The sequence below is a fragment of the Nocardia sp. CY15 genome (genome assembly GCF_009829295.1).
Classification (GTDB): Bacteria; Actinomycetota; Actinomycetes; order Mycobacteriales; family Mycobacteriaceae; genus Nocardia; species Nocardia sputi.
On the sequence record NZ_VUOT01000038.1, the window covers coordinates 1 to 55,792 of the forward strand.

Here is a 55,792-nt window from a genome sequence, read left to right on the forward strand (position 1 = left end):
TTGGCCCGGCGCCTGGTCGACGTGCTGTGGGCACTGCTGCGCGACAACCGCCCCTTCGACACCCAGCCCCCGAGCATCAACGGAATCCGAGCTGCGGCTTGACATGGTCATTGAGATTCCTTCGGTCGCGGGCTCGGCGTGCGGACGGTCCTGCGTGCCGTAGTCGGGCACGAGCGGATGCGCTTCGCCGGTCAGCACGGCCACCGCGGCGGCGACCTCGGTGATGTGTGCTTTGACGTAGGTGGCGGTGGTGCCGTTGTTCTTGCTGTGGTGTCCGGCGTACTTCTGGGCGACGGCGTAGCTGAAGGTGCGTTCGGCCCAGGTGAGAGTGGTGTGGCGCAGCCAATGCATGCTCACCCCCTGTGTGGCGACCCACGGCAGGGTCTGGCCGATCCGTTTCCAGATGTGGTCGAAACGTCGTGATGTGATGGGCTTTCCGTTGCGGTAGCGCAGCAACTGACCCGAACGCGGGCTGTCGCGTTCGGCGGCGTGCTCGAGCAGGTGCCGCATCAGCGTGGGGGACACCGGCTGCCAGCGGTCGGTACCGTCCTTCTCCCGCAGATAAACCAGGCACTGGTCGGGATCGAGATCGTGGAGACGCAGCGCGAGGGCGCCGCCGCGGCGGCAGGCGGTCTCGATGTGCAGGCGCAGGATCAGGGCATCGAGGTCGGGGTCGTTGCCGGTGGTCGCGGCGACGGTCCAGATCTCTGCCAATTGGCCCGATGGGATCGCATAGCGGTGCGAGGGCTGGCGGGCGGGCATGGTGAGTCTGCGCGCGGGGTTGTCCACGGGACGGATCCAGCCGCTGTCTTCGGCGTAGCGGTAGACACACCGGGTGGCGCTGATGAAGTGCTCGACCGCGCTGGTCCCGCCACGGGAGGCGCGGTTGACCCGCGTGTTGGCCTGGATACCGGCCGCCATCTCTTCGAGATCGGCTTTGGTCGGCTCGTCGAGGCGCCGTTGGGCCCAGTGCGCGAGCAGGTGCTCGAAATGCGTGTTGTAGGTGCGCAGCGTGCCTTCGGACAACCGAGCCCGAACCTGGGGGATCACCTCCTCGAAGGTCGGCATCCGCGTGTCGGGAGTAACGAGATCGGCAGCAGAGATGCCCATCTGGGTCAACAGCAACCGTGCAGCGGCCACCGTCTCCGCAGTCGCGGACGAAGGGCCGAGTGCGGTCATCACGCCCCCGCTTTCAGCAGCCGCAGGCTCGCGGCACACAACTCATCGAGCACGGCGGGCGGATGAATCAGCAGCACGCGGCGGCTGCGGTGCCCGATCAGCAGCGCCCGCTGACCGATCAACAGACCTACCCGGCGCCGCAGCCGACACGGAACACGGAAATACCCGCCCTCGGTCATGGCGACGCCACCCCCGGCAACCGGGCGGGCCAGCAGAACCCCGGCCTCCAGCCAGGTCAGCTCCAGACGAACGCCCGGACGCCAGTCCAGCGCGGTGAAGGTGATCTTGTCGAGGATCCGGCCCCCGTCTCCGACAGAGCAGATTCCATAGGCGAGATCGTCATCGGCGGTACGGACCACGCGGTTCGTGACCAGCGGTCCGTGAACAAGTTCCTGCAACGGCGACTGCGGCGGGATGACCGGCGCGATCACCGCCGACCACCCCGCCCGGCGGCAGTGCCAGCAAACTTCCCCGGGGGGTCACAACTGTCGCGAAGTGGCAGATCTGCCAGGAATCGATGCAGGTCAGAGCGTGTTTCCACTGGTCGTCCTCCGTGTGTGAGAGTGCACTCCAACACGCGGCACGAAAAAGTGTCACGACTGACGGGAATCTGTGCGCGAGAGGGGACACCCGCAACGACTTTCTGACTTCTGTGACAGTTATGGGTGTTCGAGTGCAGCGATCCCGGTGGCCGACAGCGCAGCCCGTCGTTCAGGTAGTCTGAAAGGCGGGAGAGTCTGCGGACAGGTGGTCAGGAGCCTGACATGCCACGTCTCGTCCGCCGCAACAGATCACGTGCATCATGACGCTGATCTGTCATTGCTCATCCGCGAATGCAAATCGCGAGGACGCTAGGCGCAGTCTCGGGTTGCGGGTGCCGCCAGTTTCTGGGGACCAGCGGACACCGAATGATCTCCCGAGCGTCGCCGTCGTCACCAGAGTTATCTTTCGCGGATTGCGCTGTGGGAGACCGGGCTCGCATGCGGTTGTCCACGGCATCAAAGCTGTCATGATCAACGAGGCGGCGAATTGCCGCAAGTGGGACACATTCCGTATACGACTTTGGCTTCGAGCATTCATTCGCAACACCGCCCGACTGTGCACTGATGATCGATTAGTGCTGGTCACTCGTCCGGGAACCGGTACAGCTGTGGCGGTTTCGCCCATTGCGCCAGATGTGTTACGAGTCTTCCAAGCTGGCTCTGAGCATGCTGAACGTCCAGCAATCTTGTGTCCCGCAAGGTGCTTCAAGCGCGGGGGCGCTGATTGTGTGCGCTAACCCCAGCAACCGACGCGTTAACCACGGCAGCGATGGGCCTGGCATCATCAGAGTTGTTTGCCCCGAAAGCCCGCCCGAGCTGACTGATGATGCGGCCAGAGTGCTACTCGAGTTGCTGCTTCGACATGCCCGCGAACACCCGACCGAGAGGGAGGACGATGCCCAGCGAGTCAAACGAGTGGGCCGTGCTCGACGAACTGTTGGGACTCGTCCCCGAAACCGTCGAAAACGGCGCTGACCAGCTGTTCGCGTTCTATGGCCGCTGCTTGACCGAGGACAATCAAGATTCGGAGACCTCGTATCGGTGGCAGCGGGGCAACGCGGAGAAGTTCGTGTCCGAAGCGTCCATCGTTGCCGATTACTTCGACATCGGTCAATCCCGGTCGGTGCCCTGGCACCGACGCGCTGAAGCCGCCCGCCTGCTAGCGGATCTCAAGAATCCGGCCCGAGGATGGACAGCGATCGTTGTCGGCGAGGGAACACGGTGCTGGTTCGGCAACCAGTTCAGTCTGGTCGCACCGCGACTGCAGGCCCATGGGGTGGAGGTGTGGGTACCGGAGCTCGGGGGACGCTTCGACCCGCGCAATGTGACGCACTCGATGATGATGAGCATGCTCGGCGGGCTGAGTGAGTCCGAACGCCAGCATGTGCAGCAGCGCACCCGCGCCAGCATGGACGCTCAAGTCCTCAACGAAGGCCGACACCAAGGCGGCCGACCACCCTATGGCTACATCGTGGTCGACGGTCCGCCGCACCCGAACCCCCACCGAGCCTCCGACGGGCTGAAGCTGCGGATCCTCTCACTCGATGTGAGCACCGCCCCGGTAGTGCAGCGAATCTTTCGTGACTACCTCGCCGGCCGCGGAGACAAAGCCATCGCCATCGCACTCAACCGAGAAGGCGTGCCCTGCCCATCAGCGCACAGGCCGGAGCAGAATCGGCACCGCTCACAGGACGGTTGGCAAGCCAGTACGGTTGCCGCGATTCTGCAGAATCCCCGGTACACCGGCTACGCGGTGTTCGGCCGCTGGAGCAAACAAGAAGAACTCCTCGACCCAGATGATGCGGCCGCTGGCAACGTCATTCGCTTCCGGAGATCGCCGAATCATCGGATCGTGCGGTCGAAGAAGCCCGCGCACCCGGCCATCGTGTCGGTGCAAACCTTCACCGAAGCCCAGCTGCTGCGCAAGCGCCGAGCAGGCACCGGCAACCGAGCCCGCAGCCGCCTCGAACGCACACGGCAGAACTCACCACGCGACTACCTGTTGCGGGGCCTGGTTCGCTGCGACGCCTGCGGCCGCAAGATGCAAGCCGCGGTGGTCAGGGGCGTCATCTACTATCGCTGCCGCGCCAAAACCCTCGCTCCGGGCAGCCCCGCCCTGGCCGAGCACCCACCAACGGTCAACTTGCGAGAAGATCTCATCTCTTCCTCGGTCGACCGGTGGCTGGCGACCCTTTTCGACCGCACACATCGCGATCACACAATCACCAGCCTGCTCGCCACCCAAAACGACGACGACCACGACACCCAGCGAGCGCTTCTGCGACGGCGTATCGCCGATGCCGACGCCCGGCTCGGACGCCACCTCGCCGCTATCGAAGCCGGGGTGGACCCGCAAGCGCTCGTCTCGGCGATGAACGCCACTCAAGCAGACAAAGCTGCAGCTCAGGCAGAACTGCAGAGCCTGCCGAACGTCCCACGATTGAGTGAAAACGAAATTCGTAAGCTCATCGACTCACTCGGCGACGTCGCCGCCGTCCTCGCCGCAGGCGCACGAGCGGACAAAGCGAACCTCTACCAGGCCCTGCAGCTACACATAACGTATCGGCCCCGGCAACAGCTGGCTGTCGTCGGGGCCGATCCTGTGTTTAGCACTGGTGTCCGGAGGGGGACTTGAACCCCCACGCCCGATAAAGGGCACTAGCACCTCAAGCTAGCGCGTCTGCCATTCCGCCACCCGGACCGGTGTGCTCAGCAAGATTATCGGATCCCTCCGCGTGGACCAAATCGCGCCTGGACCTGCACATTCTCCGGAGGCGGGGAAAGGAGTTGCGCGGGCCGCGAGGAGTGCGGCCCGCGCGGGGAATCAGCGCAGTTCTTCGAAAATGCGTTCGAATCCCAGGGCGCCGTGGCCGTCGGCCACCTGGCGGTCGAGGAGGGTCTTCATGGGGGCGACGAAGTCGAGGGTGACGTTGGCGTCGCGGCTGGCGCGGGTGATCGCGTCGAGTGCGGCTTTGTGGAAGGCGATGGACTGGACGGGGTCGGTGTAGGTGGCGCTGTCGATGACCTGCCCCTGGTCCGGCAGGGACTGGGCCATCGCGGTGACCCATGCGGTGGCTCGCCTGCCGAAGTCGGCGGCGGAGACGCCGACCGAGCGCATCATGGCCGCGCCGTGCATGAAGCCGCCGAACATGGCGTACATGGTGGCGAGCAGGGCGAAGTCGTAGGTCGAGGCGAAGCCGGCGTCGTCGCCGAAGTACTCTGCGGCGGCGAGCAATTCGAGGGTTTCCCGGTGGGCATCGAAGACCGCTTGCGATCCGCTGTAGAGGATGGAGGCGCCGGGCTGCCCGATCATGGGTGGCACCGCCATGATTCCGCCGTCGAGGTAGTCGCAATCGTGGCTCGCTGCCCAGGTGGCCAGTTCGCGGGCCTCACCGGGGGCGGTGCTGGTGAGGTTGATCAGTTGCCGTCCGGCCAGTCGGTCGGCTACCGGGTCGAGGGTGGCGTGCACCGATGCGTGGTCGAGCAGTACGGCGATGATCGGGCCGTCGGCGTCGATCGCCTCCGCGACGGTCGCGCCGCCGACGGCTCCGGCCGCGAGGAGGTCTGCGTCCTTGCCGGGGGTGCGGTTCCACACCCTCGTCGGCAGGCCGGCCTTCAGGAAGGTGGTGGCCAGCGCTTGGCCCATCGCGCCGAGGCCCAGGATGGTCACCGGGGTCTTCGTGGTTTCCGCCATTGCGGGTTCAACTCCTAGAGGTCGAGTACGTCCTGGTCAGCGCGCTGCAACCAAGAGTGCTAGTTTCCCGGCAGAGGAGCAAGTACCTACTATTTTGTCGGGTACTTACCAATTGGTTTGTGAACAGGTAGAGAGGGCGGGCAATGGGCACGAAGCGATCGGGACCATACATCTGCGGCATCGACGCCGCGATGGATGTGGTCGGCGGCAAGTGGAAGGCGCTGATTCTCTGGGAACTGGACGCGCACGAGGTCCGACGCTTCGGCGAACTACGCAAGGGGCTGCCGGGAGTTTCGGAGAAGATGCTGATCCAGCAGCTGCGGGAGCTGGAGGAGGACGGCATTGTCAGCAGAACCGTCTACCGCGAAGTGCCGCCGCGAGTGGAGTACCGGCTGACCGATGTCGGTGCCGCGCTCAACGCCGCGCTGGAGCCTTTGGGGGCGTGGGGACGCGCACGGATCGATCGGATCGGCGCGCAGCGAGTGCCTCAGCAGGCCTGAAGTGAATCCTTCGAATGTGAATGTTTCATCTGGGCAACATCATCGAGCGGAAGATCAAGCTACTAGTTGGTAACTTTGGTTAACTTTGTGCATACACAAGTCAATTGACGCATAACCGGGCCCGTCGTATGTTCCACGTCACAACTTTTGCAAGATGTGGGTGGCTGTGCAGATGTCGGAAGATGGGTATGACCTACGGGTCTTGCTGACGCGGGCACTCCGCCGAATTCAGGAGTTGGAGGCACGGCCGCAGCGTGAGCCGATCGCCATTGTCGGGATCGGTTGTCGCTTGCCTGGCGGCGCGGAAACCCCGCAGCAGTACTGGGAACTGCTGTCCTCAGGCCGCGACGCGATCGTCGAGGCGCCGGAAAACCGTTGGACGGTAACGGATTCGGCGCCTCGGCAAGCGCGGCGACGGGCCGGAATGCTCGCCGGTCCGATCGATGCCATGGACGCGGAGTTCCTCGGCATCGCGCCACGCGAAGCGGCCTCGATGGATCCGCAACAGCGACTGGCGCTCGAAGTCGCTTGGGAGGCCATGGAAGACGCCGCACTGGCGCCGGACGGCCCGGACGCGGCGCGCACGGGGGTTTTCCTCGGCGTCAGCTGGCAGGAATACCAGCGCACGATCACGCCGGACTGGGTGAGTTCGGTGGACGCGCACACGCTCACCGGGACGATGTCGAGCATCGTGGCCGGGCGGGTGTCCTACGTGCTGGGGTTGCGCGGCCCCGCGGTGACGATCGATACGGCGTGTTCGTCGTCGCTGGTGGCCGTGCACCAGGCGTGCCGCAGCCTGCGCGCGGGGGAGTGCGACGTGGCGCTGGCTGGGGGAGTGAATCTGCTGCAATCCGAACTCACCTCGGAGGCGCTGGCCCGAATGGGCGCGCTTTCGCCGGACGGGCACTGCCGGCCCTTCGACGCGCGGGCGAACGGTTATGTGCGCGGTGAGGGCGCGGGTGTCGTCGTTCTGAAGACGCTTTCGCGGGCCATCGCCGACGGCGACGTCATCAGGGCCGTGGTCCGGGGGTCGAGTGTGAACCACGACGGTCGGTCCATGGGGTTGACCGCGCCGAACCCGACGGCGCAGCGCGAGTTGCTACGCGACGCGCTGACCGACGCCGGGTGCACCGCCGACCAGGTCGGTTATGTCGAAACGCACGGCACCGGAACACCGCTGGGCGATCCGATCGAGATCGAGGCGTTGTCCCAGGTACTCGGCGCGCCGCGGGCGGACGGGTCGGTGTGCCTGCTGGGTTCGGTCAAGTCGCAGATCGGGCACCTCGAGGCGGCAGCGGGCATTGCCGGGCTGATCAAGGTGGTGCTGCAGCTCGAGCACGAAAGAATCCCACGCCAGCACGATTTCGCCACAATGAACCCCAAGATCGCGCTCGACGGTACGGCGCTGGTGGTGCCCACCCACGAGACCGCGTGGCCACGCACCGAGCGGCCGCGGCTGGCGGGAGTGAGTTCGTTCGGCTTCGCGGGCACCAACGCGCACGTGGTGCTGGAGCAAGCACCAGAACCGGAGCCGCGCCTGAATTCCGAAAGCGCTGCGCTGCTTGTTCTTTCGGCGCGCACCTCGTCCGCGCTCGATGCGCTGTCCCGCCGGTACGCAGAGCACCTGGACCGGCACGAGGTGCCGCTCGCCGACGTCGCCGCCACCGCGGCGCTGGGACGCACGCATTTCGCGCACCGGCGCGCGGTCGTTGCGCGAACGGTCGAGGAGGCTGCGCGCGAACTCGCGACCCCTTCGAGTCGGTCGACCGACCCGGTGTCCGGGAAGCCGCGCGTCGCGATGCTGTTCACCGGGCAAGGCGCCCAGTACGCGGGGATGGGTGCGGCGCTCGACCGCGAATATCCGGCGTTCCGCGCGGCGCTCGATCGATGTGACGAGCTACTGGGGCCGCTGCCCGGCGGGATTCGCTTGCGGTCGCTGCTGTTCGATGCGGACGAGCAGTTGCTGACCCGCACCGAATACGCGCAACCGGCCCTGTTCGCGATCGAATGGGCGTGCGCCGAACTGTGGTCGGCGTTCGGTATTCGCCCTGATGTGGTGCTGGGACACAGTCTCGGTGAGCTGGTTGCGGCGACCGTCGCAGGGGTGTTCGACCTTGCCGCGGGGCTGCGTCTGGCCGCCGAGCGCGGCCGGTTGATGCAGGCGGTGACGCAACGCGGGGCGATGGCGGCGGTCTTCGCCGCGCCCGCGCAGTTCGAAGCGCTGCTGGATGAACTCGCGGCGGGTGTGTCGGTGGCTGCGGTCAACAGTCCTGGACAGTTCGTCGTTTCCGGAGCGGCGGACGGGGTGGACCGGGTGATGCGGGCAGCCGAGGAACGCGGAATTCGCGTTGTGCGACTGCCCGGCGCGACCGCCTTCCACTCGCCCTTGCTGGACCCGATGCTGGACGACTTCGGGGCCGCGGTGGCCGAGTTGGTGCCGAGCCCGCGGGTGGCGGCGGTTCCGCTGGTGTCGAACGTGACCGGCGCGCGGATCGAAAGCCCGATGGATGGCGCGTATTGGCGCGCGCACGCCCGTGGCACCGTCCGTTTCGCGGAGGGTGTTCGTTCGGTCGCCGAATTCGGTGTGGACGCCTATGTGGAGGTGGGACCGCAGCCGGTACTGCTGGAGTTCGGACGGCACACTGCCCCCGACGCGTTGTGGGTGCCGAGTATGCGCCGGACATCCGCCGACGACGAGGTGCTGTTGACCGGTCTGGGCGACCTGTACTGCGCGGGCGCGGAGATCGAATGGACGGCGGTGGTGCCCCGTGACGCGCGGCGGCGCAACGGCCTGCCCACCTACCCTTTCGAACGACAGCGGCTCTTCGTGCCGATCGCGGGCGCGCCGCCGAACATCGACTACCTTGCCGAGCATCGTTTCCGGGGTCGCGCGGTGGTCCCGGCGGCGGAACTCGCGCTGCGGGCGTTGCGTGCGGCCGGAGGCACCGGCCACGAACTGATCGACTTCGTCGCCGCTCGGCCGGTGCCGCTGGAGGAATTGGCCGAGCCGCTCGTATCCGACGCGGGAGACCGCACCGAAGTTCGTTTCCAAGTCGGCAACGGCGGCGTCACCGCGGTGTCCGCGGCCGTTCGAGCCGCCTCGGATCGGCCGCGCGATGCGAGCGAGCTGTCCTCGGCACGGCTCGCGTCGTCCACCGACGGAGACGTGGACGAGTTCTACCGACGATGCGCGGACGGCCGGTTGACGTTCGGTCCACGGTTCCGCTGGATCACACGACTTCGGCTCGGTGCGGACAGCGTGCTCGCCGAACTCACGCGTCCGGCGGAACTGGCCGACGAACCGGACGCCTGGCTGCCGTGTCTGCTCGACGCCGCGGTACAAACCGGCCTGGCCCTGGTGTCCGGGGAAGGTCACGTGGACCGATTGCCGGTTGGCATAGGCCGTCTGCGGCTGTCCGGCGCGGACGCGGGGGCGACGGCGTGGGCGTTGGCGCAGCGCACCGGCCGCACAGTTCGCATCACCGTCTTCGATACCGCCGACGAGATGGTCTGCGATATCGAAGACGTATGGTTCGCCGAGTCCGGCACTGCCGGGCGATCGCAGGATCGGGATCGTATGTCCGGCCTCATTCACCGTCCGACTTGGGAGTCCGCCGCGCCAAATCCGAGCGAGCGGAATCTCGCCGACGCGCTGGTGATCGGCGTCGGCCCGCAGGCGGACCGGCTCGCCGCCGCGTTGCGGTCCGCGGGCACAGACTCTGTGGCGGTGGACCGTACGACCGATCCGGACGTCTGGCCCGACGGCCACGGGGCGGTGATCTACCTCGCGGATGCCGAGGCGGACGACAGCGCCGGCGCGGCGCGGGTGGAGACGCAGTTCGCACTCGGTGTGGTGCGGGCAATGGCTCGGACGGTCGACAGCGGACCGCTGTACCTGGTGACCGTAGGCGCCACCGGAGCGCTGCCCGGGGAACCCGTGCGTCCGGCTGCCGCGACATTGTGGGGACTCGGCGCGGTGGCGCGGACGGAACTGCCCGAGTTGAGCTGCCGGCTGATCGACCTGCCCGTGGGCGCCCGCTGCGACGACCATCGGCTGGTAGACGAAATCCGATCCATTGCAGCGGACTACGCGGTCGCTTTGCGTGGACGTCACCGGTACACGATGCGGATGCAGACCACCGAGGACGTCGAGGCAGTCCCGTGGCTGGATCGCGGTGGAGCGTATCTGGTCACCGGGGGGCGTGGAGCGCTGGGATCGGCAGCCGCGCGGACCCTGGCCGAGGCCGGGGCGGGCACCATCGTGCTGGCCGGTCGCAGCGCGCCCGGCCCGGAGCATGAGCCGCAGCTGGCGGGAATCGCCGCCCTCGGTGCGCGCGTCGAGAATGTGGTGGTCGACGTCGACGACCGGAACGGTCTGTCCGAGTTGATCGCTCGCTTCGGCGGCGAGTTCCCGAGGCTGGCCGGGGTGGTGCATTGCGCTGGTGTGCTGGACGATGCCCTGCTGATCGAGCAGACCTCGGGGCACATCGAGCGGGTATTCGCGGGGAAGGTCTCGGGTGCTTGGCATCTGCACGAGCTGACCGCGGGTAGATCGCTCGACGTGTTCGTGCTGTTCTCGTCGGTCAGCGCTGTGGTGGGCACCGCGGGGCAGGGCAACTACGCCGCGGCGAACGCCTATCTGGATGGCCTGGCCCGCCTGCGCTCGGCTCGAGGGCTGCCCGCGGTGAGCATCGCGTGGGGTCCGTGGGCGGGCACCGGCATGGCCGGGGGCCTGAGTGACGCGGCCCGTCGGGCGTGGGTGCGCCACGGCGTCGCCGAACTGGCCGCCGCCGACGGTGCTCGCGCGCTGCGCTCGCTGGTGTCGGCAGAGGGAGTCGTCGCGGTATTCCCCGCTATCGCGGGTGTTTCGGCGGAACCGGAAACGGTCTCCGAGGTCGACTCGCAGGACATCCAGGACCCCCGCGACCCGGCGGAACTGCTGGAGTTGGTGCGTACGCACGTCATGACGACGCTCGGTCGCACGACGGCCGTATCCGACCGTACCCCCCTGCGTGAACTCGGACTCGATTCCATGATGGCCGTGGAACTGCGCAACGCGCTCGCGGCCGATCTGGGGGTACGCCTGCCCGCGACCTTGCTGTTCGATCATCCGACCGTCGCCGCGGTGTCGGAGGAAATCGCCCGGCTCGGCGCGAAGTCCGCGCGCGAGCGCGACGCCCCGCCCTCGAGGGCGCGCGAGCAGGCCGCGCAGCGACCAATCACGCGCATCTCCGAGCAGCTCACCACCCCGTTGTACCCCACCGAACTCCCGGTTACACCTACTACCCCCAACATGTCTCACCTCACATCGGGCGAAGCCGACTCTGATGCAGGCGTTTACGCCGACGCGATAGCGGTGATCGGCATGGGCTGCCGCTATCCCGGTGGTGTTCGCGGTCCTGCCGACCTGTGGCGCCTGCTCGCCACCGAGACCGACGCGGTGACCGAGGTCCCGGCACAGCGCTGGGATGTGGACGCCGTCTTCGATCCGGATCCGGATGCCGAAGGCAAGACCTACACGCGCTGGGGCGGTTTCGTCGACGGTGTCGAGGAATTCGACGCCGGATTCTTCGACATCTCCGTCGGGGAGGCGCGGATGCTGGATCCCCAGCAGCGGCTACTGCTCGAAACAGCCTGGGAGGCACTCGAGCACGCCGGATATCCGGCGAGCCGCCTGGAAGGCAGCAAGACCGGCGTTTTCGTCGGATTGATGTCCAATGACTATGCCGAGCGGATGGCGCGGGCCGATGTCGCCCCCAATGCCTGGTTCGGCACCGGCAACCTGTCCAGCGTCGCCTCCGGTCGGCTGTCGTATTTCCTCGGCGCGCACGGTCCGAGCCTCACCATCGACACCGCGTGCTCCTCGTCGCTGGTGACGGTGCACACGGCGGTGCGCAGCCTGCGCAGTGGTGAATGCGATCTCGCGCTGGCCGGTGGGGCGACCGTGGTCCTCACACCCTCGCTCGACATCTACTTCGCGCGGGCGCGCGGTCTGGCGGCCGACGGCCGGTGCAAGAGCTTCGACGCGCGCGCCGACGGCGTGGTCTGGAGTGACGGCGCAGGGGTGCTGGTGCTCAAACGACTGGCGGATGCGCAGCGGGACGGCGATCGGGTGCTGGCCCTGGTGCGCGGATCAGCGGTCAATTCCGATGGGCGTAGTCAGGGGTTGAGCGCGCCGAACGGTCCGGCGCAGGAACGGGTCGTCCGCGCCGCGCTCAGGGATGCGGCGGTCGAGGCCGCGGATATCGATTACGTCGAGACGCACGGCACCGGCACGGCACTGGGTGACCCGATCGAGGTTCACGCGCTCGCCTCCGCGCTGGGGGAGAACCGCACGGAGGCCGCGCCGTTGTGGATCGGCTCGGTGAAGTCGAATCTCGGCCACACCCAGGCGGCGGCGGGCATCGCCAACATCATCAAGGTGATCGAGGCCCTGCGGCACGAGCGCATTCCCGCCTCGCTGCATTTCCGTTCGGGCAATCCGCATATCGACTGGGATTCGGTCGCGATCCGCGTGGTCGCGGAGGAGCGTCCGTGGCGGCGTTCACGGCGGCCGCGGCGGGCGGGTGTGAGCGCGTTCGGGATCAGCGGGACGAACGCGCATGTGGTAATCGAAGAGGCGCCGCGGGCGCCCGAGGCCGGTGTCGCCGACGATTCCGGACCGTACCTGCTGGTTTTCTCGGCGAAGACCACCGATGCCCTACGCGAACTGGCGGCACGCTACCGGGATCTCCTGGCCGCCCACCCGGAGACGGCACTGGGGGATTTGTGCGCGTCCGCGGCGGTAGGCCGTACCCATTTCGGCGAGCGGGTGGCGATCGCCTTCGACACCGCCGCACAGCTGCGCGCGGCGCTCGAGGATGTCGCCGCGGGGATCACCGCGAGCGGGTCGGTAGCCGAGATGTCGAGCGGTGCGGTAGAGCTGGCGCGCCGGTATGTCAGCGGTGTCGAGATCGACTGGGTGACGGTGTATTCCGAACGTTCGTGGCGCCATATCGACCTACCGAGCTATCCCTTCCAGCGCAAACGGCACTGGCTGGAACTGACACCACGCCCGGAGGGCACGCACTCGTCGCGCACCCTGCGGCTCACCCCGGAGATGTTCGCCGGGCACCGGCTGCGTGGTGTGCCGACAGTGCCCGCGGCCTGGCTGTGCGCTCAGCTGAACGAAATCGCCGCTGAGCTGCCCGGAGCATGGGACGTCACCCAGCTGCGGCTGATCGCGCCGCTGGAGGTCGCCGCCGAGTCGACGGTGCGGGTGACGCTGGATCCCGGCCCGGACGGGTACGGGGTGCGCTTCGTCCGTCCCGAGGATGCTCAGTCCAGCTATGCGCAGGCGAAACTTTCCGCCGCCGCGACGGCTCCGCCGGAACCGCCCGCGGGTGTGGCGGCCGGCGCGGACGCGGGCAGATGGCCCGCCTATTACGACACTCTGGCCGGGCTGGGCCTCGAGCTGGGCCCTGACTACCGCTGCGCCGTCGAGTTCCGGCGGATCAGCGAGTCCGAAGCCGAGACCGTGTTCCGGTTGCCGGACAAGGCCTCGGCGATGCTCGACCCGATCCTGCTCGATGCCTGCCTGCACAGCATCGTGGTGACCGCCGCCGCGGACGGGATGTTCCTGCCCTCTGGGATGGATCGTGCTCGATTCTTCGGTAGCCGGGCTGTCGCGGATACGACCGTCCTGTGCCGGGTGCGGGTGACCGAACGCGGTGCGCGCGTTGTCGTGGGCGACGCGACACTGCACTCCGCGTCCGGGCGGCTGCTCGCCAGTTTGGAAGGGGTCAGCTTGCTGGCGGCGAAACCCGATGCCGCGCCGAAAGCCGTTGCCGGGACTGATCCCTCCAGGCTCGCGCGCTTGCTGCATCACGTCGAATGGGTTCCCGCGGACAGCGGCGCGCCTGCCCGGGACGAGCCCGTGGGCCGCTGGTTGGTCTTCGGTGACGGGCCGGTCGGTGACGCCGTCGCCGCCGGACTGGCCGCGCGAGGCGCCGCGACCGTGGTCGTTCGCCCTGAGAACGCAGCCTCCACTTTCCCCACCCTGCCTTCGGTGCAGGGCGTCGTCTTCGCCTGGACCACGGTGTCCGCGCAGACCCGCGTCGACGCCGCCCTGCGGTTGGCGCGCGCGGTGGACTCGGCAGCGCACCAGCCTGCCGCGCTGTGGTTGTTGACCGTGAACGCCCAGCGCGTCACCCCAGCCGACCGGCCGGATCCCGATCAGGCTCTGTTGTGGGGCCTCGGCCGCGCAGTGGCCACCGAGCATCCCGAGTTCGGGTGCCGGTTGCTGGACTTGCCGACCGAATTCCTCGAGGACAGCACGATTGTCGAGGGTTTGCTCGGCGTCCGCGCCGCCGGTGAGTTCGCGATCCGCGACGGCCGTTGGCTGACCGCTCGCCTCGCCGCCGGTCCCGCGCCCTCCGATGACTACCGGTTGGTCGCGCACCGCTCCGGCGAATTCGACCGGATGCGATTGGAATCCGGTGCCCGCCGCGCTCCGGCCGCAGGGGAGGTCGAAATCGCGGTCGCCGCCACCGGCCTCAACGCTCCCGACCTGTGGGTTGCCTCGGGCATACATCCGGATGGCGTGCTGCCGCTGGGTGCGGAATGCGCGGGCCGGATCACCGCAGTCGGTGCGGATGTCGAGGGTCTCGCGGTCGGCGACCGTGTCGTCGCTTTGGCGCGTGACAGTTTCGCTCGCTACGTGACGGTCGACCAGGGCACGGTCGCCGTGCTGCCGGATCACCTCGCCTTCGCCGAGGGCGCGACCGTGCCGTACGCCTACACCACCGCATGGCATGCGCTGTTCGACGTCGGCGGCGTGCGAGCCCGGGACCGGGTGCTCGTGCACGCGTCCGCCGACGGCGTCGGCATGGCCGCTGTGCAACTGGCCGTGCACGCCGGCGCCGAGGTGTTCGCGACCGCCGCACTGTGTCGCTGGGCAGGGAAGGAAGGCTTGCCGGTCGCGCGTATCGATACCTGGCGGGAGGACGAGCTGGCCGAACACGTCCGAGCGGCGACCGCGGCGCACGGAATGGACGTCGTCGTGCACACCCTCGGAGACGACTTCGCCGCGCACGCCTCCGAGGTCTTGCACGCGGGCGGTCGACTCGTCGAGGTGGTCGACCCGGTGCAGACCGCAACGGCCCCCCGGAGCGGTCGTGTGGATCACCGGGAGATCGATCCGGCCGCTGTGGACCAGCGACGGCTCGGCGCGATCCTGCGCAGCGTGATGACGCTGTTCGAGCAGCGTGCATTGCGTGCGCTGCCGCACGCGGTGCACGGTATCGAGCGGGCCGCCGAGGCGTTCCGCGCCATGTCGCAGCGGAATCATCCCGGCCGCGTCGTCCTGCTCGGCAAGGACACCCCGGGCGCCGCGCATGGTGACCGGGTGACCGAGGGCACCTACCTGGTGACCGGAGGATTCGGCGGTCTCGGTGCCGCGGCCGCACGGTGGCTGGCCGACCACGGAGCCGGGCACCTGGTGCTGGTCGGCAGACGCGCACCGGACGCGGCGGGGTCGCGGCTGCTGGAGTCGCTGCGCGCCAACGGCGTTCACGTGACGGCGCGCCAGGCGGATGTCAGCGACCGCGCGGCCGTCACGGCACTGCTGCGGGACATCGCGGACTCCGGGTTCCCGCCGCTGCGCGGCGTGGTCCACTGCGCGGGAGTGCTCGACGACGGTGTGGCGACCGAGCAGACCTGGTCGCGGTTCGAGACCGTGCTCGGACCCAAATATCACGCGGCGCGCCACCTCGACGAGCTCACCCGCGACCAGCCGTTGGAACTCTTCCTCACCTATTCGTCTGTGGCGGGCGTGCTGGGCACCCCTGGTCAGGCGAACTACGCGGCGGCCAACGCGGCCTTGGACGCGCTCGCATGGCGGCGTCGTGCCGAGGGACTGCCCGCGCTGAGCATCGCGTGGGGGCCGTTCGCCGACGTGGGTATGGCCGCAGGCCGGGCCGATGTCACCGCGCGGCTCGTGCGGCGCGGTCTACCGCCGCTGTACGAGGACGACGCGGCCGCGGCGCTGACGCATCTCCTTCGACATGACAGCACCACCCCGGGCGTCTTCGAATTCGTGCCGGAGCGGTGGCACGCGAACCGCGCTGGCCACGTCGCGGGAACGACCGCGCCGCTGCGGAGCGAGCCGGAGGCCGAGACAACCCTCGTCGGCCCCGGGCTCCCGGCTCCCCGCGGCGTCCGCGCCTCGGAAACCCGTGGCGCGTCCGACGATGTCGCTGCCTGGGAGGCGCTTGTGCAGCGCGTCGCGATGCGGGTGCTCGATCGGGCGAGCGAACTCGACCCGGATGTGCCGTTCCACGACACCGGAGTCGACTCCTTGACCGGGATGGAATTGCGGGCAGCGCTTGCCGCCGAGATCGGGATGCCGCTGCCCGCCGGACTGGTCTTCGACTACCCGACGGTGCGTGACATCGCACGGTTTCTGCACCGTAAGGGCGCGGCCGCGCCCACCGTGGACGATGCGGCCGGGTGGGGGCGGCTCGCCCATGACGAGCACAGGGCTGTGCCGACAGCGAGCATTTCGGAGTCGATGACGTCGGCGCCGCCCGCATCGCGGATTTCGCAGTCGACGACACAGACATCCCAGATGCCGGAGGCGACTACGCAGACACCGCCGGCGCCCGAGGCGATTACGCCGGAACCAATTGTGCAGCAGAGTGCTTCGGCGTCCATTTCGACAGATGAGAGCGATCGGACCCACCACGACGACGACCCGATCGTCATCGTGGGCATGAGCTGCCGCTTCCCCGGCGGGGTGCGCACGCCGGAGGACTTCTGGGATCTGCTGTGGCAGGGCCGCGACGCGATCACCGAGGTGCCCGCGCAGCGCTGGGACATCGACGCCTACTTCGACCCCGACCCGGCCGCCCTGGGCAAGATGTACACGCGCTGGGGCGGTTTCGTCGACGGCGCGGACGAATTCGATCCCGCCTTCTTCGGCATCGGCGCGTCGGAGGCACGCGCGATGGACCCGCAGCAACGCCTGCTGCTCGAGACCAGCTGGGAGGCGCTGGAGCACTCCGGCCGCGCACCCGGCGGTCTGGCGGGCAGCCGCACCGGGGTGTTCGTCGGACTGTGCTTCAGCGAGTACCCGGCAACGCCGGTCCGGGCCGCCCATCCGACCGCGATCGGCGCCTACTCGGTGATCGGTTCCGCGCCGAGCGTCGCGGCCGGGCGGCTGGCCTACGTGCTGGGGCTGCAAGGCCCGGCGATGACGCTGGACACGGCGTGCTCCTCCTCACTGGTAGCGCTGCAAGCAGCTTGGGACGGCCTGCGCGCAGGCCGTTGCGATCTCGCGCTCGTGGGCGGTGTCAACCTTCAGCTGGCTCCGGAGACCACCATCGGATTCTGCCGTCTGGCCGCGCTGTCGCCCGACGGACGGTCGCGGGCGTTCGACGCCGACGCCAACGGATACGTCCGCGCCGACGGTTGCGGCATGCTGGTGCTGACCCGGCTGTCGGAGGCCCGCCGCAACGGCGATCGGGTGCTGGCCGTCGTTCGTGGCGTCGCGGTGAATCACGACGGGCGATCGAACGGGCTCACCGCGCCCAACGGTCCGGCCCAGCAACGCGTCGTCACCGACGCGCTGGACCGGGCGGGCATGCGGCCGAACGCGGTGGACTACGTCGAGACACACGGCACGGGCACCCCGCTCGGTGACCCGATCGAGGCCACCGCGCTGGCCGAGGTGTACGGCGCGGGACGCACGCAGCCGCTGCTCATCGGGTCGGTCAAGACCAATATCGGGCACACCGAGGGTGCGGCCGGTGTCGCGGGAGTCATCAAGGCCGTGCTCATGTTGCAGCACCGCCGGATACCGCCGAGCCTGCATTTCCACACACCGAACCCGCTGATCGATTGGTCGGCAGCACCGATCGAAGTCGTGCGCGAGGCGCGAGACTGGCCGCGCACCGGGCACGAACCGGCGATCGGGATCAGCTCTTTCGGAATGAGCGGCACCAACGCGCACGTCGTCTTGACGCAGGGAGACCCGGCACCGGCAGCGCGCCCGGAATCACCGACCCCGCAGGTACTCGTACTTTCCGCACGTGACGAAACCGCCCTCACCGACGCAGCGCGACGCTGGGCGGACGAAGCCGACTCCGCACGCGCGTACCTCGGCGATCTGGCCTACACCGCCGCCACCGCGCGCGACCATTTCGAAGAACGGCTCGCGGTGGTCGCCGAGACCGGCGCCGCCGCCGCGCGACACCTGCGGGACCGGTCGCCTGCCCTGCTCCGCGGCCGGGTGGCGCGAACAGCGAGCACGAAGGTGGGGCTGCTGTTCACCGGTCAGGGATCCCAGTACCCCGGTATGGCGCGCGAGCTGTACGACTCCGAACCGGTCTTCCGTGAGTCACTGCGGCACTGCGACGCGGTGCTGGGACCGATCGAGGACGGCGTCGGGCTCCTGGATGCCGTGTACGGCGAGCACGGCGCGGAGCTGCTGCGCCGCACGGTGTTCACCCAGCCCGCGTTGTTCGCCGTCGAATGGGCGCTGTGGGAGCTGTGGCGGAGTTGGGGGATCACCCCGGCGGCGGTGCTCGGGCACAGCGTCGGGGAGTACGTCGCCGCCTGCGCCGCGGGCGCCATGACCATGGAGGACGCTCTTCGGCTCGTCGCCGTGCGCGGCCGGCTCATGCAGCGCCTGCCGGACGGGGGCGGGATGCTGGCGGTCGACGCTTCCGCCGAGCAGATCTCGCCGCTGTTGGCGCGGTATGAACCGGCGGCGTCGATCGCCGGATACAACGGGCCGGCTCAGGTGGTGATCGCCGGGCAGCGAGCCGCGCTCGACCTGCTTCGCGACCGGTTGTCCGCAGACGGCATCCGGACCGCGGCCCTCACCGTGTCGCATGCCTTCCACTGCGCGGCGATGGATCCGATCCTCGACGACCTCGCCGCGGCGGCCGCGCGTGCCACCATGACCGATCCCGCGATTCCGCTGGTCTCGAATGTCACCGGTGCGCCGTTGCGCCCGGGGGAGCTCACCGCGGAGTACTGGGCGCGCCACGCGCGTCTGCCCGTGCAGTTCGCCCAGGGCATGCGCGCCTTGGCCGAGGTGGGGATCGAGGCATTCCTCGAGATCGGTCCGCAGCCGACGTTGTCCGGCCTCGGCGGGCGAGTGCTGGGGGACTCGGTACGGTTCATCGCGTCGCTGCGCCGCGGACGCGGTGATCGCGAGACTATGATGACGGCGCTCGGCCACCTCTATGTCGGTGGCCTGCCGGTGAACTGGGAACGAGTTCACCGGCCGCACGACCACCGGCGGGTCCTCGCGCCCACGTATCCGTTCCAGCGGCAGCACTATTGGATCGAATCCCGCTCCGCGCTTCCGGCACCGAGCAGCGCTGCCGCAGGGCACCGGGATCTCCCGGCGCACACCGGGGTGTTCCCGGGGCCGAGCGCCACACCGACGCGAGACGACGCAGCGATCACCCCGCTCGGCGACGCCCTGTGTACGACCTCGAGCGTCGCTACCGTAGAGCATTCGTTATCCCCGATGGGCGCTCCGAGTCCGGACTCCACGCCTACCGTTGCGGCGCGATCCGATCACGCGCTTCCCAGTTCAGGCATCACGCCCGCAGACCACCCCGGCGGCGCGGCTTCCACGCCGGACGCGAGCCTTCCCGCCCGACCCGGGCACGCGCTGCCGGGTTCCAGCACGGCTTCCCTCGGGCAGACGAGCCGCCCGATGCGAGCCGCCGACACCGCGATTCCGGCCGCCGTTCCCCAGGAACAAGCAGCGCCCACCGAATCAACGGATACAACAACATATTTCGGCTTCACGCTCGGACCGGATTCCCCGCGCTACCTGGCCGACCATGTCGTGAATTCGGCTGTCGTCGTGCCGGGCGCCTGGTTCGTCGCGACCATCGCCGACACCGCGCGCGAACTCGTCGCCGATGACGTCATCGCGATCGATGACCTCGTGATCACCAGCGGTCTCACGCTGACCGGTCCGCGGCAGGTGCGAGTGAGCTTTCAGCCGTCCAGCGACGGGTGGGCGGTGGAGGTGACGACGCAGCGATCCGGCATCCACGCCCGTGCCCGCCTCCTCAGCGCGACGCACCGCGTTCCGGCCGGTTCCAGCCCGGCGGAGGTCCTTGCCCGGTGTTCGGAACAGCTTGCCGGAGTGCACCTCTACGAGATGCTGGCCCGAGCGGGCCTGCCTTATGGTCCTGCGTTCCGCCGTATCGCCGACGTGCGCTTCGGGCAGCACGAAGCCCTGGTGACGCTGACGGATCCCGACACCGGAAACGGCGCGGGCATCGTGCACCCCGTTCTGCTGGACGCGGCGTTCCAGGCGACATACGCGGCGATGTCGCCGCGGGCCGCCGAGCGCACGTGGGTGCCGTTCGCCGTGGACCGGGTGCTCGTCTCGGTCGCGGCGGGCACCGTTCGATTCGGCCATGTGCGCGTCGTCGAGCAGACGCCACAGCTGTGTGTCGCCGATGTTCGACTGCTCGATGAGGAGGGCTGTCCGGTGCTGGTCGCGAACGGATTGCGAGTGATGCCGTCACCCACGCCGAGCTCGTCCGGGCAAGCGCCCGCCCGTGTACCCGATGATCGGTCGGTCGCGGACACCTACCGAATCGACTGGCGCGAGGCGGAATCGGTGCTACCGGCCACGGCGACCGGGCGCTGGCTGGTCATCGGTGCGGCCGGAGACTTCACCGACGGTCTCGCCGACGCCTTGCGGGCGCGCGGCGCGGACTGCGTACTCGCTCGGCCCGGTCGTGGTTTCGCGTTCCGAAGCCACAACGAGTTCGAGGTCGACCTGGGCGTGCCCGCGGCGGTCCGTGCGCTACTCGGGGCGGTCGGCGACGGACGCGTACCGCTGCGCGGGATCGTCTCCGCCATCGCGCTGTCGGCCGACGACGCACCCGCGCCTGTCCGCGCTGAACGTCTGGTGGTAGGTGCGATGCATCTGGTGCAGGCCGCGGCACTGGCGGGAGAGCCCGCACTGTGGCTGCTGACCCGTCGCGGGCAGCGGGTCGATGCCTCCGACCTGGTGGCGCCGGAGCAATCAGCGCTGTGGGGTTTCGCCCGCAGCGCACAGCTTGAGCATCATGAAATCACCTGTCGGATAGTTGATCTCGACGACAAAGCCGATATCGGCACAGTGGCCGACGCCCTTGTCGCGTCCTCGTCACCGCGCCAGCTCGCGCTGCGCCAGGGAAGCATGCGCGTGCCGCGGCTCGTGCCGTTGGCGGCCTCGCCGGGCGGCCTCGGAGTTGTGTCCGGCACGGGGACGGTGCTGATCACCGGTGGCCTCGGTGGTGTGGGGTTGCGGCTGGCTCGCTGGCTGGTCGACCGGGGCCGGCCGCAGGTGGTGCTCGCGGCGCGGTCCGCGCCCGACGCTCGGGCGGAGTCGGTCATCGCCGAATTGCGGGGACGTGGAGCGCGGATCACGGTGCGGTCGCTCGATGTCACCGATCGTGGCGCCGTGGCGGCCACGCTGGACTGGATCGACCGCGAGCTGCCGCCTCTGGCGGGAGTGGTGCATCTGGCCGGAGTGCTCGACGACGGGGTGATCGCCGAACAGACCGCGACACGGGTAGGGCGGGTTCTCGCGCCGAAGACATTCGGAGCGTGGAACCTGCACGAGCTGACCATGTCTCGCCCGATGCGCTTCTTCCTGTTGTTCTCCTCTGCCGCGGGAGTGGTCGGTTTGCCCGGCCAGTCGAGCTACGGCGCCGCCAACGCCTTCCTCGACGGTCTGGCCGAGTCGCGAAATCTGTCGGGCTCGCCCGCGCTGTCGATCGCGTGGGGGCCGTGGGCGGACACCGGAATGGTCGAGCGGCTCAGCGGCGGCGCGGTGGAGCGGCTCGCCCGGCGCGGCTACGGCATGTTGCGTCCTGAGCAGGCCTTCGACACGCTCGGCCAGTTGATCGATTCGGCGACAGCGGCAGCGGTCACGACGATGCCGCTCGCGCTGCCGGGACCGGCCATCGATGTACCGGACGTGCTGCTGGATTCGGTGGCAGTTGTCCCTGCGGCTTCCGAAGACGCTGCCGCTGCCACGGATCTGTCCGCCCGAATGGAATCCCTGGTGCGGCGCTGCCTCGGACTGGCGCCCGGCGCCGATCTCGATCGCCCCCTGCACGAACTCGGGCTCGACTCGGTCGCGGCCCTCGAGATCCGCGACGAACTGTCGCGCTCCAGCGGTCACCGACTGCCCGCAACGCTGGCCTTCGAGTACCCCACACCGCGCGCGGTCGCCGGCCTGCTCGTGCGGTTGGAGTCGGTGCGAGAGCCGTTCGCGCCGGAGCACGGCGATTCGTCCGATCGCACGGCACGGACGCCCGCTCCCACGGGCGACGACATCTCGGTTCCAGGGATCACCTCGACTGCGCCGAACGGAGCCGTCCTGCCGCAAGTACCGGACAGCGAATTCACGATGCCCGCGAACGGCGCGTCGGCCGCTGCCGATCTGCCGCCCGCCGACGGACGGCTTAGTTCCGAACAGCGACCGAGCACCTCGCGTGTATCGGCCGACTCGGTCACGTCATGGGCGGCACCGACCGCGCCGGACACGGCCGCCGACTCGGAGCCCGGCCATCATCCCGACGCGGTGGGGGATATCGCGATCGTGGGCGTAAGCGGGCGGTATCCGGGCGCGGACGGACTCGACGAGTACTGGCGGGTGCTGATCGAGGGACGCGACTGCGTCACCGAGATCCCACCGCACCGCTGGGACCACACCCGCTATTTCGTTCCGGACCGGCACAACCCGTTCACCTCCTACACCAAGTGGGGCGGGTTCCTCGACGACGTCGACTGTTTCGATCCGCTGTTCTTCGCCATCTCCCCGCGCGAGGCGGAGATACTCGACCCGCAGGAGCGGCTTTTCCTGCAAACCGCCTGGGCCGCCTTGGAGGACGCCGGTCATTCCCGGGCCGACCTGGCCCGTGGCGGCCTGCGACCGGAGCAGGCCGGGGTGTTCGTCGGCGTCATGTGGGGCACCTACCAGATGTTCGGAGCGGAGGAGTCCCGGCTCGGGCGCGGCACGCTGCCGGGCTCGACGTTCTGGAGCATCCCGAACCGCGTGTCGCACGCCCTGAACTTCCAAGGGCCCAGCATGGCGGTGGACACCGCGTGCTCGTCCTCGCTGACCGCGTTGCACCTGGCCTGTCAGAGCATTCGCACGGGCGAATGCCGGTTGGCGGTGGTCGGCGGCGTGAATTTATCGCTGCATCCCTACAAGTTCGTCGCGCTCAGCCAGGGACAGTTCGCCTCCACCGACGGCCGCTGCCGCTCCTTCGGCGCGGGCGGTGACGGATATGTGGCCAGTGAAGGTGTCGGCGCGATGGTGCTGCGGCCGCTCGCGGACGCCGAAGCCGACGGCGACACCATCTATGGCGTCATCAAGGGCACCGCGATCAATCACGGCGGCCGTGTCAACGGGTTCACGGTGCCCAATCCCGACGTGCAGGCGGCGGTGATCCGCTCGGCGCTGCGCGTCGGCGGGGTCGACCCGGCGTCGGTGTCCTACATCGAAGCGCACGGCACGGGCACCGCACTGGGCGATCCGATCGAGATCGCCGGTTTGGCGAAAGTCTTCGGTGACGCCGGAATGGCCGAGTTGCCGATCGGTTCGGTGAAGTCCAATCTCGGCCACCTGGAGGCGGCGGCCGGTGTGGCGGCGCTGACGAAGGTGCTGCTGCAATTGCGCCACCGGGTCATCGTTCCGTCGCTGCACGCCACACCGCCGAATCCGAATATCGACTTCGCGGCCACTCCGTTCCGGATTCCGGCCGAGCCGCTGCCGTGGCCCGGCGGAAACCCTGCCCGGCCGCGTCGGGCGACGGTGAGTTCGTTCGGAGCGGGCGGGTCCAACGCCAACGTGGTGATCGAGGAGTACGTCGACCGCAGGCCGCGGACCCGGTTCAGTGGCGGGCAGGTGGTCCCGGTCTCGGCTCGCGACCGGGAACGGCTCGCGGATTATGTTGCGGCGCTGAACCGTTTCCTGGCCGCCCAGCAACCCGACCTCGCCGATCTGGCGTACACCATGCAGGTCGGCCGTCAAGCCGGCAGTGCTCGCGCCGCGTTCGTGGCACGCGACATCGACCAGCTGCGCGCCGCCGTCCGCGCGTGGGTCGACGACGCACCCGGCGCCCGGTCGTGCCGGGACGCGGCGGAGGATTCCCGGCTCGCGCGCTGGCTCGGCGGCGGTGACATCGATTGGAGCACCGTCCGCGATCCTGGACCGCGACGCCGTATTCCCGCGCCGACGTATCCGTTCGCACGGGAGCGGTACTGGATTCCGGACGTCGCGCCCGCGCCGCAACCTGGCCCGGGCTCACAATCCGGCCCGGCCTCGCGGACCGCGCAGGGGTCGCAGTACGCGTCCGCACCATCGTTATGGGCCGCATCACTGCGCCCGTCGGTGCCGGGATCCGGTTCGATGACCGATCCTGCGCGCTACGGGCCCAGCTCTACACCGCAGATGACTCCGCTGCCGCAAGCCGACCCTGGGCAATCCGCGCCCCATACGGTCATGCCGTCGCCGCAACCCCCGCCCAGGCACGGGTCGGCACCACTACCAGAAACCACCCGGCCGCAGACCTCGCCGGGTCGACAATCGGTGCCGGAGTTCACGCCACTGCCGCAGTCCGTATCAGCCCAATGGCCCACGCCCAGCGCACAACCCGCGCTGACGGAACGACGATCGCTGGTTCCGGTCTGGCGGGAAGCTCCGCTGCCCAGCGCTGACCTGCGCTCCCGGCACAGCTTGGTCGTGTACGACGCACGGACCCCACACCACTTGGTCGAGGCGCTGGGCGTCGCGAGCGGCGATCCGGGACGTCTGGTGCGGATCTCGGATGTGCCGGGCGACCCGAGCCGCGACGACTTCGCCGCGGGCGCGACACTCGGAAGGACGCTGGCGGCGCGCTACCCCGACACCGACTGCGTGCTGGACGTGTGTGACCTCGTTCCCGCGGCGTCCGGCCGTCCCTCCGGCGACCTCGGCCGGATGGGGCTGTACCAGGGCGTAATCGAGGCGCGCACCGGTTCGCTCACGCTGGTGCACGTCACCGCCGGCCACCCCGGCGCGGGCGGCCCGGAGTCCGCGCCGCTGGGCGGTCTGGTCGCCGCGCTCGCCGAAGAAATCCGTGACGTGCGCACCCGCAGCGTCCACGTGGTCGCGGAGCACGACGCGGTGTGCGCCGATCCGGCCCGGTTGCTGGCGATCCTGGGCGCGGAGAGCGGCGCCGCCGAGGACAGGGCGCCGCGAGTGCGGTATCGCGGCGGAGTACGCGAAGCGGTCGAACTGGCGGACGCGACGCCTCGCGACGGTCTCGTCGTGGACCCCGCCCGCACCTATGTCGTGACCGGCGGCACGCGTGGCCTCGGCGCGGAGTTCGCCGCGGCGCTGGTGGAGCGCGGAGCGCGCCGCTTGGCCATCCTCGGCCGGGAACCGCTGCCGCCCGAACCGGAATGGGATCAGGTGGCCGCCGGGGCCGGGGCCCTGGCGGACAAGGTGCGGCGGCTGGTCGCGTTGCGTGATCGAGGCGTCGCGGTGCGCACCTACTTCGGCAGCCTGACCGACGAGACTAGCTTGTCCGGCTTCTTCGACGCGGTGCGGCGCGAACTGGGCCCGATCGGTGGCGTGCTGCACTGCGCGGGAAGCGTTTCGACCGAGAGTCCGGCGTTCGTGCGCAAGACCGGCCCCGCCGTCGCGGCCGTGCTCGCGCCCAAGCTGGCGGGCACCGCCGTCCTCGCCGACGTGCTGGCCGCCGACCGGCCGGATTTCTTCGTGTTGTTCTCGTCGGTGTCGGCCGTCCTGCCCGGTCTGGCGGTGGGTCTGTCGGACTACGCGATGGCCAACGCGCACCTGGACCGCTTCGCCGAGGCCCAGCACGCCGCGGGACGGCCGTGGTTCCGGTCGGTGAACTGGCCTTCGTTCCGCGACACCGGGTTCGGTGAGGTGAACACCGCGGCCTATCGGGCTACCGGCCTGCCCGCATTGACCGCCGCGGCGGGGTTCGAACTTCTCGACGCTGTGCTGGGCCTGCCGGATACTCCCGTGGTCTTGCCGTATCACGGCGCGCTGTTGCGTCTTTCGACGCGCACGAGTGTGCCCCCCGCGCGCGAGACGACGTCCGCGGCGGCTGCCCGGTCCGCAGTGGCGAACGGGTCCGCGGTGGCGTATCGGGAACTGCTGCAAATCTTCTCCGACGAGCTGAAGCTGGACCCGGCCCGTTTCGAGGGCGACAAGCGGTTCGAGGAGTACGGCGCGGACTCGGTGCTGATCGCCTCGGCGGTGCGCCGGATCGAGCAGGTCGTCGGTCAGCCCTTCGACCCGGCGCTGGTGCTGGAATTCCCGACGCTGGACGCGCTGGCGGGTCTGTTGACCGAGCAGTTCCCGGAACGCTTCGCGCCCGAACCGTCGTCGCAGTTAGCGGCTGATCCGCAGCCGACGCCGGATGATCCGCCGCGCGCGGGGGAGACCGCGCAGTCCCGTCCCAGCGCGGCCACCTGGGCCGCCGACGCCCGCCGCGGCCGAGCGTCCGAACCCATCGCCGTGATCGGCATCGGTTGCCGCCTGCCCGGCGGCGACACCCCGGACGCGTTCTGGCGGCTGCTCGCCGCGGGCGAGTCGGGCATCCGCGAGGTGGACCCGGCGCGCTGGGATCCCGCCCGCTTCTACCGCCCCGGCGGCGGCCCCGGTCTGACCAACAGCAAGTGGGGCGGGTTCGTCGACGGTGTCGATCTGTTCGATCCGGAGTATTTCGGGGTCACCGACGAACTGGCCTGGCAGATGGACCCATTGCAGCGGTTGCTGCTCGAGGCGTCGGTGCTGGCCACCTCCGACGCCGGATACCGGCGCGACGAGCTGGCGGGCAAGCGGGTCGGCGTCTACGCGGGCAGTCGTTCGGCGAACTACTTCCACCGGATCCCGGTCGCCGATCGGCACACCATCATCGGCATCGGGCAGAACTTCATCGCCGCGCGCATCTCCGACTTCTTCGATTGGCACGCGGGCAATGTCGTGCTCGACAGCGCTTGCTCCTCGTCGCTGCTGTCGGTGCACCTGGCCTGCCAGGCGCTGCGCGCCGGAGAGGTCGACGCCGCGCTGGCCGGTGGCGTGGAGGTGCTGCTCGACGAGTTGCCGTTCGTCACCCTGGCGGCGGCGGGCGTGCTCTCACCCCACGGCCGGTGCGCGACGTTCTCCGAAGACGCGGACGGTTTCGTGCCGGGCGAGGGCGCGGCGCTGCTGCTGCTCAAGCGGCTCGACGACGCGCTCGCCGACGGCGATCGGGTCTACGCGGTGCTGCGGGGCTCGGCGATCGGCAACGACGGGCACACCATGGGCATCACCACACCGAATATGCGGGCGCAGATCGAGGTGGTCACCGCGGCGCTCGAGGCAGCGGGAATGTCGCCGGATGCCCTGTCGTATCTGGAGGCGCACGGCACCGGCACCATGATCGGCGACCCGATCGAGCTGAAGGGGTTGGCGACCGTGCTGGGCGACCGCTCGCGCGGCCCGGAGCCGTGTGCGGTCGGCAGCGTGAAAACCAATATCGGGCATCTGCTCTCCGCGGCCGGCATCGCTGGGGCCGTCAAGACGATCCTGGCCGTGCACCACGCGGCGCTGCCGCCGTCACTGCACTGCGACAACCTCAATCCGCGCTTCAAGTTCGCCGGTTCGCCGCTGCGGATCAACCGGGAACTGCGCCCGTGGCGGCCCGCCGACGGCAGGCCCCGCGCGGCGGGCGTCAGCTCGTTCGGCTTCGGCGGCACCAATGCCCACCTGGTCGTCGAGCAGGCGCCCGACGGGCACCGGCCGACGCGCCGCCCCCTGGATCCACCTGCCTTCCGCAAGAGGAGCTTCATGCTGCCGAAAACGGTTTCCAGCACATCGACGGAGCCCACGCCACGCATCGTGGTCCCGATGACGCAGAGCGCGCCCGCGCCGTCGTTCCTCCGTGTGGAGCCGCTGCGATGAGCGGGATCGACCTGGACAGCTTCGCCACCACCCTGCGGGCCGAGGACCCGGTGGTGCGTGACCACCGCGTGCACGGTGTCCGGATTCTGCCCGGCGTGGTGTATCTCGACATGATCCTGCGGGCGGCGATGTCGGCCGGCTACCGGCCCGGCGACCTGACGATCCGGGAAGCGCTGTTCCAGCGTCCGGTGGCTCTCGGTGACGACGACGCGGTACGCATCGCGTTCCGGATCGACCGTCCCACCGGACGTGTCGCCATCGACGTGCAGCGCTTGGACTCGACGGGCGCACCAGCCGGGGCGATCGAGCCGGTCGCGGAATGCGTTGTGGTGGAATCGGATTCGTCGGTCGAACCGAGCGGCATCGATGTGGCCGAGTTCCGGGCGGCGGCGCGGGACCGCGGTATGGCCGAGCTGTACGCCCAGAGCGGCAGCCGCGGCATCGAACATCGCGAGTTCATGCGCGCCACCGGGCATTTCGCCCGCCGCGACGACCTGGTCACCGCCACGATGGGGCTGGGACCGGAAGCCGCCGCGCATCTGCCCGGCTTCCTGCTGCATCCCACGTTTCTGGATGCCTCCACGATCGTGCCGTTCATCGACCCGCACCGGCTGGGCGTGGACGCCGAGAGCGCGTTCATCCCGATCTACTTCGGTGACGTCCGCGCCTGGCGGGCCACCCCCGAGGAGGTCTTCGTGCGGGCCACGGTCCGCGGTGGCGGCCCGGACCTGCTCGAAGCCGATGTGGCGCTCTACGACCAGGACGGATCGCCGGTGGCGCGTTACCGGCTGACGTCCAAACGGGTGCGGGGCAGCGAGGACATTCGACGGTTGCTGACGCGGACCGACGCGGTAGTCCGGTCACAACCCGCACCACGATCCGGCACCCATTCGGCTCCGGTGACGCCGTCAGGTGACCCGCGTGCCGTGATCACCGCCGACTTGGCCGCTCTGGTCGCCGGTGAACTCGGCGCCGATCCCGCCGCAATCGCGACGGACGTGGGGTTCTACGAACTGGGCCTGGATTCCGGTCGCCTGCTGCGGCTGACCGCGGAGCTGGAGGCCAGGGTAGGCGAACCGCTCTACCCGACACTGCTGTTCGAATACCAGACCATCGAAGCGCTCGCCGGACACCTCGCCGACACCGTCGGCGGGAACTACCGGCCAGACGCTGCCGTCACCATGGCTGCGCCGGAATCCGAAATCGACACCGAACATCCTGAACGATTCGCAGGCTCGACAGGATTCGACTCGGGCCAGGCAACGGTCGCCTCGACAGCGGCTCCCGCACCGGAAACCTCTGCCCCAGCCGAGACCGGACACGCCGCCGCGGCCGGCGAGGACCTGATCACCTTCGGGTTCGACTGGGAACCCGACACCACCACCCACCCGCGTCGCGAACCGACCAGCCTGCTCGTCTTCGACACTGCCGACCACCCGTACCCCCACCCCGGGGCTGCCACGGTCGTGCGGGTGCGGCCGGGTGGTGAATTCCGCTCCGGTGCAGACGATTTCCTCGTCGACCCGGTGAACGAACAACATATGGAGCTGCTGGTCGCACAGCTGACGGCCCGTCGGCTCCACTTCGACGCCGCGTTGTACTTGTGGCCCGAATCCGCGACCGAAGACGACCCGCAGGCGCTGATCGAGCGGGTGTACCTGCCGCTGCGTGATCTGCTGCGTGCGACGGCCGGGATCTCCGAACCGCCGGTGCGCCGGGTGCTCGCGATCGCGCCCGCGAGCCCCGCGGGTGCATCGACTTGCGCCCTCTTGGGCGGTCTCGCCCGCACGCTGCGGCTCGAGCAGCCGCAACCGATTCTGCGTGCCGTCCAGCGCGACCCCGCCGCGCCGATCGACGAGATCGTGGCCACCGAGCTGGGCATCGACGAACGCGACCCGGCGACCGAGATCCGCTACCACGGCCGCCGACGTGAGATCCGCCGGACGCGCCTGCTGACGGACGCCACGACGAGTTCCGGCGACGCGGCGCTGCGTCCGGGATCGGTGGTCGTCGTCACCGGCGGATTCGGTGGCATCGCCCGGCATCTGGCGCGCCGCCTCGCCACCGAGTACGGCGCCCGGCTGGTGCTGGTGTCCCGCCGTCCGCTCGACGCGGCGGCCGCCGGTCTGCTCGCCGACCTCAACGACCTCGGCGCGGAAGCGGTGCACGTGCGCGCCGACGTCTCGATCGCCGCGGACGCCGAACGCGTCGCCGCGATCGCCCACGCCACCTTCGGACCGGTCGACGTGCTCTACCACGGTGCGGGACAGTTGCGCGACGGACTGTTGTCCGGCACCGGCCGTGACGCGGCGCGGTCCGTGCTGGCGCCGAAGGTCTCCGGCGTCGGGCACTTGACCCGGGCGCTACCGGAGGTCCGCCTGACGGTGCTGTTCTCGTCGGTCTCCGCGGTGCTGGGCAACCCCGGGCAGGCCGATTACGCGGCGGCCAACCGCTATCTGGACGTCTTCGCCGAACAGCGTGACCGGGCCGGAAACAGGACGATCAGCATCAATTGGCCGCTGTGGGCCGAGGGCGGGATGCTCCCGCCTGCCGAACAGATCACCGCACTGCGGCGGGCCGGTGTCGGACTGCTGCCCACCACGACCGGCCTGGACCTGCTGCTGTCCTGCACGACATCCAACCGCGCCCACTTCGCCGCGGTATGGGGCGAGCCCGAAACCCTGCGAACACGACTACAGCCGCCAATTCCCTCGGCGAACGCCCCTGCCGCCGAACCGGTGTCGGCGAACGAGCACCGTGTGTCCACCGGCGCCGAGGAGCCGATCGCGATCGTCGGAATCAGCGGCCGCTATCCGGACGCGGAGGACATCGAGGAGTTCTGGCGCAACCTGCGTGACGGGCATGACGCGGTCGGACCGGTCCCCGCCGAACGCTGGTGGCTGACCGCCGCAGGGGAGGCCCCCGGCGCGCCCCCGATGATCGGTGGCTTCCTGCGCGACGTGGGCGGATTCGACCCGCAATTCTTCCGCATTCCGCCGGTCCAGGCGCCGCTGCTGGACCCGCAGGAGCGTTTGTTCCTGCAGCAGGCCTACGCGGCGCTGGAGCACGCCGGATATCACCACACCGACCCGGCCGTGCGGGATCGCCGCGTCGGGGTGTTCGTGGGCGCCACCTGGAGCGACTACCGGCTGCTCGGGGTCGGTGCCACCCGCGACGGCGATCCGGTCGCGGTGGCCTCGATCCCGTCGTCCATCGCCAATCGCACCTCCTACACCCTCGGTCTGCGCGGCCCGAGTCTCACCGTGGACACCGCGTGCTCGGCGTCGCTGACCGCGCTGCATCTGGCACGGCGCAGCCTGCTCGGCGGCGAATGCGACGCGGCGATCGTCGGCGGAGTCAACCTGCTGCTGCACGAGGACAAATTCCTGCTGCTGCACAGCCTGGGCATGATGTCCGACAGCGGCCGGTGCCGACCGTTCGCCGCCGCCGCCGACGGCTATGTTCCCGGCGAAGGTGTCGGCGCGCTGTATCTGAAGCCGCTGTCGGCCGCCCGCGCCGACGGTGACACCATTCACGGCCTGATTCTGGGCAGCGCGATCAACCACGGTGGGCAGACGTCCGGATACAGCGTTCCCCATCCCGGAGCGCAAGCCGAGGTGATCGGCGAGGCACTGCGGGCGGCCGGGGTCGATCCCGACACGATCGACTATCTCGAAGCACACGGCACGGGGACACCGCTCGGCGATCCGATCGAAATCGCCGGATTGGCAGTGGCTTTCGGCAGAATCAGTGACGCCGGTCGCTCCCGCGCTCTCGGGTCGACCAAATCGAACATCGGCCATTCCGAAGCCGCCGCGGGTGTCGCGAGCCTGACCCGGGTGCTGTTGCAGATGCGGCACGGCCGGATCGCGCCGACACTGCACGTTGCCCGGATCAACCCGGCCATCGCGTTCAACTCGGTGCCGTTCCATCTGCCCCGGGAAGTGGAGGATTGGCCGCGCCGCACCATCGACGGGGTCGTGGTGGCTCGGCACGCGGGCATCAGCGCCTTCGGCGCGGGCGGCGCGAACGCCCATGTGGTGCTAGCGGAATTCGTCGACGACCGCGTTCACCCGGCCGGGACGATCGGACCGGAGGTCTTCGTGCTGTCGGCCCGCACACCGCAGCGGCTGCACCGATACGCCGAGCGGATGGCGCGGCACTTCCGCACCCTCGATCCAGCGGATTTCACCGACGCGGTGCGCACCTTGCAAGTGGGCAGGCCGGCGTTGGCGCACCGTCTCGCGGTGGTCGCGTCCGCACCGGTCGAGGTAGCCGACGCGCTCGACCGATATCGCACCGACCAGCTCGGCCCTGTGGTCACCGGCACCGTCGACGCTCAGAGCAGGCCGCCGCGGTACGCTCCGGCGGCCGACGAGCAGGAACTGGCCCGCCAGTGGGTCGCGGGGGTCGAGGTCGACTGGCGCGGGCGCGGCGGCCCGCAGCGCCGAATTCCGTTGCCCGGCTATCCCTTCGAACGCACCGACTACTGGATCATCGCACCGCCGCGCTCGGAGTTCGACGCTGCGGTGGAGCGCTTCGATGCCTCCGTCGAGCTCACGGGCATCGTGGAGCCCGGCAAGGCCGAACTCGGCCGCTACGCGGCGATGCTGTTGTTCGCCACCTTCGCCGGAATGGGACTCACGCCGGGGGAGTGGACCGTGCGGTCACTGGACGCGCACCTGGGTGTGCGGCCCGAATTCGACCGGCTGCGCACCAGCTGTCTGAACATCCTGCGGCGACACGGGCTCGTGCGGTGGCAGGACGACCGGATCGAGGTCCCCGGCCCGCCACCCGGCACGGGCGGGATGCGCGCCGATCTGATCGCGCGCTTCCCGGAAACCGAGCCGTACGTGGCGTTGCTGGACGCCTGCCTGGCAGCCTATCCACGCGTACTGCGCGGGGAGCTGTCGGCGACGGAGGTGCTGTTCCCCGGCGGCGACATCGAGATGGTGAGCGCGATCTATCGTGGCAACGCCGCCTACGACTTCACCAACGGCCTACTCGCCGAACTGGTATCGGCGCTCGCGCAGCGGCACGACGACGCGCGGCCGTTGCGGATCGTGGAAGTCGGCGCGGGCACGGGCGGTTCCACGCACGCGGTGCTCGACGCGCTCACCGAGCGCGGGATCGCGTTCGACTATCACTACACCGACGTGTCGCACAGTTTCCTCGCGCATGGGCGACGCACCTTCGGCGCGCGCCCGAACCTGCGTTTCGCGGTGCTGGACATCGACTCCGACCCGGTCGCGCAAGGATTCCCCGCCCACGAAGCCGATCTGGTGGTCTGCGCCAACGTCCTGCACGCGACGCGGTCGATCGATGCGACCTTGCGCAATGTCCGGCGCCTGCTGGCGCCCGGCGGTGTGCTCGCGTTCACCGAGGCGACCACCGACCTCGAAGTGCTCGCGCTGACCTTCGGGTTGCTGGAGGGCTGGCATGCCTACCGCGATCCCGGGATGCGTATCCCGCACTCTCCGTTGCTGTCGGAAGCACAATGGCACGCCGCCATGACCGCGGCGGGGTTCTCGGGAGCCCGTTCGTGGGGACCGGGTCTGTCCTCCGATCCGGAACCGAGTTTCCGGCTGCTGGCCGCCGTCAGCGCCACCACGCGGCCCGCTGCCGGGGACACGGCGCAACCGACCGACGACGTGCAGCCCGAACCCGCCGCGATCGCTCGAGCTCCTCTCGCACCCGCCGTGGAACCCGGCGCGGGCGTGCAGGCCGAATACACACACGCCCCGAAGCCGAGCGCCCCGGTCAGCTATGCGGCCGATGCCACGGCCTTGGAAGCCGAACTCATCGCCATCGTCGCCGACGGACTCGGTGTGGCACGCGGCGACGTGCGAGCCGAACTGCCCCTGTCGGAGTACGGCGTCGATTCCATTCTCGCGATCAAGATCATCGACCGGGTCAACGCCCGCTACGGCCTCACGCTGCGACCCACGGTGGTGTTCGACCATCCGTCCGTGCGGCTGCTCAGCGAGCACATGGCCGCACAAGGCGCCACGGCGACCAGCAGAACATCTCCGGTGTCCGGCGCGTCGGTTCCCCGAACCGTCACCGCCCAGGCCGCACGGCCCAGCGAAAGGTCAGCATCGATGGACATCGCCATCATCGGCATGTCCGGGCAGTTCCCGGGCGCGCGGAACCTCGACGAGTTCTGGCGCGCTCTCGCCGCCGGGCAGGATGCGGTGACCGAGGTGCCCGCGTCACGCTGGCCGGTCGCCGACTACTTCCGGCCGGGACCGGCGGCACCCGGCAAGACCTACTCCAAGTGGGGCGGGTTCCTCGACGGCGTGGAAGAGTTCGATCCGGCGTTCTTCGACCTGGTGCCCGCCGAAGCCGACTACATGGACCCGCAGCAGCGCTTGTTCCTCGAGCACAGCTGGCTGGCCCTGGAAGACGCCGCCATCGATCCGAAGTCGTTGCGGCGCACGCGCTGTGGGGTGTTCGCCGGATCACCGGGGTCGGACTACGCCACCCTGCTGCGCAACCACGGCACCGTCGGCTCCCATCACCTCTTCACCGGCAACAGCCCGGCCATCCTGCCCGCCCGGGTGGCCTACCACCTGGACCTGACCGGTCCGTGTCTCGGTTTGGACACCGCCTGCTCCTCGGCGCTCGTCGCGCTGCACCAAGCCTGCCGCAGCCTCGCCTCGGGGGAGTCGGAGCTCGCGCTGGCCGGCGGTGTCGCGGTTTTCGTGACGCCCGAATACCACCTGCTCGCTTCCTCGATGGGCATGCTGTCGCCGCGCGGCCGCTGCGCGAGCTTCGACGCGGGCGCCGACGGTTTCGTGATCGCCGAAGGCGTCGGTGTGGTGGTGCTCAAACCGCTGGCCGCCGCCGAACGCGACGGCGACCCGATCCACGGCGTGATTCGCGGGATCGGCATCAACCACGACGGCCGCACCAACGGCATCACCGCGCCGAGCGTTCGCGCGCAGACCGAACTGGAACTGGCGGTGTATCGCGACGGCGGGATCGACCCGTCCACCATCGGCTACGTCGAAACTCACGGCACCGGAACACGTTTGGGTGATCCGATCGAGATCGAAGCGCTCACCACCGCCTTCCGCCACCACACCGGCGCGGTCGGCGCCATCCCGGTGGGGTCGGTGAAATCGAATATCGGCCACGCCTCGCACGCCGCCGGGATGGCGAGCCTGTTCAAGGTGCTGCTGGCCATGCGCGCCGGACAGTTGCCGCCCTCGCTGCACGTCGATTCGGTGAGCCCGCTGCTCGGGTTGGACGAGTCGCCGTTCTTCGTCAACACCGAACTGCGTGGGTGGGACGGAGCGCCGCGGCGTGCGGCGATCAGTTCCTTCGGTTTCAGCGGCACCAACGCGCACGTGGTGGTCGACGGCGCACCGGCGGCGCGGTCCGCCCGGCGTGACGCACCGGGCGGACCGCAGCTGATCGTGCTCTCGGCGCGCAGCGCCACGAGCCTGATCCGGATGGCGCGGACGCTGCGCAGGCATCTGACCGCGCATCCGGACACGGCGCTGGCGGATGTCGCGTGCACGCTGGCCCACGGGCGCAGCGGATTCGAGCATCGGCTGGCGGTAGTCGGCGACTCGGTGGATGCGATCGCCGCCCGGCTGGCTGCCTTCGCCGAGGGCGATCGTCCTGCGGGAGTCCGCACGGGAACGCTCGACGCCCCGACCGCGCACCGGCCCGGCGCCACCGTGCTCGACGACCCGGTAGCGGTGGCCCGGCAATGGGTCGAGGGGGGACACGTCGAACACTCCGGTTGGAACGACCCGCTCGCGCGCCGTATCCACCTGCCCGGCTACGAGTTCGATCGGCAACGGTGCTGGGCGCCCGAGCTGAGCGTTGCCGCTTCGTCCACACACGAGACCGGCTCCGTGCGCTTGCCGAACGGGATCTTCGGGCCTCAGGACCTCCACCGAGCCGCGGCACAGAGTTCGGCACCACGAAGTGCCACGGCACCCGAGGCCGGTGCACTCGAGGGGGTAGGCGCCTCCGGCGCGGCCGACACACCGGCACCCGTCGAACCCGAAGCCGCGGCCGTTACGGCACGCGGGGAGACCGAAGGCTCGGTTATCCCTGCATCCCGCAGTGTCGGTGAGACCGGCAACCATAGCGCGCCCGGCACTGCCGCTCACGAGAATCGCGCGCTCGCGACACCCCGTACCGAGCCCTCCTCCGTAGCAGATCCCGCAGCGTTGCGGGGCGACGCCGAGACCTATCTGAAAGGCCTGCTCGCCGAGTACTGCCGCTTGGACCCGCATCGGATCCGCACTCGTATCCCCCTGCAGGACTATGGGATCGACTCCGTGCTGATCAGCAAGATGAACGATCGGCTGGAAACCGATTTCGGGCCCCTGCCCAGCACTCTGTTCTTCGAGTTCCAGACCGTCCGTGACCTCGCGGGCTATCTCGCCGAGCAGCACGCGCCACGCCTGGCCGTGCTCACCGCGGGCCGGCCCCGCACCGGCAGCAACCCGGAAGCGACGCGCACGGTGGCGGCGGATCACCCCACCCCCGAACGGGCACCGGAGCCAACCGAGCTCGCCACACACGATGCGGACGACTCCGACGACATCGCCGTGATCGGTATGGCGGGCAAGTTCCCGATGGCGGGGGACATAGAAGAGTTCTGGACCAACCTGGTCGCGGGCCGCGACTGTATCGTCGAGGTCCCGCCGCAACGCTGGGACCACAGTGAATACCTCTCCGACGACCCCGACGAACCGGGCACCACCTACGCACGGTGGGGTGGGTTCCTCGACGACGTGGACAAGTTCGACGCCCGCTTCTTCGGCATCACGCCCAAGGACGCCGAGGAGATGGACCCGCAGCAGCGGTTGTTCCTCGAAACCTCCTGGGCGGCACTGGAAGACGCGGGCTATTCGCCGGATCGGGTGCACCGCAGCGCCGCGGCGCGCGGTCTGCCCGATGCCGGGGTCTTCGCCGGGGTGGGCTACGCCGAGTATCAGGCGTTCGTCGGCGTGCCGATCTCGGGATATTTCGCGGTGGCGAATCGGGTCTCCTACCATTTCGGTTTCGACGGACCCAGTCTCGCGGTCGACACGGCGTGCTCGGCGTCGCTGACCGCGCTGCATCTGGCCTGCGCGAGCCTGCGGCGCGGCGAGTCGGCCTACGCGCTGGCCGGCGGGGTGAACGTGTCGATCCACCCGGGCAAGTATCTGCTGCTCGGCTACGGCCGCTGGGCCTCCACCGACGGCCGGTGCCGGTCGTTCGGCGCGGGCGGCGACGGCTACGTGCCCGGTGAGGGAGTGGTCACCCTCGTGCTCAAACCACTGCGGCACGCGCGCGCCGACGGTGACCGCGTCTACGGCGTGATCCGGGGCAGCACGATAAACCACGGCGGGCGCACCAACGGGTTCACCGTTCCCAACCCGGTCGCACAGGCCGACCTCATCGGCCGGGCGCTGACCGCGGCCCGCGTCGACGCGGGCGACATCGGCTACGTGGAAGCCCACGGCACCGGCACCGCGCTGGGTGATCCCATCGAGATCGCGGCACTGACCAAGGCCTACCGCAGCGCGAGGTCCGAACGCGGCTATTGCGGCATCGGCTCGGCGAAATCCAGTGTCGGGCATCTGGAAGCGGCGGCGGGCGCCGCGGGCGTGGTGAAGGCGCTGCTGCAACTGCGCCACGACACCATCGCGCCGAACCTGCACAGCGACCCGCCGAACCCGGGGATCGATTTCGCGGCGACGCCGTTCCGGGTCATCGACCGGCCCACGGCCTGGCCGCGTCCCGACGACGGCAAGCCCCGTATCACCGCCGTCAGCTCATTCGGTGCGGGCGGCTCGAACGCCCACGTGATCCTCACCGACGCCGAGCCCACCGTGCCGACCGCCGAAGACGGGCAACCGCGAATCGTGGTGTTGTCGGCGCGCGATGGTGACCGGCTCACGGAACTGGCCGCTCGCACAGCGGACCGGCTGCGCGAACACCCGCTGCCGCTGCCCGATGTGGCGTGGACGCTGGCCGTCGGGCGGAGCGCGTTCACACATCGCCTCGCGGTGGTGGCCACCTCCACGGCCGAACTCGTCGAATTGCTCGACAGTGCAGCCGAGCCGAGTTCCCCGGCACCGGCCGAAGGGCTGCTCATCTTCCGTGGCGTGGCCCGCACCCACCGCGAACTCGACGAGTTGCCCGGCGAGTCGGACGCCGACCGCGCCGAAGTGCGCGCGCTGCTGCGCTCCGGCAATCTGCCACGGGTCGCCGAGCTGTGGGCCGGCGGCTGGAGCGTGGACTGGGAACAGGGCTACGACCAGCCGTTCGGCCGGACCGTGAGCCTGCCCGGCTACCCGTTCGAGCGGCGCAGGTACTGGATCGTTCCCGAGGACTACCGCAAACGCAGCCACCCGGCTCCTCAGGTGGTCGCGAAAACAGTGGTCACGCAGGAAAGCGGGCCGCCTCGGGCACAGCAGCGCAACGGCCGTTCCACGAACGGCACCGCGCACCGAACCGAACCGACGTCGACCGAACCGATCGAGCCGCGCACGGACCTGCCCGCTCCGACCGGCGTCACCGAACCGGTCACCACAGCCCCGACCGGCGACGAATTCGACAGCGAGATGTGCGATCGGCTCGCTGAGCACATCCGCGACATCTTCGCCGATCTGACCAAGTCCGACCCGGCCGATCTCGACCTGGACGCGAATTTCACCGACTTCGGGTTCGACTCGGTGGCCACCGTCCGGATGCTGAACCGGCTGATGAAGCACTACGACGTCAAGATCCCGGCGGAGTCGACCGAGCTGCATCCCACCATCGCGTCGCTGTCGCACTACCTGGTGGCCGACGGCATCATCGCCGGGACGACGCGGGACGATGTCCCGCGCGCCACCGCGGTGGACCCGGCCGCGACAGTCCAGCAAGACATCCCGCCGGTGCGCATGGACGCTCCGATCGCGGTGCGGTCGGTCTTCATCACGGGCGTGACCGGCGTGCTGGGCGGCAAGCTGTTGCACGATCTGCTCACCCGCACCGACGTGCGAGTGACCTGCCTGGTGCGCGGCAAGACCGTGGCCACGGCCGAGCGCCGGGTCAAGCACTTCCTCAGCACCTACGATCCGGACGGAACGCTCGACCAGGCGTTCACCGATCGCGTGACCACGGTGCTCGGCGACGTCTCCGGCGAACGGCTCGGCCTGGACGAGACGACCTGGCAGCGGCTCGCCGACGACGTGGACCTGACCATCCACGCCGCCGGCCGCACCACCCTGGTCACCTTCTACGACGCGCTGGCCCCGATCAACGTCGAAGGCACCCGGCGCGCGGCGGAATTCGCGCTGCGCTCACGCGGCAAGTACCTGGTGTACGTGTCGAGCTTCAGCGCGCTTGGTGATCGGCTCAACTTCAACAACCCGCCGTTCACCGAACGCGATCTGGAACTGGGCCAGGGCTACGACCATCTGCCCTACCAGCAGACGAAGTACGAGTCGGAGAAGCTGATCCGGGCGGCGAGCGAACGCGGGCTGCTCTGGGACATCGTGCGCCCGGGCAACATCATGGGCGACAGCCGCACCGGCCGGTATCCGTTCTCCGAGGTCAGCGTGAAAGGCGCGTACTACGACATCCTCAAGACGATGATCGAGACCGGCGAGACGATGCTGACGCCGGTGCACTGGGACATCACCCCGGTCGACTACGTCAGCGCCGCGATCGTGCACATCGCGATGCACCGCCCCACCTACCGGGAGACCTACCACCTGACCAACCCCGACATCCGGCGCTATTACGACGTGGTGCGCTATGTCCAGCGCGCCGGGTACGACGTGACGCTCGTGCCGTTGGAGGAATTCCACCGCAGGGCCACCGACCGGCAGATCTACCGGCTGGGCACCGACGAGGTCTACGACAGCCAGACCCTGGAGATGTTCAAGTACGGCATCGAACTTTTCGGCACGATCCACTACGAGGAGAGCTCCTACGCCGACTGCGCCTACACCCGGCGCGTGCTCGCCGCCGCGGGCATCGATTGCCCGCCGACCGAGGATCTGGTGCGGGTGTATCTGGCGCACTGCGCGGAGGTGGGCTACATCCCCGCGCCGCGCGCGGCCGAGCCGACCGCGGAGGCGTTGCGATGAGCGGCGAGTGCACGATCGTCTTCCCGGGGCAGGGCGCCCAGCGCACCGGGATGGGCGCCGACTGGTGCGCCGAGTTCCCGCTCGCGCGAGAGACGTTCGCCGAGGCCGCTGCCGCGGTGGGCGAGGATCTGCTGCGGATCTGCGTCGAGCGCGATCCGCGGTTGCATCGCACGGAGTACACCCAACCGTGCGTGCTGACCATGGAGATCGCCGCCTACCGGGTGCTGGTCACCGAATTCGGCGCCTGGCCGGTCGCTTTCGGCGGCCACAGCCTCGGCGAGTACGCCGCGCTGGTCGCCGCGGGCGTCTTCGAACTCGCCGACGGGGTGCGGCTGGTGCGCACCCGCGGTGCGCTGATGCAGCGGGCGGTGCCCGAAGGCCAGGGCGCCATGGCGGCGCTGATCCTGCCGGACATCGCCGCTTGCGGGGTGGCCGAACTGGTGGTCGAGGCGGGCGCCGAAGTGGCCAACGACAATTCGACCGACCAGCTCGTCATCAGCGGCGACAGCGACGCGATCGCGGCCGCGCGCGCCGTCTTGGCCGACCGCCATCCGGACCTGCGGTTCGTCCCGCTGCGGGTGAGCGCGCCGTTCCACTCGCGGTGGATGCGCGGGATCGAGGCCGACTTCGCCGGACATCTGGCCGACTGCGCGCCCCGCATGCGCGCCGCACGCGCGGTCGCGGTGACTTCGAACTACACCGGTGAGTTCCACCGGCCCGAAACCCTCGCCGAGCATCTGGTCCGCCAGATCTCCGCTCCGGTCCGTTGGACCGCGAACATGCGCGCGTTGCTGCGCTCCGGCACACCCCGGTACGAGGTCGGTCCGTCTGCTCCGCTGTCGAAGTTCTTCGCGACGCTCGGTGCGCCGGTGATCCGGATCGCGACGGTGGGTGATCTGCGTACCCTGTCTGACGAAGCCGGATCGAAAAGTCCCATGGGTGAAACCCTTTCGGCTTCTGCGACCCTCGAACCGCAGACCCCTGCGGCGGATCCTGTTCCGGCTTCTGCGACCGTTTCGGTTACCCCCGAACCGGCACGACGCCCGGAGACGGGCGGGCTGACCATCCACCGCAAAACCGCGGGCACGCCGCGTCTGCGATTGTTCTGCTGGCCGTTCGCCGGCGGCAAAGCGGCGGCCTACACCCCGTGGCGGCAACAACTGCCCGACTGGGTCGAGCTGTGCGCGATCGAGCTGCCCGCCCGGCAGCGGCATCTGGCGCAGACGCCCATCCGCCGCTTCACCGACCTGGTCGACGCCGCACTGCCGCTGATCCTGCCGCTGACCGATCTTCCGTTCGCCTTCTTCGGCCACAGTCTCGGCGCGCTAACCGCCTACGAGGTCGCGCGCCGCCTGCCCGCGGGAGTCACGCCGCGGGCGCTGTTCCTCGGCGGAGCGGTCGCCCCGCACCTGCCCAGGCCGGGACGCTTGTCGGACCTGCCGGATCACGAATTCACCGCCGCGGTCGGCCACTACGGCGGAATCCCGCCGGAAGTGCGCGAGACCCCTGAAGTGATGGCGCTGTTCCTGCCCGCTTTACGCAGCGACTTCGAGATTTTCGACGACTACCGGTTCACACCCGCCGACGCGCCGTCGTGCCCGGCTCATTTGTTCGGCGGTCGTGACGACCGTCAGGTGGCTGTCTCGCAGTTGGAGGCCTGGCGCGATGTCCTGCCGGGGCTGCGCTCCACCGAGCTGCTGCCCGGCGGTCACTTCTTCCTCGTCGAGCAGCGGGCAGCGCTGCTCGGCTCACTCGCGGACAAGCTCGACGCTGTCCGCCCCGACGCGGTACCCGCCTGATGAAGGGATGCAGTAATGAAGGTCGAAGTCCTCACCCCGTCGTGCAACCTCGACACCGTCCGTGACGGGCGCGGCGGCATTTTCACCTGGGTCCCGCCCGAACCCCTGCTGGAGTTCAACCTCATCTACATGCACCCCGGCAAGGTGCGCGGGCTGCACTACCACCCCCACTTCGTCGAGTATCTGCTGTTCGTCGAGGGCAACGGCGTGCTGGTGACCAAGGACGACCACGAGGATCCGGACTGCCCGGAGGAGTTCATCCACGTCTCCAAAGGCATCTGCACCCGAACCCCGATCGGGGTGATGCACACGGTGTACTCGATCACGCCGCTGACGTTCGTCGCGATGCTGACCAAGCCGTGGGACGAGTGCGATCCGCCGATCGTGCAGGTGGCGCCGCTGCCACACACGTTGGAAGGCAAGTCGTGAGCCGGCGGACCGAGAGGCGGGCAAACAGGCGCATTCGGATGCGCTCGCCGCGAGGTGCGGCGATTGCGGGGCGGCCACGAAGCGTGACCGCTCACGCCGGACGGGACACCGCATGAGCGGGGTGCGGGTGGCGGTGGTCGGCGCAGCCGGATACGTGGGTGCCGCGCTGGTCGAAGCGCTCGGCAGGCGCGGAGGTTTCGAGGTCGTGCCCGTGGTCCGCGCCGATCACGAGCCCCACCGCACGGCGGGTCGCTACGACGTGCTGATCAATGCCGCCTGCCCCTCGAAGAGGTTCTGGGCCGAGCACAATCCCGAAGCCGATCGTGCCGAGACGGTGGACAAGACGCGGCTACTGCGCCAGCGGTGGCGCTGGGACCGGTTCGTGCAGATCAGCAGCATTTCCGCGCGCACCCAGCTGGATACGGTGTACGGCCGTCATCGGGCCGAAGCCGAGCAACTGTGTTCGGGTGCGGACACTTTCGTCGTCCGCCTCGGTCCGATGTACGGCGGGGACTACCGCAAGGGCGTGCTGGCCGACATGGCCGCCGACCGTCCGGTGTTCGCCAGCGGCCGCTCGCGCCAGAGCTTCGCCCCCGTGGACTGGTGCGCCGACTGGATCGCCGGCCACCTCGAGGACACCGGGCTGCGGGAGGTCGGCGCGCGCACCACCGTGACGCTCGCCGAGGTGCGGGACGCGGTGGGCTCACGGTCGGAGTTCGCCAGAGATCATGTCGACGACCAGTTCCCGATCACCGCCCCCGCTGCCGACTGGCCGGAGGCGGCGGCGGTGATCGACTGGCTGGCCGGGCGGAGGGTCAGCGGTGCGCGGGCGAACTGATGCGATGCCTGCTGGGGCGCAGATACTTCTCCGCGCACAGCACCAGCAGGAAACGCACGCTGGTCGCGACGTCGCGGGTGCGCATCTTGGACGCGCCTGCCGTGCGGTTGAGAACGTGGATCGGTACCTGCTCGATCCGGTAGCCATTGGCGGCGAGAATGTAGAGACTTTCGAAGAAGAAGGAGTAACCGGTCGAACGAACCCGATCGAAAGCGGCAACCGGAACGGAGTCCAACCGGTAGTATCGGAACGCGCCGGTGGCATCGTATGGCATGCGCAGCAATGTCACGGTGAGGAAATGCCCGACCCGGGTGAGGACCTTGCGGAAGGGAGTCCAGTCGGCGAGGCTGTCCTCTCTCAGATAACGCGACCCGACCACGATGTCGAAACCGTCCGCTGCGGCGCGCAATGCCGGAAGATACGACGGCGGGTGCGCGAAATCGGAATCCATCGTGACGATGTGCCGATACCCCTGAGCGTAGGCCCAGCGGATACCGGCCTGGTGCGCGGAGCCGACGCCTTGGCGGCCGGCCCTGTGCAGCACATGGATTCGGGGCGAATGCTGTCGGGCCAGCTCATCGAGCAGGTCACCGGTGCCGTCGGGGGAGTTGTCGTCGACGAACAGGACATCGAAATCGGTGCCCTGTTCCAGGATCTGAGCCAGCAACGGGCCCACGTTGCGACGCTCGTTGTATGTCGGAATCATCACCAGAGTTTTTTCGGAGGCCGCGCTCATGCAATCGAATTCTAATACCGGCGGCGACCGAAAGATAGGTATTGCCCGCTGTTCGACGTCCCGTTAGTCTCGGGGTTGGAGGTTTGATGAGAAAGGCGCTGATAACCGGCATCACCGGCCAGGACGGGTCTTATCTGACAGAATTCCTGTTGCAGCAAGGATATGAGGTGCACGGGATTATCAGGCGTGCGTCGAATTTCAATACCGACCGCATAGACCACCTGTATTCCGATTCACATAGTCAACGCCGGTTGTTTCTGCACTACGGGGATCTGATGGACTCCAGCAGTCTCAACCGGATTCTGGAGGACGTGCGCCCGTCGGAGATCTACAACCTGGGCGCGCAATCGCACGTGCACATCTCGTTCCAGATCCCGGAGTTCACCGCCGAGACCAACGCGATCGGCACGCTGCGCATCCTTGACGCCATCCGCAAGACCGGCATAGCGACCCGGTTCTACCAGGCATCCTCCTCGGAACTCTACGGCGGCCTGCACGACGTGGCGCTCAGCGAGGAGACACCGTTCCATCCACGTTCGCCGTATGCCGTGGCGAAGCTGTACGCGTACTGGATCACGGTCAACCATCGCGAGGCCTATGGGATGTACACGGTCAACGGCACCTTGTTCAATCACGAATCACCGCGGCGCGGGGAGGTTTTCGTCACCCGGAAGGTGACACGGGGCGCGGTGCGCATCGCGCAGGGCAAGCAGGAGAAGCTCTTCATCGGCAATCTGGACGCCCGCCGGGACTGGGGCTACGCCAAGGAGTACGTCGAGGCGATGTGGCTGATGCTGCAACAGCCCGAACCCGACGATTACGTGATCGCGACCGGTGAGACGCACAGCGTGCGCGAGCTGTGCGAGACCGCGTTCTCCGCTACGGGCGTCGAGTTGATTTGGGAGGGAACCGGTTTGGAGGAAAGGGGCATCGATCGGCGCACCTCGCGGGTACTGGTGGAGGTCGATCCGACCTATTTCCGGCCCGCCGAGGTGCATTATCTCACCGGTGATCCGACCAAGGCGCGCCAGAAACTGGGCTGGCAACCGCGTACGAGTTTCACCGAACTGGTCGAGCTGATGGTCGCCCACGATATGGAGAACGCGTGACGCAAGCAGTGGCGGTGGAGTGCTGCCGGGTGTGCGGCAACACCCGGCTCGAAACGGTCGTCGACCTCGGCACCATGGCGTTGACCGGGGTGTTCCCGGCCACCGACCCGACCGGGGTGCCGCGCTACCCCCTGGAACTGGTGCGCTGCGTGCCCGCCGGCCCCGAGGAGTGCGGGTTGGTGCAGTTGCGCCACACGGCCGATTTCGACGAGATGTATTCCCCCGGTTACGGATACCGCTCCGGCCTGAACAAGTCCATGATCGATCACCTGGCCCACCGGGTGGCCAGGATCCGGCAGCGGGTGACGTTGTCGCCGCAGGACGTGGTGATTGACATCGGCAGCAACGACGCGACACTGCTGCGCGCCTACCCCGAAGGGTCGGCGACGATTCTGGGCATCGACCCGCTGGGAGAGAAGTTCCGCCGGTTCTATCCGCCGCACGTGCGGTTGGTGACCGGCTACTTCACCCCCGAGCTGGTCGCATCGGTGCTGGCGGGGCGACGGGCCAAGGTGATCACCTCGATCGCCATGTTCTACGACGTCCCCGACCCGTTGCGGTTCATGGGCGCGGTGTACGACAGCCTCACCGACGACGGCATCTGGGTGCTGGAACAGAGCTATCTGCCCGCGATGCTGGCCACCACCTCCTACGACACGATCTGCCACGAGCACCTGGAGTACTACACCCTCGACCAGATCGAATGGATGGCGCGGCGGTGCGGATTCGTGGTGCTCGAGGTGGAACGCAATACCGTCAACGGCGGCAGCTTCGCGCTGACGCTGGGTAAGCAGGGCGTGCCGTCGCCTGCCGACGCCGCCGCGCTGGAGCGGATGCGTCAGGAGGAGTCCGCGCTCGGCCTGCATACCGCGCAGCCGTACGCGGATTTCGCCAAGCGGGTCGACCAGCATCGCGAACAGGTCCGCGATTTCTTCGACCGCTCCCGCAAGGCCGGTCTGCGCACGCTCGGCTACGGCGCCTCCACCAAAGGCAACGTGGTGTTGCAGCATTGCGGGATCGGGCCGGAGGACATGGCGTGCATCGCGGAGGTGAACGACGACAAGTTCGGCAAATTCACCCCGGGTAGCGCGATTCCGATCGTGTCGGAAGCGCGGGCGCGTGAGCTGGCGCCCGACCAGTTCTTCGTGCTGCCCTGGCATTTCCGCGCCATGATGCTGGAGCGGGAGAGCGCTTTCCGCGCGGCGGGCGGACGGCTGGTGTTCCCGCTGCCGGAACTGGACGTGGTCTGAGATGACCGTCGTCGTCACGGGCGCGGCGGGGCAGGACGGCACACTGCTGTCGGACCTGCTCGCCGCGCGCGGTGAGCGAGTGCTGCGGATCGGCCGCGACGGCCCGGTCGACATCACCGACGCGGCCGCGGTGGAGCGGCTGATCGCGTCCGAACGCCCCGAACAGGTATACCTGCTGGCGGCGGTGCAGCACTCCTCGCAGGACGACCCGGGCGACCCACACGAGCTGGCCCGCGCCTCGCATCGGGTGAACACGCTTCCGGTGCAGCATTTCGCGGAGGCGATCGATCGTCACCGCACGGGCACCCGCCTGTTCTACGCGGCTTCTTCGCATGTCTTCGGCTCCGACGGCTCCGCGGTATGCGACGAGAACAGCGGGCTGCGACCGGACTCGATCTACGGGGTGACCAAAGCGGCGGGTCTGCTGGCCTGCCGCGCCTACCGCGCCCGCGGCGTCTTCGCGGCGGCGGGGATCATGTTCAACCACGAGTCACCCTTGCGGGCGGAGAAGTTCGTCACCCGCAAGATCGTGCGCGCCGTCGCGCGCATCCAGCGGGAGCAGACCGGCACGCTGGAGGTGGGCAGGTTGGACGCGGGCGCCGACTGGGGGTACGCGCCGGACTATGTCGAGGCGATGACCCGAATCCTGGCCCTCGACGAGCCCGACGACTTCGTCGTCGCCACCGGCGAACACCACACGGTCGCGCAGTTCTGCGCGGCGGCGTTCGGCTCGGCCGGACTGGACTGGAAAAACCATGTCCGCGAGCGCTCCTCGGTGCTCACCCGCAGCGGGCGGCCGCTGGTGGGTGACGCGACGAGGCTGCGGGAACGGACCGGATGGCGCCCTTCGGTGGACTTCCACGGCATGGTGCGGGCCATGCTCACCGCCGAGGGTGTGCGCCTGGCAGAGGAATCGAGGCCGGTGCGCACCGGCGGAACGGATTGGATGACGTGACCCTGAACGACGAGAATGTCCTTGCTGCCCAGTTGATCTCCGTCGCCGACGGGATCTACGAGGAAACCGCCGCGCGCCTCGGTGAGATCGGCACCGAGGCCGTCGCCGACGCGGTGCTGAAGGAGATCGCCTGGCGCGCGAGCCACGGCAGGCGGCCCGAGCAGCCGGTCACCGCGGTGTTCGAGCTGACCCACGACGGAAAGCAGCTGGACTACCTCGTGACATTCGGCGCCGAAGACCCCGCGGTCGGTCCCGGCACCCTGGAAGATCCGTGGCTGGTGGTGCGTCAGGATCTGGTGGAGCTGCTGCGCGCGGTCTACGGTCCGCCCGACGCCGCCCTGGCCACCCGCGCCATCGCGATCAAGGACGAACCGGGGCCGGGCAGTTTCGCCCCGGACGATCCGTGGCGACTGGCCCGCGACGCCGCCGCCGTCGCCGCCGACCGGATCGTGGCCGCATGCCGCCCGCACCATCACGACCTCGACGCGCTGTCACTGCACTTCGGTTCCGACAAGTGGGGCGGGCACTGGTACACCCAGCACTACGAGCGGCACTTCGCGCCGCTGCGCGACAGCCGGGTGCGGATTCTGGAACTGGGCATCGGCGGATACACCGCACCCGATGTGGGCGGAGCGTCGCTGCGGATGTGGAAGCAGTACTTCCGCCGCGGCCTGGTGTTCGGCCTGGACTACTTCGACAAGTCCGGCATCGCCGAACCACGCCTGCAACCACTGCGCGGCGACCAGGGCGACCCGGCGTTCCTCGACGAACTCGGCAGCTCGCTGGGCCCGTTCGACATCATCGTCGACGACGGCAGCCACATCAGCGGTGACGTGATCGCCTCGTTCCAGGCGCTGTTCACCCACCTGCGGCCCGGCGGGCTGTACGTGGTGGAGGACACCCAGACCTCCTACTGGTCGGGTTGGGGCGGGAGCAGCACCGCGACCGACGACCCGGCCACCACCATCGGCTATCTGAAAACCCTGGTGGACGCCCTGCATCACCAGGAATTCGAGAAGGAATCCGGCCGCGCGGCAGGCGCTTTCGACGACTGGATCGGGGCGCTGCACTTCTACCACAACATCGTGGTCATCGAAAAACGCCGCAATGCCGAGCAATCGGCTCCATCATGGGTGCCGCGGCACACCAATCCGATGGAGTGGATGAAGCCGAAGGAGTGATCGGATGAAGTTTCTCGTCGTGCCGGTGCCCTCGTCGGGCCACCTGCTCGCCATGGTGCCGTTCTGCTGGGCGCTGCGGCTGGCAGGCCATGAAGTATTGGTCGCCTCCCGCAACGACGTGACGGCGACGGCGCTGCGCTCGGGCCTCAACGCCGTCGAGTTGACCGCGCTGAACGTGCCGATGGACCAGCTGCGCACCCAGGTGCACCCGGGCATGTTCCCGTTACCGCTGTTCGCCGACCGCGATCAGTCCAGCGGGCAGGGTCTGTGGCAGGTCGCCGCACAGAACTGGCACAACCACGCCCGCCAGCACCTCGAGACGTTCGCCGCGGTGGCCACCGACTGGGGAGCGCAGGTGATCCTCACCGACCCGCTGGCCACCATCGGTCGCGCACTCGGCGCCGAACTGGATCTGCCGGTCCTGGTGCACCGGTGGGGTATCGACCCCACCGGCGGCCCGTTCACCGAACGCACCGCCGTGCTGGCCGAGGAGGCGGGCACCCGTTTGGCCGACCCGGTCGCCATCCTCGATATCTGCCCGCCGCGCCTGCAAGCGCCCGACGCCCCGCCGGGCACTCCGGTCGGCTACGTCCCGTTCAACGGCACCGGCGCGCTGCCGCCGTGGCACCGCAATGACGACGGCCGCAAGCGGATCGCGGTCTGTATGGGCGGCAGCACGCTCGGCCTGACCGGTCCGCGGCCACTGGAGTCGGTGCTGGCCGCGCTGAGCGGAATCGGCGACGCCGAGGTCGTGGTCGCGCTGTCCGCGTCCGACCGGGCTACGGTCGGCGAGCTGCCCGGCCACGTCCGGGTCGTGGAAGAGGTACCGCTCAACCTGTTCCTACCCGGCTGCGACCTGCTGGTGCATCATGGCGGCTCGACCACGGGTCTGACCGCGGGCTGGTTCGGTCTGCCGCAACTGGTGCTGCCGCAGATGTTCGATCAGTTCGACTACGCCCGGGGGTTGGTGCGCGCCGGCGTGGGCCTGGCCGCCGAGACGCCTGCCGGTCAGGGGGACATCGAAGCGCTGACCACCTCGGTCCGCGCCCTGTTGCAGGAATCGCGCTTCCGCGACGCCGCCGCGCGGATCGGCGCCGACCTGCGCGCCGCGCCCACACCGAACGACGTGGTGACACAGGTCGTTCCGCTGCTGGCCGAGCACGCCACAGCGACCAGATAGACCATCCGAAAGCCGTAGGTTGCAGATGATATCCAGTACATGGACCAGGTTCCGGGGTTCGCTCGACTACTACGCCGCGATGTACGCGGTGTTCGTCGTCGGCATCCTCGTCCCCGTGGTGATGATCGTGCTCGCGCTCACCGGCCTACCCGGCCCCGCGACCGCCGTACTCGGCATCGTCTGCGGCGCGGCGCTTTTCGTGCTGTTCGTGCCGACCGTGCCCACCGAGTGGCGAGAGGCGGTGCGGGGCAGACCGATCGTGGTCCGGGTCCTGTGGAGCGTGGTCATCCTGCTCGTCGTCGCGGTGCTGGCCCGGTTGACGCAGTTCATCCTCGACGCCGACAACGTCGATGCCTCCTTGTCGGCCGATGACGACTTCCTGGTGAAGAAGTCCCACTTGTCCGGCTACATCAGCGGCGCGCTGATGGCCGAGCACGAACCGGGCAGCCTCTACGACCGGCACCGCTACGCATCGCCGCAGGCGGATTCGGCGCTGCCCGCCGTGACCCCGCAGGACCGCGACGCCTACCTCTACCCGCCGCCGTTCCTGCTGCTGCCACGACTGCTGCTGCTGTTCAGCCACGACTTCGCCACGCTGCGGGCGCTGTGGTACTCGCTGTATGTCGCGATCGTGCTGGTGGCGATGTTCGCCATCGCCCGCTGGATCGGCGGCAGGCAGGGCGGGGTGCTGGCCGCGCTCACTCCGGTCGTATGGATCAGCCTGCCGACCCTGGCGACCCTGCAGATCGGCAACATCCACGTGTTGCTGTTGTATGTCGGCGGTGCGGGCGCGATGGTCCTGTTCCATCTGCGGCGCAATATCTTCGGCGGCGCGGCGCTGGCGTTGGCGATCATCGCCAAGGTGTCACCGGCGATTCTGCTGGTCTATCTGCTGGTCCAGCGGCGCTGGCGGCCCGCGATCTGGACCGCGGCGTTCTGCGGGTTCTACTCGCTTGCCACGCTGGCGATCTTCGGCCGGGAGCCGTGGCGGCAATTCCTGTCCGACGGCACCTGGCAGAGGCTGGCCAGCGGGGAGTTCCACCAGTTCGTACTCGTGGAACGAGCCAACCAGCTGGTCAACTATTCGCCGTTCGGGCTGCCTTACAAGGCGAACATCCTCGGTTGGGACATCGCCGATCCCACCGGGCCCGCGCGCGTGATCACCAACATCTACACGCTGCTGCTGCTGATCCTGGTGGCGGTCACCGCTGTCCGCATCCACCGGCGGTTGTCGGCGGGTGCGCAAGGCCCGCGGGTGCGCGCCGAGCAACTGGCCATCTGGCTGGCAGTGCTGACACTGGCCTCTTTCCGCGCCCCGTTCGGGCCGTGGGTGTACATCGCCGTCGGCGCGGTGTGGATGCTGGCGGTGTACGCCGGACTGCTGCGCGGCGGAAAACGCGCCGTCGCCCTGCTCACCCTGGCCTGGTTGATCGTCGCGGTCTACAACGAGAACGTCTACTTCACGCTGGTGGGTCAGACGGTCATCTACGTCGCCTGCTTCCTCGTGGCCTGGCGGGCGAGCGCGGGCACCGACCCGCAACCAGCCCCGCGGGAGGATGCCCCGCACACCGAACGGGTCGGCGCGGCATGAGCGGTCAGGCCTGGAGGTGGCAGCGCAGCGTGACCCCGCAAGGCCCCGCTCATGCCGACAGAAGACACAGCATGAGCGGTCAGGCCTGGAGGTGGCAGCGCAGCGTGACCCCGCAAGGCCCCGCTCATGCCGACAGAAGACACAGCATGAGCGGTCAGGCCTGGAGGTGGCAGCGCAGCGTGACCCCGCAAGGCCCCGCGTGTGCCGGAAAGGATGTGGCATGAGCACGTATTGCGTGATCGGCGCGGGTGCTGCCGGTTTGGCGACCGCGCGCGGGTTCGCCGCGCGCGGATTGGATTTCGAGGTGCTCGAGGCGGTCGGCGGAATCGGCGGGATCTGGGACGCACGGCGCCCGGACTCTCCGGTCAGCCGCAACACGCACGTGATCGCTTCCAAAAGTGTGCAGGCTTTTTCGGGTTTCCCGATGCCGGAGGACTATCCGGACTATCCCGGGCACGAACTCGTGCTGCGCTATCTGCACTCCTACGCCGACGCGTTCGACCTGTGGCCGCGGATCCAGTTGAACACCGCGGTCCAGCGCGTCGAGCCCGCCGACAGCGGCTGGACGGTGACGTTGTCCGACGGTACCGAGCGGCCATACGCGGGGGTCGTCATCGCGACGGGCCACGACCGCACCCCGCGACGCATCGAGATTCCCGGCTCGGGCACGGTGCCCGTGCTGCATTCGAGTGAGTACCGGCATCCCGAACAGGTGCTCGGCAAGCGGGTGCTGGTGATCGGCGCCGGGCAGTCGGCGGCGGACATACTGTCCGATTGCGCGGTCAATGCCGCGCTGACCTTGCACAGCAGCAGGCGCGGGTTCTATTGCATGCCGAAGTACATGCTGGGCCGCCCGACCGACAGCATGCTTCAGGGCCGGATGTGGCGGCCGCTGCGCAAGCGGGCCTTCGAGCGGCTGTTCTCGTATCTGCGCGGCCGCTCGCGCTCGTTCGGGTTACCGGTGCCCGATTTCGGCGAAGGCATCGTCATCCCGATGCTCGGCGACCAGTTGCACCATCACTACACCCACGGCGATATCACGCCCAAGCCGGACGTCGCCGCGATCGATGACGACCGGGTGACGTTCACCGACGGCACCGAGGAGAAGCTCGACCTGGTGGTCCTGGCCACCGGATTCGTTCCGAACTATCCCGTCGTCGACCGAGCCCATCTGAACTGGTCGGAGGGCGAGCTGCGACCGGGCTTGTATCTCAACATCTTCCCGCCGCACGCCCGCGACTTGTTCGTGGTCGGCATGGTGCGGCCGATCGGCTCGCACTGGGACGTCTACGAGAAACAAGCCGATCTGGTCGCGGAGTATCTGCGAGTCAAAGCGAGCGATCCCCGGCGGGTCGAGCGGTTCGACCGCGCCACTCAGGGCCGCCAGCCCGACCTGTACGCCGGGTTGCGGCTCTACCACGCCGACCAGTACCCGCTGGTGGTGGAGAAACAGGACTACGTGAACCAGCTGCGCAAGCACGCGAAGCTTTTGAAGTGAAAGGTCGGACCATGAAAGCACCCGGGCCAGGTCTGGTGGAGACCGGACGCATGCTGCCGAAACTCGCGAAGAACCCGCTGGCGACCGTGGGCGCGCTGCTGGACGGCTACGGCGACGTCGTGCGGGTCAAGGCGGGCCCGATGCTGGTCTACCTCGTCGCGGACCCGGCGCTGACCGAGTACGTGCTGAAGGACAATTACACCAACTACCGCAAGAGCCCGATCTACGACGAGTTCAGCATCCTGCTCGGCGACGGGCAGTTGACCACCAACAACCTGGAGTACTGGCGCAAACAGCGCAAGCTCATCTCGCCGGCGTTCTCCCATTCGCACGTCAAGGGCTTCGCCGACGACATCACCGACAGCGCCGCGGCGATGCTCGACAACTGGGACGCCGCGGCCGGGGAGTTCCGCGACATCTACGACGACTACGTCAAGCTGCTGCTCGCGGTGACCGGCCGGATCCTGTTCAGCATCGACCTGTCCACCGGCACCGCCCAGGTGACCGACGCGATGCGTGCGGCGTTCGCGCTCATCATGAAAAGGGTGAACGCGCCGGTGAAGCTGCCGCAGTCCTTCCCGACACCCGAGGCACGGCGGGTCGCGCGCAAGGTCGGCGAACTCGACGACGTGGTGCGGCAGCTCATCGAGGAACGCCGACGCGGCGGCGACACCACCGACGTACTGACCGCGCTGGTGCGCGCCCGCGACGAAGGCGGTCAGGGCATGCGGGAGGAGGATCTGCTCAACGAGATCAAGACCCTGCTGGTGGCCGGCCACGAGTCGCCGGCGAACGCCCTGTCGTGGGCGTGCTATCTGCTGGCCACGCATCCGGAGATCCAGGAGCGGTTGGCGCGGGAGGTGCGCGCCGTGCTCGGCGACCGCACCCCGGCCTTCGCGGATCTGGGGCAACTGAGCTACTGCCGCATGGTGATCGAGGAGACCATGCGGCTGTATCCGCCGGCGTGGATCGTCGAACGCACCCCGATCGCCGACGACGAGATCGGCGGCTACCACGTGCCCGCGGGCGCGCGAGTCACGTTGTGCATGTACTACATCCACCGCGACAAGCGCCTGTGGGACGATCCGGAGGAATTCCGCCCGGAGCGTTTCGCCGACACCGAGGTGGCCGAACGGCACAAGTTCGCGTTCTTCCCGTTCTCCGGCGGCCCGCGCGTCTGCCTGGGCAAGGACATGTCGATGACGGAGATGGTGCTGATCCTGGCGATGACGGTGCAGCGTTTCCGGCTGGAACTCGATGACGACCATCCGGTGGTGCCGCTGGCGTCGGTGAACCTGCGTCCGGAGTTCGGCATCCGCATCCGGCCGGTCCGCCGCGTCACCGAGCCGGTGGCGACCTGACGGTCCTGGCACCGGCGTCGACGCCGAGCACCGTGCTGCGCCCGCTCGCGGAGCCGGCGTCGCGGCGGACGGCGGTTTCTACAGCTCCGGTGCGCCGACGCCCGCGGAGGCGGCGGTGGCGCGCCACGCCTCGCGGGCGGTGAGGTATCGACGCACTCGCCCGGGTGCAAGCCTTCGGCCATCGAGCTGCCTGCTCGCGCGGCTTCCGCCGCGACGGGGGAATCATCTCTGGCCGAGGGAACAAGCGCACCGACGAGTCCCGGAGGCGGGTCACCAGGCAGCTGCCTCGGTCTTGCACCTCACCGGGTCCTGGATCGCTTGTAGGCGATCCACCGCTTGGTCGAGGGAGACACCGTGCACGCCAATCCTGTGAACGCCAACATCAGTATCGTGCCGGAGAACACCACCTCCCCAGGGCTGTTGCCCAGGCTGGCCCCTACCGCGATCACCCCGAGCAACGTGAGAATCCCGGTGCCCAGCGCCACAGCGATACGCCCGGCGCGCTTGCCCGCGAAAAGTGCGAGGGAACCGCCGATCAGCAGCAGCGACATCGTCGAAGAGGCCGCCACGGGCCCGACGAGATCAATGGCCGTAGTCCGCGGCGTTCGGCCGTGGCCGCCGCTGCGCCGGGTTGCCCACTCGGCCACCCCGAGCGCGACGAGCAGGGCCACGAGCACACCGAAACCGAGTCCGACGACGGCCCCGATCCTGGCGACGACCCCGGAGGGCCGCCGATCGCCGACGGGAGCGAGGGCCCGCGCGGCGGGGCCGAACTCCGCGCGCGGGATCGGGTCGGGAGGCTGGTGGAACTCGGACGGTCCGGAACGAGGCCACGGATCGACCGCCGCGGCCGGGTGAGCGGATCTCTGGTTGACCACGGTTCGCGCCGGTGCTGCCCACGCACCGGGATCTTCCCCGTGCAGCGCCGCCGCCGCGACCGTGGCGAAGTCGCCGCAGCTGGCGAATCGTTCGTCCCGGTGTTTGGCCATCGCGCGTGCGATGACGTCGTCGAGCCGCCGGGACAACCCGGGACGGATATCGCTCAGCCGCGGCACCGGCTTGGCCAGATGCCCTGCGACGATCTGACCGGGATTGGTCGCGGGATACGGCGGCTGTCCCGCCAGCAGGGTGTACAGGGTGCAGCCGAGGGAATACTGATCGGCGCGGTGATCGACCGGCTCACCGGAGAGTTGTTCTGGTGAGGCGTAGGCGAGGGTGGCGGTGAATGTGCCGGTGGCGGTCAGTTTCGTGTCGGCGTCGAGCAATCGCGCGATCCCGAAATCGGTCAGCAGGGCGCGGCTTTCGCGCCCGGCTTCCGGCTCGGCGATCAAGATATTGGCCGGTTTGATGTCGCGGTGCAGCACACCTCGGCTGTGGGCGTAGTCGAGCGCGTGGGCGGTATCGCGGATGATGCCGAGGATATGGTCCGGGCTCGCGGTGCGTGGATCGAGCCGGGCGGCGTCGGTGCCGCGGATGTACTGCATCGAGATCCACAGGTGCCCGTCGTGGGTGCCGCGATCGTAGACGCCGACGATGCCCGGATGGTCCAGGCGCGCGACGACATTGGCTTCTTGCTCGAACCGCCGCCGCAGCTCTCGGTCTTCGGACACCTCGCGATCGAGCAGTTTGAGCGCGACCAGTCGCGGCAGGCGCGGGTGCCGGGCCAGATAAACGGTGCCCATGCCGCCTTGCCCGAGTACGCCCTCCACCAGGTAGCCGGCGAACGACTCATGCTGCCTCAACACCTGTAGCCCCCTTACAGATCAGTTCAGAATGAGTTTTCGGAGGCAGATGACCGCGCAGGCGAGGGTGAGTAGGGCTTGGTGGATGTCGGCGCGGCGTTCGTAGCGGATGCGCAGACGCTTGAACGCATGTAGCCAGG

General features: G+C 69.0%; 20 protein-coding genes, 1 tRNA gene and 1 pseudogene. 15 read left to right on the forward strand and 7 right to left on the reverse strand.

Features of this window, described 5'->3' with window-relative positions:
* Together GVY39_RS29045 and GVY39_RS29050 are read right to left on the reverse strand one after the other, a co-directional pair.
* A partial coding sequence (locus GVY39_RS29045; protein ID WP_236565732.1) for a site-specific integrase occupies positions 1-1,179 on the reverse strand: 1,179 nt, incomplete at its 3' end.
* On the reverse strand, positions 1,179-1,610 hold the full coding sequence (locus GVY39_RS29050; protein WP_159930105.1) for a hypothetical protein: 432 nt from the start codon (positions 1,608-1,610) through the stop codon (positions 1,179-1,181). The genes GVY39_RS29050 and GVY39_RS29045, both read right to left, overlap by 1 nt.
* Positions 1,611-2,643: 1,033 nt before the next feature.
* Between GVY39_RS29050 and GVY39_RS29055 the strand changes: the two genes are divergently transcribed.
* Positions 2,644-4,356, forward strand: a complete 1,713-nt coding sequence (locus tag GVY39_RS29055; protein WP_236565733.1) for a recombinase family protein — start codon at positions 2,644-2,646, stop codon at positions 4,354-4,356.
* On the opposite strand, the gene GVY39_RS29060 is transcribed toward GVY39_RS29055, so the two are convergent.
* Positions 4,335-4,422 (reverse strand) — tRNA-Leu (locus tag GVY39_RS29060). The two genes, GVY39_RS29055 and GVY39_RS29060, sit on opposite strands and share 22 nt — an antisense overlap.
* A 123-nt stretch (positions 4,423-4,545) precedes the next feature.
* The gene (locus GVY39_RS29065) at positions 4,546-5,415 is read right to left on the reverse strand and encodes an NAD(P)-dependent oxidoreductase (protein WP_159930107.1); all 870 of its coding nucleotides are present in this window, start codon (positions 5,413-5,415) and stop codon (positions 4,546-4,548) included.
* Positions 5,416-5,558: 143 nt separating this feature from the next.
* On the opposite strand from GVY39_RS29065, the gene GVY39_RS29070 reads away from it, so the two are divergent.
* The 6 genes from GVY39_RS29070 (at position 5,559) to GVY39_RS29095 (ending at position 43,049) form a co-directional block, all read left to right on the forward strand.
* On the forward strand, positions 5,559-5,915 hold the full coding sequence (locus GVY39_RS29070) for a helix-turn-helix domain-containing protein (protein ID WP_159930108.1): 357 nt from the start codon (positions 5,559-5,561) through the stop codon (positions 5,913-5,915).
* A 172-nt stretch (positions 5,916-6,087) separates the two neighbouring features.
* Positions 6,088-27,891, forward strand: coding sequence for a type I polyketide synthase (locus GVY39_RS29075; RefSeq protein WP_159930109.1), 21,804 nt, complete (start codon positions 6,088-6,090; stop codon positions 27,889-27,891).
* A complete protein-coding gene (locus GVY39_RS29080) occupies positions 27,888-39,983 on the forward strand; it encodes a thioester reductase domain-containing protein (protein ID WP_159930110.1) in 12,096 nt (4,031 codons plus the stop codon). Before GVY39_RS29075 ends, GVY39_RS29080 begins: the two co-directional genes overlap by 4 nt.
* On the forward strand, positions 39,980-41,782 hold the full coding sequence (locus tag GVY39_RS29085) for a thioesterase domain-containing protein (protein WP_159930111.1): 1,803 nt from the start codon (positions 39,980-39,982) through the stop codon (positions 41,780-41,782). The genes GVY39_RS29080 and GVY39_RS29085 overlap by 4 nt, the downstream gene beginning before the upstream one ends.
* A 15-nt stretch (positions 41,783-41,797) precedes the next feature.
* Positions 41,798-42,211, forward strand: coding sequence for a hypothetical protein (locus GVY39_RS29090; protein WP_159930112.1), 414 nt, complete (start codon positions 41,798-41,800; stop codon positions 42,209-42,211).
* Positions 42,212-42,323: 112 nt separating this feature from the next.
* On the forward strand, positions 42,324-43,049 hold the full coding sequence (locus tag GVY39_RS29095) for an NAD(P)-dependent oxidoreductase (RefSeq protein WP_201295386.1): 726 nt from the start codon (positions 42,324-42,326) through the stop codon (positions 43,047-43,049).
* On the opposite strand, the gene GVY39_RS29100 is transcribed toward GVY39_RS29095, so the two are convergent.
* Positions 43,027-43,785 (reverse strand): polyprenol monophosphomannose synthase, encoded by a 759-nt coding sequence (locus GVY39_RS29100; protein WP_159930113.1) that lies wholly within the window; start codon positions 43,783-43,785, stop codon positions 43,027-43,029. The two genes, GVY39_RS29095 and GVY39_RS29100, sit on opposite strands and share 23 nt — an antisense overlap.
* Before the next feature lie 86 nt (positions 43,786-43,871).
* Here GVY39_RS29100 and gmd point away from each other — a divergent pair, with 86 nt between their 5' ends.
* The 8 genes from gmd (at position 43,872) to GVY39_RS29140 (ending at position 53,910) form a co-directional block, all read left to right on the forward strand.
* Positions 43,872-44,894 (forward strand): GDP-mannose 4,6-dehydratase, encoded by a 1,023-nt coding sequence (gmd, locus tag GVY39_RS29105; protein ID WP_159930114.1) that lies wholly within the window; start codon positions 43,872-43,874, stop codon positions 44,892-44,894.
* Positions 44,891-46,144, forward strand: a complete 1,254-nt coding sequence (locus GVY39_RS29110) for a class I SAM-dependent methyltransferase (protein WP_201295387.1) — start codon at positions 44,891-44,893, stop codon at positions 46,142-46,144. The genes gmd and GVY39_RS29110 overlap by 4 nt, the downstream gene beginning before the upstream one ends.
* 1 nt (position 46,145) lies before the next feature.
* Complete coding sequence (locus GVY39_RS29115; RefSeq protein WP_159930115.1) at positions 46,146-47,099, forward strand: GDP-mannose 4,6-dehydratase; 954 nt, start codon at positions 46,146-46,148, stop codon at positions 47,097-47,099.
* Positions 47,096-48,280 (forward strand): class I SAM-dependent methyltransferase, encoded by a 1,185-nt coding sequence (locus tag GVY39_RS29120; protein WP_159930116.1) that lies wholly within the window; start codon positions 47,096-47,098, stop codon positions 48,278-48,280. Before GVY39_RS29115 ends, GVY39_RS29120 begins: the two co-directional genes overlap by 4 nt.
* 4 nt (positions 48,281-48,284) lie before the next feature.
* Entirely contained in the window at positions 48,285-49,460 is a 1,176-nt protein-coding gene (locus GVY39_RS29125) for a nucleotide disphospho-sugar-binding domain-containing protein (RefSeq protein WP_159930117.1), read from the forward strand.
* A gap of 25 nt (positions 49,461-49,485) precedes the next feature.
* Complete coding sequence (locus GVY39_RS29130) at positions 49,486-51,051, forward strand: glycosyltransferase family 87 protein (protein WP_159930118.1); 1,566 nt, start codon at positions 49,486-49,488, stop codon at positions 51,049-51,051.
* 220 nt (positions 51,052-51,271) lie between these two features.
* Entirely contained in the window at positions 51,272-52,549 is a 1,278-nt protein-coding gene (locus GVY39_RS29135) for an NAD(P)/FAD-dependent oxidoreductase (protein WP_159930119.1), read from the forward strand.
* 11 nt (positions 52,550-52,560) lie between these two features.
* A complete protein-coding gene (locus GVY39_RS29140) occupies positions 52,561-53,910 on the forward strand; it encodes a cytochrome P450 (RefSeq protein WP_159930120.1) in 1,350 nt (449 codons plus the stop codon).
* Between the two features lie 299 nt (positions 53,911-54,209).
* On the opposite strand, the gene GVY39_RS34750 is transcribed toward GVY39_RS29140, so the two are convergent.
* Positions 54,210-55,655 (reverse strand): serine/threonine-protein kinase, encoded by a 1,446-nt coding sequence (locus tag GVY39_RS34750; RefSeq protein WP_159930121.1) that lies wholly within the window; start codon positions 55,653-55,655, stop codon positions 54,210-54,212.
* 18 nt (positions 55,656-55,673) lie between these two features.
* Positions 55,674-55,792 (reverse strand): annotated as a pseudogene (locus GVY39_RS29150) (IS5/IS1182 family transposase); the annotation flags it as partial.

Bases quoted from the DNA above. Each gene is read 5' to 3' on its own strand.
- GVY39_RS29065 (WP_159930107.1), bottom strand. From the start codon at position 5,415: ATGGCGGAAACCACGAAGACCCCGGTGACCATCCTGGGCCTCGGCGCG.
- GVY39_RS29070 (WP_159930108.1), top strand. From the start codon at position 5,559: ATGGGCACGAAGCGATCGGGACCATACATCTGCGGCATCGACGCCGCG.
- GVY39_RS29075 (WP_159930109.1), top strand. From the start codon at position 6,088: ATGTCGGAAGATGGGTATGACCTACGGGTCTTGCTGACGCGGGCACTC.
- GVY39_RS29080 (WP_159930110.1), top strand. From the start codon at position 27,888: ATGAGCGGGATCGACCTGGACAGCTTCGCCACCACCCTGCGGGCCGAG.
- GVY39_RS29085 (WP_159930111.1), top strand. From the start codon at position 39,980: ATGAGCGGCGAGTGCACGATCGTCTTCCCGGGGCAGGGCGCCCAGCGC.
- GVY39_RS29090 (WP_159930112.1), top strand. From the start codon at position 41,798: ATGAAGGTCGAAGTCCTCACCCCGTCGTGCAACCTCGACACCGTCCGT.
- GVY39_RS29095 (WP_201295386.1), top strand. From the start codon at position 42,324: ATGAGCGGGGTGCGGGTGGCGGTGGTCGGCGCAGCCGGATACGTGGGT.
- GVY39_RS29100 (WP_159930113.1), bottom strand. From the start codon at position 43,785: ATGAGCGCGGCCTCCGAAAAAACTCTGGTGATGATTCCGACATACAAC.
- gmd (WP_159930114.1), top strand. From the start codon at position 43,872: ATGAGAAAGGCGCTGATAACCGGCATCACCGGCCAGGACGGGTCTTAT.
- GVY39_RS29115 (WP_159930115.1), top strand. From the start codon at position 46,146: ATGACCGTCGTCGTCACGGGCGCGGCGGGGCAGGACGGCACACTGCTG.
- GVY39_RS29125 (WP_159930117.1), top strand. From the start codon at position 48,285: ATGAAGTTTCTCGTCGTGCCGGTGCCCTCGTCGGGCCACCTGCTCGCC.
- GVY39_RS29130 (WP_159930118.1), top strand. From the start codon at position 49,486: ATGATATCCAGTACATGGACCAGGTTCCGGGGTTCGCTCGACTACTAC.
- GVY39_RS29135 (WP_159930119.1), top strand. From the start codon at position 51,272: ATGAGCACGTATTGCGTGATCGGCGCGGGTGCTGCCGGTTTGGCGACC.
- GVY39_RS29140 (WP_159930120.1), top strand. From the start codon at position 52,561: ATGAAAGCACCCGGGCCAGGTCTGGTGGAGACCGGACGCATGCTGCCG.